Genomic DNA, 53,438 nt, shown 5'->3' with positions numbered 1-53,438 from the left:
ATGATTGGAACCACGAACGCGCGCCCTCGGCGCGCGAAGCTGCCGCGCAGCGGCAGCGGTTGGAGGATTCGGGGCGGGCTGGGCCGGTAGGCCCAGCCCTTCGAATCTCACACGCAGGGCGCGAAGGCGCCCTGCTCGCTTCCGCCAGGCAATAAAAAACCGCCCGAAGGCGGTTTCTTTATTTCCTGGCGGAAGCGGTGAGATTCGAACTCACGAACAGTTTAACCCGTCGCTAGTTTTCAAGACTAGTGCCTTCAACCACTCGGCCACGCTTCCAGATGGCAGCATTATACATAAAGGTCACTGGCTTACCAATGGCTAGTACTGTCGTGGCCTTACTCCCCCAACGGCAAGGGCTGGGGCAGGCACCTACACGCCCCAGTTTTCCCGCAGCGCCCGCTCGAACTCTCTCGCAGGCAGCGGGCGCGAGAACAGGTAGCCTTGTACTTCGTCGCAGCCGGAACTCTTCAGGAAGGCCAGCTGCTCGGCCGTCTCCACGCCTTCCGCGATCACCTTGTGGTGCAGCTGCTGGGCGATGCTGATGATGGTGCTGGCGATGGCGCAGTCGCTGGCGTCGGTGGGGATGCCGGTGGTGAACGAACGGTCGATTTTCAGGGTATCGATGGGGAAGCGCTTCAAATAGGACAGGCTCGAATAGCCGGTGCCGAAGTCGTCCAGCGACAGGGCCACGCCCAGAGCCGTGATGCGGTCCATGATGGCGATGACCCTCTCGATGTTGTGCATCAGGGTGCTTTCCGTGATTTCCAGTTCCAGCCAGGCCGCTTCCAGGCCGTAGCGGGCCAGGGTCGCCGCCACCCTGGCGGGCAAGGCTGCCGTGAATTCGCGCGCGGAAACGTTGACGGCCAGGCGGATCGGCGGCAGGCCAGCCAGCTTCCATGCTTGCGCCTGGGCGCAGGCCGCTTCCAAGACCCATTCGCCCACCTGCACCACCAGGCCCGTCGATTCGGCCAGGGGGATGAATTCGGCGGGCGGGATCATGCCGTGCTGCGGGTGATGCCAGCGCACCAGTGCTTCGGCGCCGATGATGCGCCCGCTGCCGAGCGCATACTTCGGCTGGTAGTGCAGCAGCAGTTGCTGCTCCGACAGGGCCTGGCGCAAGCCCGTTTCCAGGCGCATGCGCGCCTGCATGCCCTGGTTCATATCCTGGCTGTAGAAGGCCACGCTTTCCGCTTCGCCACCGCTGTCCTGCTTGGCGCGGTACATGGCGATGTCGGCCAGGCGCAGCAGGGTTTCCGCATCCTGCCCGTCCTGCGGATACACGCTGATGCCGATGCTGGCGCCCACGCGCAGGTCGTGGTCCTCGATCAGGAACGGCTCCACCAGCGAGGCGAGGAGCTTTTGCGCCACCATGCTCGCTTCGAAATGCTGGCCGATGTCGAACAGGCCGACGGCGAACTCGTCGCCGCCCAGGCGGGCCACCAGGTCCTGGTCGCGCAATACCTGGCGGAAACGCAAGGAGACCTGGCGCAGCAGTTCGTCGCCGATGCGCCGGCCCAGGGTGTCGTTGATCAGCTTAAAACGGTTCAGGTCGATGAACAGCACGCAACCGAGCATCTTGCTGCGCTGCGCCACGCTGAGAGCCTGGTCGACCAGTTTGGCCAGCAAGGTACGGTTGGGCAGGCTGGTCAGCGGGTCGTAGTAGGCCAGGTGGTGCAGCCGCTCTTCGGCCAGCTTGCGTTCCGTGATGTCCGTCAGGTAGGCGATGAGTCCGATGGGCTTGTCGTCCAGGTCTTGCAGCGGCGACAAGGACAGGCTGGCCCAGAAGACCTCGCCCGACTTCTTTCGCCGGCGCACCTCCATCAGGCGCCCTCCCTGCTCCAGGAAGGCATCGTGGAAACCCGTGTCTTCGTCGTCGTACAGGAACAGGATGTTGCGCCCCACGGCTTCCACCGAGGTGTAGCCGAACAGGCGTTCGGCGCCCTTGTTCCAGCTGGTGATGTAGCCCGTCAAGTCCATCGTCAGCACGGATTCGTGCAACTGGTCGAGGATTTGCGTCTGCTGCGCCAGCAAGGCTTCGACTTGCGCGTAGGCATGGGTCGAGCGTTGCGCCAGCGAATGCACCTGCAAGACGCCGGCTGTCAACGATGCCAGGCTGGCCAGGTGGCGGCGGTCGGCATCGTTATACAGCGGGCGGCCGGCCACGCTGTAATGGCCGAAGCAATGGCCGTCGAAGCTGACTTCCTGCAACAAGGCGGGCGTATCGCGGGGAAACGGCACGGCTGGCGCAGCGGCGTCCGTACTGGCCGCGGGCAGGAACTGGCCATGCGGGCTGGCCATCACGGTGCTGGCGATACGGCCCAGCTCAGCTACCAGCGCGGAGCCGCGCAAACGCACGACGGCGTCGCACAGGGCGGCGCTGTCAGCGAGGAAATCCGACACCGGAAACAGGGTCATGCTAGAGGTTCCGGCTGACCTGGATGGCCCATTGGTAGGCCTGCAGCAGGCTGCGCCAATAGGTTTCTCCATCGATGCCGGCGCGGCGCAAGCCGTCGGGCGGCGGCGTGGCGCTTTCGACCAGCGCCAGCAAGGTGCCCAGCTCGCCATTACGCTCGAGCAAGGCCGTGCTCACTTCGGGCGCCAGGTTCAGGGTGGCGATGATGTCTTCCATCGGCATGCCCAGCAGGACGTCGAGCAGGGAAAACACGCCTGCCATGAAGGCCAGGTCTTGCGCGTCGCGGTCGCCGCCGCGCAGCTGGCACAGCGCTTCCATCTGCGCCGCGCGCACGGCCGCCAGCGGCAGCAGCGCGTGGATCTTGCCATCGTCTTGCTGGCGCGCATACAGCAGCAGTTGCAGCCAGCGCTGCAGCTGGCGCCGGCCCAGCAGGGTGATGGCCTGGCTGAAGCTGCTAATCGGCGCCGTGAAACCGAAGGCGGCGGAATTGACCAGTTTTAATAGATGATAGCTGAGCGATGGGTCTTGCTTGAGCGGCACTTCCAGCTCGTGCGCGTCGGCATCGCGGGCCAGCAGGCCCAGCAGCGCCAGCACGCGGCGGCGCGACGTGGCGTCTTCCGGCTCGCTTTGCTGGCGCGCATGCTGCAGGGCGTAATCGCCGGCAAACCAGCTCACGCCGAGTTCTTGCAATTCGGCAATCTGCCCCGCGTCGGCGATGTTGTAGGCCAGGTGCGGCCCCGGCAAGGGCAGCAGCTGATGCAGGGCCGGGCGTGCGCCGGCCGCGTCAAAACTCAGCGCGCGCGCGTCGACCTGCGCCACCACCACAGGACTGGCCTCGGCGCCATCGAGCAGGATGCGGTAGCCGGCGTCGCGCCATTGCCGGCATTTTTTCTGCAGCGCTTTGTCGTCGGCAAGATGGGCAGGCAAACGGAAGATGGTGCGTTGCGGCGCCAGTTGCGCCAGCACGGCCTCGTCCACGCCATGCGGGTCGGCCAGGGGAATGATGCAGTCGAGCGGCGCCAGGAAGGCATACGCATCGGCGGCGGCCAGCGCCGCCAGCAGCGACGCCGTCGAGGCCTGCGGTACATGCAGGGTAACAGCGACCCACTCGTTATGAGCATTGGCTACTGCTTGTAATCCCACCAACGGAAACAGGTTTGATTCAGACGCTGACATCGGTATCTCAGTGTGGGTAGGGCGCCATAGTAAATAAACTGACCAGCATTGGCAACCCTGGCCCGACAGGGATGCCATTTCGACAGCGAGATTCATTCTATCCGAATCTCACCCATGAAACAGTTTAATTTTGGCAATAAATATTCAAAAAGAACATTCCCCCGCGAGACCCGCCTGGCATGCGGGTGCCGCCGCGCGCGCCTTCTCAGGCGCTGCCGCCCTGTGCATGCTCGACCGCATATTTGATCAATTCGGCCTGCCCTTCGATGCCGAGCTTGCGCTTGATGTTCAGCCGGTGCGTCTCCACCGTGCGCACGCTCAGGTCCAGCACGCGGGCGATCTGCTTGTTCGACTGGCCCGCCGCGATGTGCTGCAGCACTTGCTGCTCGCGCGTGGTGAGGAAGGAATCGTGGACTTGCGGGCGCGACAGCTGCCGCGCCAGCGCCGCACTGTAATAAATGCCGCCGGACATCACCGTCTCGATGGCAAACACGATATCTTTCCCTGGGGCATCTTTGAGTACATAGCCGCGCGCGCCCGCGGCGATGGCTTGCGACACGTATTCGAGCTTGTCGTGCATGGACAGGATCAGCACGGCAATCTGCGGAAACGCCTGCTTGAACTGCGCCGTCGCCTCGATGCCGTTCGTGCCGCGCATATTAATATCCATCAACACGAGGTCCACCTGGTGTGCGCGCGCCTGGGCCAGCGCTTCGTCGGCGCCGCCCGCCTCGGCCACCACGTCGAAATGCGCCACCGCTTCCAGGCGCGCGCGCAAGCCGTCGCGCACGAGGGGGTGGTCGTCCACCAGCAGGATGTTGATCTTCTCGGTCATGGTTGCGTATCTGTTCTTAGTGGGTGGATGAAAGGGCGAGCCGCGCCAGCACCACGGTGCCGGCCGGGGACGAGGTGATATGCAGGCTGCCGCCGATGGCTTCCATGCGTTCCGTCATGTTGCGCAGGCCGATGCCGCGCTGCGGATGCAGGGCGATGCCGTCAAAGTCGAAGCCGCCGCCGTTATCCTGGATGCGCAATTCCACGGCCTTGCCCGCCTCGCGCAGGCTCACTTCCACGCCGCGGGCGTGGGCATGGCGCTCGCAATTGGTCAGCGCTTCCTGAGCGATACGGAACAGCACGGTATTCACCATGTCGGGCAAGCCCTCGCCCGCCGCCGCCGGACTGGCCGTGAAACTGGCTTGCGCGCTGCTGCTGTCGTTAAATTCATGCACCAGGTGGTCGAGCGCGGCGGCCAGGCCCAGGTCGTCGAGGATGGCCGGGCGCAGGTTGTGCGAAATGCGCCGCACCTCGCCCAGCACCTTGTTCAGCTGCTCGGCGGCCCGCTCGAACGTGGCCGGCGCCTTGTCTTTCTGTTCCGCATTGCCGGCCAGACGCGCGATGCCCGCCTCGATCTGCAGCTTGATCGACACCAGCCACTGGCTGATGCCGTCATGCAAGTCGCGCGACAGCCGCGCCCGCTCTTCTTCCTGCGATTCGACCACGCGCTGCGCCAGCACTTTCAGCTTGGCATCGGCCACGCGCAGTTCGCGCAGGTTCAGCACGAGGCCGCAGGCAGCCACCAGCAGGGAGCCGAGAATGGCGATGGCGGCGATCAACTCCATGGTCGAGCGGATATTGCGCGACTGCTGGGCGTCGACCTTGGCCAGCGCCTGGTCCACGTCGTCCATATAAATACCGGTCCCCATCATCCAGCCCCATTCCGGCATCAGGATCACATAACCGAGCTTGGGCGCGGACTTGTTGGTCGACGGCTTGATCCAGTTGTAGCGCTCGAAACCGCCGCCGCTCTTCGCCCGCTGCATCAGGCGCTGGATGGTCAGATTGCCCTCGGCGTCGCGCAGCTCCCATAGATTCTGCCCCACCAGCTCGGGCTGGCGCGGATGCATCAGCGACTTGCCCTGCAAATCGTAGATGAAGAAATAGCCGTCGTCGCCATAGCTGAGGGCGGACAGGATGCGCTTGGCCTCCTCTTGCGTGGCGTCATCCTTGCGGCCAGAACCATATAACGAGGCGATGGAATGGCTGGCCAGGGTCACGTAATGCTTGAGCTCGGCTTCCTTGCTGGCCAGATACGCTTGCTGGATGGTGGCGCGCTGCTGCTCGGCCAGGGTGATCGCCTGGTGCCGCACGGCAAACGCAATGGCGCACAGGGCGAGGATGAGCGGCGTGAGGGCCAGGAAGATGACTTTCTGTCTGAGTTTCATGGCCTTGCGCGCTCCGGCGGCGTCGATGCTGGTGGGAATGGGTGATTTTACGTCGCGGCGCGGCAATCGGTCTGCGTAGTAATACTGAGCGTTACTGCGTAGTGCTGCGCTTGCGGCAATTATACGATTCCTGAATACTCGCCATAAGCTGCAGATACACCAAAAGTAACATCCAAACTGGCGACGACCAGGCTCGGCAGCACACATCATCGCACGGCACAGCGCCCGTCAATCTCTGGAGGAAGCATGAACCGCATTTTCAAACAACTCGGCTGGGCAGCGCTTGCGCTGGCAGGCGCCGGGTCCCTGGGCGTTGTCGCCCTGCAACGTGGCGAACCGATCAGCGCGATCTGGATCGTCATCGCCGCCGTCTGCGTCTATCTGATCGCCTACCGTTTCTACAGCCTGTTCATCGCCGACAAGGTGCTGGGCCTCGATGCACGCCGCATGACGCCCGCGTTCAAGCACAACGATGGCCTCGACCACGTGCCGACCAACAAATATGTGCTGTTCGGCCACCATTTCGCGGCGATTGCCGGCGCCGGCCCCCTGGTCGGGCCCGTGCTGGCCGCGCAGATGGGCTATCTGCCCGGCATGCTGTGGATTTTGGCGGGCGTCGTGTTTGCGGGCGCCGTGCAGGATTTCATCGTGCTGTTCATTTCCATGCGCCGCGATGGCCGTTCCTTGGGCGACCTGATCAAGGCTGAACTGGGCGAAATTCCCGGCATGATCGCTCTGCTCGGCTGCTTCATGATCATGGTCATCATCCTGGCCGTGCTGGCACTGATCGTCGTCAAGGCGTTGACGGGCTCGCCTTGGGGCAGCTTCACCGTGATGGCGACGATTCCCATCGCCCTGTTCATGGGCGTGTATTCGCGCTTCATCCGCGTGGGCCGCATCGGCGAAATCTCCATCATCGGCTTTGTCTTGCTGATGCTGGCCATCATCGGCGGCCAATACGTGCAGGAACATGCCGTTCTCGGCCCGATGTTCACGTTCACGGGCACGGAACTGACGTGGATGCTGATCGGCTACGGCTTCATCGCTTCCGTCCTGCCCGTGTGGCTGCTGCTGGCGCCGCGCGACTACCTGTCGACTTTCCTGAAAATCGGCACGATTCTGGGCCTGGCCATCGGCATCATCGTCGTCGCGCCTTACCTGAAAATGCCGGCCATGACCAAGTTCATCGACGGCTCCGGCCCCGTCTGGTCGGGCAATCTGTTCCCCTTCCTGTTCATCACGATCGCCTGCGGCGCCGTTTCCGGCTTCCACGCGCTGATTTCCTCGGGCACCACGCCGAAGATGATTGAAAACGAAAGCCACGCCCGCTTCATCGGCTATGGCGCCATGCTGATGGAATCGTTCGTGGCCATCATGGCCCTGGTAGCCGCCTCGACCATCGAGCCGGGCATCTATTTCGCCATGAACAGCCCGGCCGCCCTGATCGGCACCACGGCGGAGTCCGCCGCCCAGGCGATTTCGCAGTGGGGCTTTTATGTGACGCCGGAGATGCTGACGCAAACGGCCAAAGACGTTGGCGAGCACAGCATCATTTCACGCGCGGGTGGCGCACCGACCCTGGCCGTGGGCATGGCGCAGATCCTGTCCGGCGCCATCGGCGGCAAGGCCATGATGGCCTTCTGGTACCACTTCGCCATCCTGTTCGAGGCGCTGTTCATCCTGACGGCCGTCGATGCGGGCACGCGCGCGGGCCGCTTCATGCTGCAAGACTTGCTGGGCAGCTTCGTGCCAGCGCTGAAACAGACGGAAAACGTCATCGCCAACCTGCTGGCCACGGGCCTGTGCGTGGCGGCCTGGGGCTACTTCCTGTACCAGGGCGTGGTCGATCCATTGGGCGGCATCAACACCCTGTGGCCGCTGTTCGGCATCGCCAACCAGATGCTGGCGGCGATTGCACTGATCCTCGGCACTTGCGTGCTGTTCAAGATGAAGCGTGGCCAGTACGCGTGGGTCACCATCACGCCAACCATCTGGCTGCTGCTGTGCACCTTGACGGCGGGCTGGCAAAAGATCTTCGACGCCAACCCGCGCGTCGGTTTCCTCGCGCATGCGAAGAAATATTCGGCGGCCCTCGATGAAGGCACGCTGCTGGCGCCGGCCAAGTCGGTGGCGCAGATGCGCCAGATCATCTTCAACGACTACCTCGACGCCGGCCTGGCCGCCTTCTTCGTGGTGGTCGTCGTCAGCGTGCTGTTCTTCGGCATCCGCACCATCATGAAGGCGCGCGCCGACAGCAAACCGAGCACCAAGGAAACGCCGTTCCAGGCCATGCCCACGGTGCAATGATGATCGATGAAATCATCAAGGCTGGACGGTATCTGGGGCAAAGCATGCGGCTCATGTGCGGCTTGCCCGAGTACGACACCTATGTGGCGCACCGGGAAGTGACCCATCCCGGCGAGCCGATGATGACGTATGAAGAGTTTTTCCGCGAGCGGCAGGAAGCCCGTTACGGCGGGGCGGGAAAACGTGGAGGTTGTTGTTAATAGTATGGTCAGTCCCTTCGGGATCGGCATGTGCCCCATTGGGACACATTCCCCCTCCGGGGTCTGACCCCGGCCTTTCAGGGGTTTAATTGCATCCCCAAAAGCAAATACCGGGGTCAGTTGCGTAGGTCGGATTAGCTCGTAGAGCGTAATCCGACAACATCGTTGGCGCGGCCGGTGGTGGTGTCGGATTACGCGCGGCTTTGCCGCGCTAATCCGACCTACGTGCTGCCCTCCGTTGTTTCATCTCTTATAAGTTCCCCTCCCCTCTCCTCCATTAGACCCACATCAATATCGGGATGTGTCTTCGCGTCTATATTTTTCCAATAGGAATTAAATAACAGTCAACGGGCGACCGGGGAAGCAGCGAATTCATGTTCAATTTCCAACGCTCCAGCATCAGCCAGAAGCTGACCATGATTTCGGTATTGTCGTCGGGCTGCGCGCTGCTGCTGGTGTTCGTGGCGTTTGCGCTGACTTCCGTGCTCAACCACAAGAACGATGAAGGCAAGCAACTGCTGTCGCTGGCGGGCGTGATCGGCGCGGCCAGCGCGGCGCCCATGCTGCTGGGCAAGCCGGCGCAGGCGCAGGCGGAACAGGTGCTGGCGGCACTGTCCGCGCGCGACGAGGTCGCCCAGGCGGCCCTGTTCGACAAGGGCGGGCGCCTGTTTGCCCTGTACCGCGCGCCGCAGCATGCGGACGGCCTGGCGGCGCCGGAAGACATGGACCCGGCCCTGCTGGCCGACATGGCCGTGCAGCCCGTCACGCAAGGCTCGGGCACGACCCTGGCGCCCGCCATGCGCTTGTACCGCCCCGTCTACCGGCCAGGCGAGCCGCAACAGATCATCGGCGCCGTGCTGATCGAGGCGGACCTGAACCACATGTGGCGCGACATCGGCCGCCACGTGGGCGCCATCGGCGGCGCCACCGTGCTGTCCTTCCTGATCGCCGTGTTCCTCGCGCGGCGTTTCAAGAGCGTGATCGCCGAACCGATCACCAAACTGATCGATACGGCGCAAAAAGTATCGAGCAGCCAGACCTACAGCCACCGCATCGCGCACCAGCGCAGCGACGAGCTTGGCGTGCTGATCGACAGTTTCAACGACATGCTGGCGCAGATCGACAGCCGCGACAGCACCCTGGCCAATTACCGCGACCAGCTCGAGCGCCAGGTGGGCGTGCGCACGGCGCAGCTGGAAAAGGCCAAGGATGCGGCCGAGGCGGCCAGCCAGGCGAAGAGCGCGTTTCTTGCCACCATGAGCCATGAAATCCGCACGCCGATGAACGGCGTGCTGGGCATGACGGAATTGCTGCTGGCCAGCCCGTTGAGCCCGCAGCAGCGCCACTACACGAGCATGGTGCAGCGCTCGGGGCAGAATCTGCTGGTGATCATCAACGACATCCTCGACTTTTCCAAGATCGAGGCGGGCAAGCTGAGCGTGGAATACATCCGCTTCAATTTCCGCGAATTGCTCGACGACATAGAACACGTGTTCGCGCCGCAGGCGGAAGCGAAGAATATCAGCCTGGAATTCGACATCGCCTACGACATCCCGATCGCCATCTGCGGCGACCCGAACCGTTTGCGCCAGATCATCGTCAATCTGCTGGGCAACGCCATCAAGTTTACGGAAACGGGCAAGGTCACCGTGAAAGTGACCGTGTGCAGCGAAGACGCGCCCAGCGTGGGCTTGCGCTTCGAGGTACACGACACGGGCATCGGCGTATCAAACGAGGCGCAGACGCGCATCTTCGAATCGTTCTCGCAGGCGGACGGCTCGACCACGCGCAAGCACGGCGGCACGGGCCTGGGGTTGACGATCTCGAAACAGCTGGTGGAACTGATGGGCGGCACTATCGGCGTTGATAATGCTTTAACGCAAGGCTCGATCTTCTGGTTCGAAGTAAATTTCGATAAGCGGCGAGTCGACAGCGACGACCCCTCCTTCAACCTGAAAACCACGCGAGGGTTACGCGCCTTGATCGTCGACCACACACCCGCCACGCGCGCCGTGCTGGAGCGGCAACTGGCCAGCTGGCACATCGTCAGCGACAGCGCCGGCACGGCCAGCGACTGCCTGACCAAGCTGCGCGCGGCGGCCCAGGCGGGCACGCCATATGGCGTGGCGCTGCTCGACATGGAATTGCCGCGCACCAGCGGCCTGGCCCTGGCCGCCACCATCAAGAGCGACCCGCTGCTGGCCGACCTCAAATTACTGCTGCTGAGCACGGAACAGGCGGCGGCCGACCCCGTGCAGCGGCGCGAGGCGGGCGTGGCCTTCCAGCTGATCAAGCCGGCCCGCGAATGCGACCTGTTCGACTGCATCGTCACGCCGCCGCGCGCCAGCGATAGCCTGCGCATCCATCCGCCGCATGCGGCGCGGCAGGTGGGCCGGCGCCAGCGCCGCCGCGTGCTGCTGGCCGAAGATAACCCCGTCAACGTGGAAGTGGCGCTGGCCATGCTCGACAGCCTGGGTCTGGACGTGGTCTGCGCGCGCAACGGCGAAGAAGCCCTGCAGGCGGCGCAGGCCGAGGATTTCGATCTGATCCTGATGGATTGCCAGATGCCCGTGATGGACGGCTTTGCCGCCACGGCGGAAATCCGCCGCCACGAACAGCAGTGCGGCCACGCGCGCGTGCTGCCCATCGTCGCCATCACGGCCAATGCGCTGCAGGGCGACCGCGAAGCGTGCCTGGCGGCCGGCATGGACGATTACCTGAGCAAACCGTTCACGCAGCAGGACCTGGGCCACACGATCGCGCGCTGGATCACCCTGCCGCGCGCCGCCACCGTGCACCACAGCGAAGCGCCGGAGCCGCAGACGCCGCAGACGCCGCAAGAAGCGCCGCAGGAAGCGCCGCCCGGGCCGCCGCCCGAGGTGACGCCGTCATCCGCCGCCACGGCATCGGTCCAGCCGCTGAACCGGCAGGCGCTGGAAAACATCCGCGCCCTGTCGCACGCCGACGGCGATGCGCTGCTGGAACGGGTCATCCAGGCCTTCGTCGGCGAGACGCCGCGCCAGTTGAGCGCCATGCGCGAAGCGATTGCCGGCGCGGACGCAGAAGCGCTGCGCAAGGTGGCGCACAGCCTGAAGTCGGGCAGCGCCAACGTGGGCGCCGACGACCTGGCGCAGCTGTGCAAGGAGATGGAAAAACTGGGCCGCGCCGGCAGCACCGAGGGCGCGGCTCCCCTGCTGCTGCAGATGCAGCAAGCCTTCCTGACCGTACGCGAATCGCTGAACGCCATCCTCGTGAAGGAACACTGACATGACAGCGCCCCTCTCCCCTCCCCGCGGCCTGGTGCTGGTGGCCGACGACGATCCCGTGATGCGCTTGCTGATGCGGCAAATGCTCACGCAAGTGGGCCTGGACGTGATCGAGGCCGAAGATGGCGTGCAGGCGCTGGCCAGCTACAAGCACAGCGGGCCGGACCTCGTCATGCTCGACGTCGACATGCCGGCCATGGACGGCTTTGCCGTGTGCCGCGAAATCCGCCACCAGGAAGTGGGCGGCACGGTGCCCGTCATCATGGTCACGGGCGGCGACGAACTGGAAGCCGTCACGCGCGCCTACGAGGTGGGCGCCACCGATTTCATTTCCAAACCCATCAACTGGCCCATCCTCGGGCACCGCGTGCTGTACGTGCTGCGCGCCAGCGACGCCATCGCCCGCCTGCGCATCGCCGACGCGCACAACCGCGCCGTGCTGGCCGCCATCCCCGATACCTTCTTCCGTCTCAACCGCGAAGGCTTTTATCTCGACTACGAACAGGGCCACGACGCCAGCGCCGGCTTTTCCATCAGCAACTGCGTGGGCAGCCATATCCGCGACGTGCTGCCGCCCGAAATCGCCGCGCGCCTGCTGGACAAGGCGCACGCCGTGCTGGCCACGCAGCACATCGGCTCGGTCGACTACACGCTCACGCACGAGGACAGCACGCGCCACTTCGAGGCGCGCCTGGTGGCGACGGGGGCCGACGAGGTGCTGGGCCTGGTGCGCGACATCAGCGAGCGCAAGCGCACGGAAGAGCAGATCCGCCGCCTCGCCTATTGCGACAGCCTGACGGGCATCCCCAACCGCCAGGCCTTCCTGGAAACCCTGGAACGGGAACTGCTGCGTTCGAAGGAGCACGACAAGAAATTTGCCGTGCTGTTCATGGACCTGGACGCCTTCAAGCGCATCAACGACACCCTGGGCCACGACGTGGGCGACCATTTGCTCAAGGTGGTGTCCGAGCGCCTGCGCGAAACCATCCGCCCCAGCGACCTGGTGCTGCGCGCCGAACACGAGTTCGAGGCGTCCTCCGGCGGCAGCAACCTGGCGCGCCTGGGCGGCGACGAATTCACGATCCTGATACCCGACCTGGAGCGGGTGGAAGACGCGCTGAACGTGGCGCACCGGGTCAAGGAAGCCATGCGCCGGCCCTTCATGATCGAGGGGCACGAGATTTTCGTCACGGCCAGCATCGGCATCTCGCTGTATCCGGAAGATGGCGAGGACTGCAACTCGCTGTTGAAATATGCGGACACGGCCATGTATCACGCGAAGAACTGCGGCAAGAACAACGCCAAGCTGTACAGCTCCTCGCTGACGATGGAAATCATGAGCCACGTCAAGATGGAAGTCGGCTTAAGGAAAGCGTTGCAAAACAACGAACTGTATTTGCTGTACCAGCCGCAGATCGATGTGCCCAGCACGCAGATCGTGGGCGTGGAAGCGCTGGTGCGGTGGCGCCATCCGGAGCGGGGCATCATCTCGCCCACGGAATTCATCCCGCTGGCCGAAGAGACGGGACTGATCGTGCCCATCGGCGAATGGGTGCTGCGCACGGCCTGCAACCAGGCCAAGGCCTGGCAAAGCCATGGCGGGCGCGCCATCCGCATGGCCGTCAACCTGTCGGCCAAACAATTCAAGGATGAAAACCTGATGCAGATCGTGCTCTCGGCCCTGGCCGACACGGGCCTCGATGCGCGCCTGCTGGAACTGGAATTGACGGAAGGAACCCTGATGGACGATGCGCGCGCCACCATGGTGACCCTGGAGCAATTGCGCGGCATCGGCGTGTACCTGTCGATCGACGACTTCGGCACAGGCTATTCGTCGATGAATTATCTGAAGCGCTTCGACGTGCGGGCTTTGAAAATCGACAAGAGTTTTATCGCCGGCTTGCCGCAGGATACGGAAAACGCGGCCATCACGCGCGCCATCATCGCCATGGCGCACGGCTTGAAGATGGTGGTGGTGGCCGAGGGCGTGGAAACGGACGAGCAGCTGCTGATGCTGGAAGAATACGGCTGCGACATGGCCCAGGGATACTTTTTAGGCCACCCGTCGCCGCACGACACGATCACGGCCATGCTGGCCAGGCAGGCGGGCCAACTGGCCAGTCTGGAAACTAGAGCACTTCGAAGGCAAGGATTTGCGTGACTTGCTGCGGATTGAAATTGTCGTCGGAAATCACCACCAGGCTGCGGCGGCCGTTTTCCAGGCGCGGCCCCCAGCTGATGCCTTCGATATTGTCAACCCGGGGCAGGCCGGTCTTTTCCAGGTCCAGCAGCAATCGCTTGCGCGCCGGCACATAAGTCGCGCCCGCCAGGGCCGGGATGGCCTGGATATCGGTGGCGCCATCCGTCTCCATTTCGTAGATGCGCACGTGATTCGTGTACAGGCCGTTCGCGTTGGCCACGCCGGCCCGCTCCACCACCAGCACCTGATGGCCGTTCACGGCGAGGATTTCCGACACGCCATTGTCCGCCTCGCGCCCCGGCGCGGGCCGCGACGCCACGGGCTCAATCGGATACGCATACTGGCCCAGCACCTTGCCCGCGCGGTCCAGGCGCGTGATGCGCACCACGGAGCCGTTGTCGGGCGTGGCCAGCGGGCCGTCCTGGTACAGGGCAGCTTCCATGCCCAGCCACAAGCTCTTGCCATCGCTGGCAAACGACAGCGCTTCAAACGTCATGTTGTTGCGCGAGCCGATTTCTTCCTTCGAGACATTGAACATGGCGGGCGTGGGCAAGGTGGCCAGGAATTTTCCATCGCGGTCCGCATGGCGCACAAACGGATGCAAGCCCACCTTGCGGTTGCCTTCGCTGCCGTACCACAGGCTGCCGTCCTGCGGATCGACGCGCATGGTTTCGATGTCGGGCACCTGGTCGCCCCGGTCCAGTTTTGCATGGGCCAGGTTCGGGTAGCGGCTGCCATCGGGCTGCGTGAAGAAATGCACGCTGTTTAAGGTCACGCCAGAGAACGCCTTGCTGTCGTAATTGAGGCTGGCGCGGTAGAAGCGGGCCGGATTGATTTCCGACCGATCATCGCTTTCCATCACCCAAGTATTGCTCGCCGCATCGTAGTCGATGCCCGACAAGCCGCCCACCGTGGTGCCCCCGAACGCGTACTTAAGCGCGATGCGCTGCTCGCCGATCAGGCGCAGGCCAGCAATCGGCGCGTCGTGGGGGAAGCTGGCGCAGGCGGAGAGGAGGATAATGCTGGATGCCAGGACAAGCGCGGTACGGAAAATTCGATGCATGACAGGTATCAGTGAGTTGCGTAGGTCGGCTTAGCGCGAAGCGCGTAAGCCGACAACATTGTTGGCTTGGCTGGTGGTGTCGGTATAACGTGGTGGTGTTGGTAACGTGGCGCGGTGGTGTCGGATTACGCGGCTACGCCGCTAATCCGACCTACCCGACCTACCCGCCCTATACCACCCCATCGGCCTTCAGTTGCGCGATGGCGGCAGCGTCATAGCCGAGCGACGCCAGCACCTCGTCGTTGTGCTGGCCCAGGGCCGGCCCCAGCCACTGCGTCTTGCCCGGCGTGGCCGACAGTTTCGGGCTGATGGCGGGCAATTTGACGGGCGTGCCGTCGGCGAAATGGTGCTGTTCGAACATGTCGCGGGCGAGAAATTGCGGATCGCTCATCATGTCGCGCACCGAGTAAATCTTCCCGGCCGGTACGTCGGCGGCCTTCAGCACGGCCAGCGCGCTGGCTATCGTGTGCGTGGCGCACCAGGCGCCGATGGCGTCGTCGATTTCCTGCGTGCGCGCCACCCGGCCGTCGTTGCGCGCCAGCTGCGGGTCGCCCGCCATGTCGATGCGGCCCATGGCCAGCATCAAGCGTTTGAAGATGGCGTCGCCATTACCCGCAATCACGATGTTTTCGCCGTCGCCCGTCGTGTAGGTATTCGAGGGCACGATGCCGGGCAGCGAGCCGCCCGTGCGCTCGCGCACCACGCCCGCCTGGTCGTATTCGGGCACCAGCGACTCCATCAGGTTGAACACGGATTCGTACAGGGCCACGTCGACCATCTGCCCTTCCCCGCCGTTTCGTCCGCCCGTCACGTCGCGGTGGCGCAAGGCCATCATGGCGCCGATCACGCCGTGCAGGGCCGCCACCGAGTCGCCGATCGACACGCCGACCCGTACGGGCGGACGGTCGGCAAAGCCGGACACATAGCGCAAGCCGCCCATCGATTCGCCGATGGCGCCGAAACCGGGCAAATCCTTCATCGGTCCCGTCTGGCCAAAGCCGGACAGGCGCACCATGATGAGCGAAGGCTTGTCTTTCTTCAGTTGTTCGTATCCCAGGTCCCACTTTTCCAGCACGCCGGGACGATAGTTCTCGATGATGATGTCCGCTTCCAGGGCCAGCTGGCGCACGATGGTCCGGCCCTCGGGCGACTTCAGGTTCAGCGTTAAACTTTTCTTGTTGCGCGCCTGCACCGACCACCACAAGGAGGTGCCGTCCTTCAGCACTCTCCAGGTACGGATGGGGTCGCCGCCATCGGGCGACTCGATCTTGATCACGTCGGCGCCGAATTCGGCCAGCATGCGGGCGCAGAACGGCCCCGCGATCAGGGTGCCCAGTTCCAGCACTTTAATGCCTTGCAATGGACCAGTGGTCGCGGAGGATTCTGTCATGTTGTGCTCAGGTTGCCCTGCGGTCGAGCATCGCGCGGGCAATCGTGCCCGCGTCGACGTATTCCAGTTCGCCACCCACGGGCACGCCGCGGGCCAGGCGGCTCACGCGCAAGCCCCGCGCCTTCAGCATTTCGCTGATGTAATGGGCCGTCGCTTCGCCTTCATTCGTGAAATTGGTGGCCAGCACCACTTCACTCACCACGCCATCGTTGGCGCGGTTCAGCAATTTTTCGAGGTGGATATCTTTCGGGCCGATACCGTCCAGCGGAGAGAGCCGTCCCATGAGGACGAAATACAGGCCCTTGTAGGTGAGCGTCTGCTCGATCATCAGCTGGTCGGCGGGCGTTTCCACCACGCACAGCAAGCGCTTGTCGCGCTCGTCGTCGAGACAGGTCTCGCACACTTCATGTTCGGTAAAGGTGTTGCACAGGCCGCAGTGATGCACGGCATCGACGGCCTGGAACAAGGCGCGCGACAGCATGGCCGCGCCTTCCCTGTCGTGCTGCAACAAATGAAACGCCATCCGCTGCGCCGACTTGGGGCCGACGCCGGGCAGGCGCCGCAGCGCCTCGGTCAAAAATTCAAGCGACTTGGACATGGATCAACCCTGCCCCGTGCCATCGATCGGGCGCATGCGGCTGTGCATCAGAATGGCATTTTGAAGCCGGCTGGCAAGTTCATGCCGCCGGTCAAGCCTGCCATTTTTTCCGCGGACGTCGCTTCCGCCTTGCGCACGGCGTCGTTGAAGGCGGCAGCCACCAGGTCTTCCAGCATGTCCTTGTCGTCGGCCAGCAAGGACGGGTCGATGGAGACGCGCTTGACGTCGTTCTTGCACGTCATGACGATTTTTACGAGGCCGGCGCCGGACTGGCCTTCCACTTCCACCAGCGCCAGTTGTTCCTGGGCCTTTTTCATGTTGTCTTGCATTGCTTGCGCCTGCTTCATCAGGCCAGCCAGTTGATTTTTCATCATAAGAATGCTCCGTTAATTCAGTTTGTGAGTGTGTTAATCATCAATGCAGGGTCGGCGCGGCGGAGCCGGCCGGTGCAGGGGTAATCGTTCCCGGCACGACAAAAGCGTCGAATGCACGCTTCATGTCGAGCACGAAGGGATCGCTGGCGATGGTTGCTTCCGCGGCAAGCTGGCACGCCTCGCGGTGGGCCTGCGCCTCCGCGCTGGCCGTGTACCAGACGGCGCCCAGTTCCGTGTCGACATTGACCTTGCGGCCGAAGCGTTCGCTCAGCGCGGCCGCCAGTTTTTCCACGTTGGCCGGGCTGCGCCACGTGTCGATCGGCACGCGCAGGCGGAACGTGGTGCTGTGGCCGTCGTGCAGGCATTCAATCAGCTCGGCCTGCACGGCCAGCTGCTGGGCCACGCCGCGCAAGGGCAGCACGGCGGCCACGGCCGGCCAGTTGCCGTCCCAGTCCAGGCCGGGAACGGGCGTGATCACATACGGCCCGCTGGGCGCTGCTTGCTTGGCGGCACGCTGCGGCATGACGACGGCGGGCTGCTCGCTGCCCTGCGCGGCGGGCGCCGACACGGCGGCAGAGGCGCTGTCGTCGGAAAATTCGGTAACCCACGGCGGCAAGTCGTCATCTGCTTGCTGCTGTGGCGGCGGGGCGGCGGGACGTGCCTGCTGCACAGGCGCAAGCGCGGGCGCTTCCATCACGGCCACGGGCGGCGCATCGTCCCACGGCGCCGGCGCTTGCGCGGCGGCCGGCGGCGGTGCTGCCTGGACGGGTGCTGCCGGGGCTGGCGTAGCGACTACGGCGGCCGGTGCCGGAGCGGCCGGCTTGGGCGCCGACGATGGCGCCGACGGTGCGCTGCCCGGACGGCCTTTCGAGGCGGCGCGGGCCGCTTCCAGCGCCGCATTGATGGCGGCGCGGGCGGAACTGATCGGGGCGCCCGATGCTGCCGGGGCAGCCGCGGCTGCGGGAACAGGGGCGGCGGGCGGCGGCGCCGCTGGTGCGGGTGCCGGGGCTGCTGCAGGTGCGGGTGCCGGTGCGCGTGGCGGCGGCGCTTCGCTGCGGGCCATGCTGGCGGCAGCAGCTGCGACAACGGCGGGCGGTGTCACGGCGGCATGGCTGGCCACGCTGTTCGTGGCGGCGCGGGCGGCCGGTGCGGATGCGCCAGCGGCGGCGCGCGCGGCGGCCATGGCGGCAGGACGGTTGCCAGGAGCCGACGCAGGTGCGGCAGCCGGCACGCCTTCGGCGCCGCCTATGCCGGGCCGAAAGGCAAGCATGCGCAGCAAGGTCATGGTAAAGCCCGCGTATTCATCGGGCGCCAGGCCCAGTTCATTGCGGCCATGCACGGCGATCTGGTAAAACAGCTGCACTTCTTCCGCGTCAAACGCGGCGGCCAGACGCACGATGTCCGCGTATTCGGGCAAATCCTGCGGCAAGGCGGCGGGCACGGTTTGCGCCAGCGCAATGCGGTGCAGCAAGGTGCCAAGATCCTGCAGGGCGCCGTTATACGACAGGCTGCGCGAGGCCATCTCGTCGGCCACGGCCAGCAAGTCGGCGCCATCCTGCTGCGCCAGCGCGTCGAGCAGGCGCACCAGGTAGGACTGGTCGAGCGCGCCCAGCATGCCTTGCACGGCATCGAGCGTGACTTCGCCGGCCGCATACGCGATGGCCTGGTCCGTCAGGGACAGCGCATCGCGCATGGAACCGTGGGCGCCCTGGGCCAGCAGGCGCAAGGCCGGCTGTTCGAAGGCGATGCCTTCCTGCCCCAGGATATTGTCCAGGTGGCTGATGATGTGGCCGGGCGGCATCTGCTTGAGGTTGAACTGCAGGCAGCGCGACAGCACGGTCACGGGAATCTTTTGCGGGTCCGTCGTGGCCAGGATGAACTTGACGTGCTCGGGCGGCTCTTCCAGCGTCTTCAGCATGGAATTGAACGCGTGATTCGTCAGCATGTGCACCTCATCGATCATATAGACCTTGAAGCGCGCATTGCTGGGCGCGTAGACGGCCTGCTCCAGCAGCTGCGCCATTTCATCGACGCCGCGGTTCGATGCCGCATCCATCTCTATATAGTCGACAAAGCGTCCCGCGTCGATTGCCGTGCACGCTTCGCACACGCCGCAAGGCTGGGCCGTGATGCCGCCCGTGCCGTCGGGGCCGATGCAATTGAGCGATTTGGCCAGGATGCGCGACAGGGTCGTCTTGCCGACGCCGCGCGTGCCCGTGAACAGGTAGGCGTGATGCAAGCGGCCGCTGTGCAAGGCATGCGTGAGCGCGCGCACGACGTGCTCCTGGCCGACGAGCGTCTCGAAATTCTTGGGGCGGTATTTACGGGCGAGGACTTGATAGGACATGCTGAGATTTTACCATGCGATTTTGCGGGTGATCCTGCGCGGCGGGCGCAAGCCTCATGGCCGGGCCAGGCAAACCTGGCAAACGCGGCAAAGCAGCAATTGTATAACATGGCCAGCTGGAAATATGGAAAACACGGCAAGCCCGGCAATGCTGCGGCGTCGCAGGAAAATGGGGCCGTAAAAGCAAAAAAGCTGCCCATGGCAGCTTGATTGTTGATCCTGATAAAACATTCCCGAAGGAGGCGAGCCTGATCTGCGGCACTCATGGTTAATAGCCGTGGCTGCTTCGTTCCCGACCTGACCAGGTTAGCCATGCCACGATGCGCAGGGGCCCGCCGGGAACAATTATAACCGACCTGCGCCAGATTGGGAAATTGCCGTCTCAATGCTGTGTGCGTCGGCGTAGGTCGGCGTAGGTCGGCTTAGGCCGCAGGCCGTAAGCCGACACTGCTAAGTACGCGGCCGGCACTGCCGAGCCGCAACGTCGGGTTACGCGCCAGCGCTAACCCGACCTACGCAGCAACTACAGCCCCAGCTCTTGCCAGATGCCATCCACCCTGGCCTTCACTTCCGGCGTCATGGCGATCGTCGTGCCCCACTCGCGCGTCGTTTCGCCCGGCCATTTATTTGTCGCATCGATGCCCATCTTGCTGCCCAGGCCACTGACGGGCGAGGCGAAGTCCAGGTAATCGATGGGCGTATTGTCGACCAGGGTGGTGTCGCGAATCGGGTCGACGCGCGTGGTGATGGCCCAGATGACTTCTTTCCAGTCGCGGATATTCACGTCTTCGTCGACGACGACGATGAACTTGGTATACATGAACTGGCGCAAAAAGCTCCATACACCGAACATCACGCGCTTGGCGTGGCCCGCGTACTGTTTCTTGATCTGCACCACGGCCATGCGGTAGCTGCAGCCTTCGGGCGGCAGATAGAAATCCGTGATTTCGCTGAACTGCTTTTGCAGCAGCGGCACGAACACTTCGTTCAGGGCCAGGCCCAGCACGGCCGGCTCGTCCGGCGGTTTGCCTGTATACGTGGAGTGGTAGATCGGGTCGCGGCGCATCGTGATGCGGTCGATGGTAAACACGGGGAAACTGTCCTGCTCATTATAGTAGCCCGTATGGTCGCCATATGGCCCTTCCAGCGCGTGCTCGTAGCCGCTCGGATGGTTTTCGTCCGGGTAGATATGGCCTTCGAGCACAATTTCGGCCGAGGCGGGCACGCGCAGCTCGCTGCCGATGGCTTTCACCAGCTCCGTGCGGCTGCCGCGCAGCAAGCCGGCGAACTGGTATTCGGACAGGCTGTCCGGCACCGGCGTGACGGCCCCTAATATAGTAGCGGGATCGGCACCGAGGGCGACGGCGATCGGATACGGCTTGCCCTTGCTCTGGATCGCATGCTCGCGGAAGTCCAGCGCCCCGCCCCGGTGCGCCAGCCAGCGCATGATGACCTTGTTGCGTCCCAGCACTTGCTGGCGGTAGATGCCCAGGTTTTGCCGCTTCTTGTTCGGCCCCTTGGTGATCACCAGGCCCCAGGTGATCAGGGGAGCGACGTCGCCGGGCCAGCAATGCTGGATCGGCAGGCGCGCCAGGTCGACGTCATTGCCCTCCCAGACGATTTCCTGGCATTTGGCGCCGCGCAACTCTTTCGGCGACATATCCCACACGGATTTCACCAATGAACCCAGGCCCAGCAGATCCTTGAAATCCTTCGGCGGCTCCGGTTCCTTCAGGCGCGCCAGCACATGGCCGATCTTGCGCAATTCGCTGACGTCTTCCGCGCCCATGCCCAGCGCCACGCGGCGCGTGGTGCCGAACAGATTGCCCAGCACCGGCATGTCGTATCCCGTCGGATTGTTGAACAGCAAGGCCGGTCCGCCCGCGCGCAGGGTGCGGTCGCACACTTCCGTCATCTCTAAAATCGGTGAAATGGGGGTCGAAATGGGCTTAAGTTCACCCATTTGTTGCAGTTGAGAAATAAAATCTCGTAAATCTGAATATTTCATGTGTTTTTAATTTTTTTTGACGTCGGACGCCGTTGCTGAAGGATCTATGCCAAGTAATTGATTTTATTGGCTTTTGGCACAATGCAAGTCAAAAAGTAAGACATAAAAGTAATAAAGAAACGATTCGTTAGTATTGACTTGATATAAAACGGCTTCTACAATTCGCCCAACTTGAAAGAGCACGCCGGCCCAGAGCTTGATTTTAGCGTTTCTCTTTCATTCACGGAGTCGGGGCTCCACATGACATTTTAAGGAGTGTTTTCAAAAGGCGTCTGCCTTACCCCCGGTAAAAGTTGTATTGCGACTGATCCAATACCAGCATGGGACCGATCAGCTCAAGCAAGCAATGACGGCGTTTCTCGCACGCATCCATACGCGGCGGAAACGATGATATTTCTGATGCACGGCATTGGCAGTACCCACAACACCGCGACACCGCGGAGGGACTGCCTGTTGACGCGACATTTCGGGGAACTCTATGACTCATCGTAGCACTGAAGCAGCATTGCCTGCTTCAACCGTGGCTGGCCAGCCAGCGTTGGCGCGTTTGCGCGCCCGCGCACAAGCCATTTCGGCACGTGGTGTTTTGACCACCGCGCAACACACACTGACAGTCTTCGGCATTTCCGCCCTGGCACTGATCGCCCTGCTGATGTTCCGCCCGGACCTGGGCAAGCAACTGACGCACAGCCTGTTCCCGCTGCCGATGGCAGAGGCGCAAGCCGTTGAAGCGCCGGCCCTGTCGGCCCTGATGGAAGCGCCGGCATCCGTGCAAACGGCCGCCGCCAGCGAAGCACCTTTGACCAAGGAAGAAAAAGCCTTGCTGGGCACGCAAAAGCAGCAGCAATGGGTCACCAACTGGCTCTCCAAGCGCTACCGCGTGGCCAACGATGCGACCAATATGCTCGTCTCGACGGCATACCTGACGGCCCGCGAAATCAAGCTGGACCCGCTGCTGATCCTGGCCGTGATGGCCATCGAATCGGGCTTGAACCCGTTTGCGGAAAGCCCCGTCGGCGCGCAAGGCTTGATGCAAGTCATGTCGAAAGTGCACCATGAGCGCTTCCAGGAAATGGGCGGCGTGCAGGCAGCGCTGAATCCCGTCGCCAACATCCGCGTCGGCTCCCTGATCCTGAAAGACTACGTCACGCGTGGCGGTTCCGTCGAAGCGGGCTTGAAAACCTATGTAGGCGCCGCCAACTTCGCCACCGACTCGGGCTACGGCTCGCGCGTGCTGGCCGAATACCGCCGCCTGAAACAAGTATCGGCCGGCCAGCGCGTGCCGACCACGACGCCAGTGATGGCATCGAACACGCCGGCGCCAGCCAAGGCGCCTGCGCCGGAAAGCGGTATCACCATCAAAGTGCTGCCGCACAACGAGATCGCCGGCCTGTGACCCTTTAAAAGCCCTCACAGCGGCATCCGAAAAGCAGCATCCAGTAAAAAAGCCACCGCACGCAAGTGCTGGTGGCTTTTTTATTGCCCTGCGGCAGCAGCCGCAGGATCTCCTGCTCTATTACTTGCGCTTGTTGGCGTTGACTTCTTCCTCGCGGAATTTCACTGCCAGCTTGTCCAGCACGCCGTTCACATATTTGTGACCGTCGATGCCGCCAAACGACTTGGCCAGCTCGACCGCTTCGTTGATGACGACGCGGTACGGAATTTCCATGTTGTTCTTCAGCTCGAACGCGCCGATCAGCAGGATGCCGTGTTCGATGGGCGACAGTTCCGCGATATTGCGGTCGATCAAGGGTGCCATGCTGTCGCGCAGCGCCAGCGAATCCTTGATGGCGCCGTACAGCAGCACCGTGAAATGATCGCCATCGGCCTTGTCGAAGCCGTGGGCCGCGCGAATATTGTTCACGACGGTGGTCGCATCTTCATTGTTCAGCAGCCACTGGTACAAGCCCTGCAGCGCAAACTCGCGCGCGCGGTGACGCGGCGTGCGGTTCTTGCTGGGGTTGGCGAGCAAATTTTTCTCAGTCATGATTGTTACCTGTTCTTAAATACGTGTTCACTACAAATTCCGGCGAGACAGCACGGCGCGCTTTTCAACGCGCCGCAGCCAACCGCGTGTCAGAACGTTCGAGAAAATGCTCAGAGCAAGGCGCGAGCCCGAAGACAGTACGAATGTACGGCGAGGGCTTGCAACGCAGCTATGGGCGTTTTATCGGACGTTCACTACACGGCTAGTCCTCCTCGGATTCTTGCAACTCTTCTAGCGCTTGCGCTAAATTAGCCATTTCCACTGCCACGCGTGCCGCTTCGGCTCCCTTGACCAGCATGCGCACTTCCGCCTGCTCGTCGTTTTCGGTCGTCAACACTGCGTTGGCGATGGGGATGCCGTAATCGAGACCGACGCGCGTGATGCCTGCGCCCGATTCATTCGATACCAGCTCGAAGTGGTAGGTTTCACCGCGAATCACGGCGCCCAGTGCGATCAGGGCGTCGAATTGCTCGGTTTCTGCCATTTTTTGCAGAATCAGCGGGATTTCCAGGGCGCCCGGCACGGTCACGTGCAGGATATCTTCATCGGCCACGCCCAGCTTGCTCAACTCTTCCAGGCATGCCGACAGCAAGCCACCGCCGACGATTTCATTGAATCGTGCCTGGACGATACCGACGCGCAAACCTTCGCCGGCAAAATTGGTTTCATAGGTTCCTACGGTCATCATATGCCTCTTTAATCTGGTGGTTCAGGGCGGCATGCACATGCCGCCATCGTTTACTCTCACATCGACGTCTGGCCAGGATGGCACTGAAAACCCGTGACTTCCAGGTCGAAACCGACCATCGACGGCATCTTGCGGGGGCTGGCCAGCAATTGCATCTTGCTCACGCCCAGGTCGCGCAGGATTTGCGCGCCGATACCGTAGCTGCGCAAGTCCATGCTGGCGGCACGGCCTTTCGGCTTGGCTTGCGGCGTATCGAGCGCGGCGAACTGGGCAAACAGCTCGCTCGAGGTCTCGCCGCAGTTCAGCAAGACCATCACGCCCCGCTCGGACTGCTTGATGGCGGCCATCGAGGCGGCCACCGTCCACGAGTGGGTGGTCGCTTCGCTTTCCAGCACGTCCAGCAGGGAAACGGGCTGGTGCACGCGCACCAGCGCTTCCAGGCCGGGCGCCAGGTCGCCATGCACGAGGGCCAGGTGGGCCGACGCGCTAGGCTTGTCGCGGAAGGCGATCAAACGGAATTCGCCATGCGCCGTGTGCAGGGTGCGCTCCGCAACGCGCTCGACCAGGGACTCCGTCTGGCTGCGGTAATGGATCAGGTCGGCAATCGTGCCGATCTTCAGGCCATGCTGCTCGGCAAACACCAGCAAGTCCGGCAGGCGCGCCATGGTGCCGTCGTCCTTCATGATTTCGCAAATCACGGACGCGGGCGTCAGGCCGGCCATGGCCGTCAGGTCGCAACCGGCTTCCGTATGGCCTGCGCGCATCAGCACACCGCCTTTTTGCGCTTTCAGGGGGAAGATATGGCCAGGCTGGACGATATCGCTGGGCTGCGTGCCCTTGGCAACGGCTACCTGGATAGTCTTGGCGCGGTCGGCGGCGGAAATGCCCGTCGTCACGCCTTCGGCCGCTTCGATCGACACGGTGAAGTTGGTGCCATACGCGGTGCCGTTGCGCGACGTCATCATCGACAGGTTCAGCTCGTCGCAACGCTCTTCCGTCAGGGTCAGGCAGACCAGGCCACGCGCATGCGTGATCATGAAATTGATGGCTTCAGGCGTCACGAAATCGGCGGCAAGCACCAGATCGCCCTCATTTTCCCGGTCTTCTTCATCGACCAGTATCACCATGCGGCCGGCGCGCAATTCAGCGACGATCTCTTCGGTGCTCGATATAGACATTCTTCATCCTCGTATGACGCCAGTCAAAACCTGCTGCGCGTCGGTTTTGCCGGGCGTTGTTAATGTAACTAAAAACTGAAACTAAAACTGAACGTCGAGCGCGAATATTCCTCGGATTTCCGGGAATTTTCTTATAACCCGCTATTTTAAAGGATTTAGCGCTTGCAGACCTGAAATAAGACAGGTTTGCGGCATGGGTGCCGCAGCCTGCCCCGCAAAGCGCCGATTCCGCGATCCAGCGCACACGGCGGCGGCAAGGCGCGCGCCGCCGGCCTTGCAAAGAGCATAAGATCAGCCAGTCACCGCCACGGCGCTGACACCCATTCGCAGCGACACCCCACACAGGAGCGGCAACATGAAAACCAACGGATCGGCCATCTGGTCAGGCGGCATCAAGGACGGCAAGGGCGCCATCAGCACGCGCAGCGGCGCCTTGCAGGAATATCCCTACGGCTTTGCCAGCCGCTTCGAAGGCAAGCCCGGCACCAACCCAGAGGAACTGATCGGCGCCGCCCACGCGGGCTGCTTCACCATGGCCCTGTCGCTGATCCTCGGCGAAGCGGGCCTGACGGCGGAAAAGATGGAAACGACGGCCGAAGTGACCCTGGACAAGGTGGACGACGGCTTTGCCATCACGGCCGTCCACCTGATCCTGAAAGCGAAAATTCCCGGCGCCGACCAGGCGAAATTCGAGGAATTGACGGGCAAGGCCAAGGCCGGCTGTCCCGTGTCGAAGCTACTTAAAGCCAACATTACCCTCGACGCCACCCTGCTACCCTAGATTTTCGTCACGGGCTTGACGGGTTCCACGGGCGCCACCGGCGCCACCAGCGGCAGGCGCGAGTCGCTGGCCGGCAATGGCCGGTTCATCAAGCCGGGATTCAGGGCCGCATTGTTCAGGTTATACGCGGCGATGGCGGCCGCCACGGACGGGTCTTGCGATGACGGTGGCGGCACGGCCTGGCCCGCCGCTTGCGCCGCCATCTCTTGCGCCTGCGCATTTTGCTGGGCCAGCTGGGCTTGCGCCGTCGCCAGGCCCGCATCGGCTTGTCCCTGAGCGGCGCGCGCCAGCAATTGCGCCCGCTCGCTGGCCGCCTGGGCCGCCATTTGCGCATCGCTGGCGGCCAGCTGCGCCCGCGCCGCATCGTCCGCCGCCGCTTGCGCCTGCTGCTGCAAGCCCTGCTGCTGTACTTGCCCCTGGCGCAGCTCGTCCAACCGCGCGGTTTCCTGCTGCTGTGTCTGCTGACTGGTATTAATACGTTCGCTGTCGAGGCGTTCGTCGTCAACACGCTGGGCATCCACGCGCTGGCTGTCCGTGCGCTGCACCTGCAGCAAGTCCGCGGTATTGTCGGCTTGTTGCGCCGTCGACGGGGGCCGCAATTCCTGCAAATCCACGTTCAGCTCTTGCGCTTCCAGTTGCTGCTGCAATTCCAGCTGTCGCTGTGCAATCGCGGCCGTTTGCGGCGGCGCCTCGTCGATGGCTTGCGGCTGCGCGGCCTGCGAGTCCTGCGCGGCGCTGGCCGGCAGTGCGTCGCCCGTCAAATCCGCCTCGACAGCGGCAGCCAGCGGCACGCCCTGCTGCTGGGCCAGCACGGCGCCCACCTGCGCCAGCACGTCCGTTCCCTGTTGCAGGGCATCCAGGGTGGCGTTGCTGTCGGCCGCATACGCGGCCTGCAAAGTGATGGGATCGACATCTTCATTGCGCAAGTCGATGCCGATGCGGGCCAGTTGCGCTTGGGTGAGCAGGCTGCCGTCCTGCGCCAGTGCGGTCGCAGCATCCGTCGTACCGTCGCCCGACAGCAAATCGTAACGCTGCGCCAGGCTGCCCGGGGTGTCGCCGGCCGTCGCCAGCTGGCTCGCGTCGATGCCGCTCGTTTGCAGCTGGGCGAACGATTCCGTCAACTGCCGCGCCAGCGCCAGCAAGTCGTCATTGACATTCACGGGGGTATTGACCGCCCTGGCCTCGTCCGTGGCGCCCTGCAAGGCCAGCAGTTGCCGGCGCGACAAGGCCACGCCGGACAGGAACTGGCCCAGCGGAGAGATGTCGACCTGGGTCGATGACAAAGCGGCAAGGGCCGCCGCCGCGCTGGACGGCGGCACGGGCAGCGCGGGTGCCAGCGGCGCCGTCTGATCCACGCGGGACGTGGCCGGAATGGTGTTGGGCACGGTTGCGCGCGAAATCGGGTCCATGGCTAGCCTCCACTGCGGAAAGCTTCATAGTATGCGCGTCTGAAAGAAAAGCAACACACGCTTGGCAAGGCGAGAATGTGTTGCGGTGTTCTTGTATCAGGCGGCAGCCTTGTCCAGCGACAACATGCGCTCGACATAGCGGGCGATCAGGTCGATTTCCAGGTTGACCTTGCCATCGACCGTCAAGTGTTTCAGGGTCGTCATGGCGATGGTGTGGGGAATCAAATTGATCGAGAAACGGCAGCCGTTGACGGCGCCCGCGCCCAGGTCTTCCACTCTGTTGACGGTCAGCGACACGCCATTGACGACGACGGAACCTTTGAAAGCCAGGTATTTCGCCAGTTCGTGCGGCGCTTCGATCACCAGTTCCCACGATTCGCCCACGGCTTCGAACTTGCGCACGATGCCCAGGCCGTCGACGTGGCCGGACACCAGGTGGCCGCCCAGGCGCTCGGCCAGGGTCAGGGCTTTTTCCAGGTTCACTTCCGTCGTCGTATCGAGGCCCACGGTGCAATTGAGGCTTTCGCGCGAGACATCGACGGCAAAACCCGTGTCCGACTTTTCCACCACCGTCATGCAGGCGCCATTGATGGCGATGGAATCGCCGAGGGCCACATCGGCCAGCGGCAAGCCGCCCGCGTGGATGGTCAGGCGCACGCCTGCGTCGAGGCCGCCTTCGAGTGCTTGCACGGTTTCAATCTTGCCGATGGCGGCAACAATTCCTGTAAACATGAACTAACCCTATAAAGTATAAAAGTATTAATTGCGCTGGGCGAATCTTGCAAGGATACGCAAATCTTCGCCCACTTGCTGAACCTGGTGAAATTGCAAGGTGCGCTGCTGTTTGATATCCGTCAATGCGGGCAAGGCAAACATCCCTTGCGCGTCGCCCAGCAAGGTGGGCGCCAGGTAGACCAGCAACTCGTCGACGCAGCCTTCGCGGATCAGCGAGCCGTTCAGCTTGGAGCCGGCCTCGACGTGGACTTCATTGATTTGCCGGCGCCCCAGTTCCAGCATCAGCGCGGCCAGGTCGACCTTGCCGGCCGCGTTCGGCAACATGATGACTTCCGCGCCCAGGGCGCGCAGCTGCGCTTCCTTTTCCGGGTTGGCCACGGCCGCCACGATCCACGTGCCGCCGCCCTGCAAGATGCGCGCGTCAAGGCTGATGTCGAGCCGGCTGTCGACGACGATGCGGCGCGGCTGGCGCGGCGTCTCGACGGCGCGCACGTTCAATTGCGGGTCGTCGGCCTTGACGGTGCCGATGCCCGTCAGGATGGCGCAGGCGCGCGCGCGCCACGCATGGCCGTCGGCGCGCGCCTGCGGCCCCGTGATCCACTGGCTTTGCCCGTTGTGCAAGGCCGTCATGCCATCCAGGCTGGCCGCCGTTTTCATGCGCACCCACGGCTTGCCGCGCTGCATGCGCGAAAAGAAGCCGATATTCATTTCATACGCCTCGTCGGCCAGCACGCCCGTCGTGACGGCGATGCCGGCCGCTTCCAGCTTGGCCAGCCCCTGCCCCGCCACCAGCGGATTCGGGTCCGTCATGGCGGCCACGACGCGCCCCAGTCCCGCGCGCACGAGCGCATCGGAGCACGGCGGCGTGCGGCCATGGTGGTTGCACGGCTCCAGCGTGACATAGGCGGTGGCACCGCGCACGTCGTTGCCGCGCGCCGCCGCATTGGCCAGCGCTTGCACTTCGGCATGATCCTGCCCGGCCGCCTGCGTCACGCCGGCACCGATCACCTGGCCATCCCGGACGATCACGCAACCGATGCGGGGATTGGGCGAGGTCGTGTATAAACCGCGCGCCGCCCATTCCAGCGCCAGGCGCATGCCATCGATATCGTTGAGTATTTCCACGGGCTTCTTTGAGAGTGAGTAATAGATAAGTCGGGTTACGAACTGTCGGCCACGCCGCTGCAGTTGGCCGCCTGCTGCTGCGGGTCGCACACGCGCACCCTGCCCAGCATATTGATTTTAATATGGCGCACCTGCTTTCCCAAAGCCAGGGACAAGGTACCCCAGCGCGCCGCCAGGCTATTGGTCGCGCTGCAACTGCGTCCTGCGCCATTGTAGGCGATATAAAACGGCGCCGTGGCAGACGAAAACGCAAACTGGGCCGTGATGCCCGGTGGCAGTGGGCCCTGGCGGAACAGCAATTCGTCGCCGTCGTCAAACGCCAGGCTGGCATTACGGTCGATAAAGACCAGCCAGCCCGTGCGCCAATCCGTGCCGCCAGGCCCGGCCGGCATCAACAGCACGCGCTGTCCGCGCGCCATCGCCTGCGCCCGCGTCAATTCGATGGCCGAGAACAAGTCCGTGGCCGCCGCGCGCACCTGCTGACGCGCCAGCACCTGCTGCAAGCTGGGCATGGCCGCGGCCGCCAGCAGCGCGGCAATCGTCAGCACGGCCAGCAATTCGAGCATGGTGTGCCCGAAGGTCCGCCCAAAGGTACGCCCGGTCCGCGGTGGCCGCTTGCGCGTGGCCATGGCCTAAGTAATCCTCAGGAAATTATTGTGAATTTATGACGAACAGAACCGGATGCTATGCAAGGCGCCCGCTGCGACGCAGTGCGAGCACTGCTAGCAGCGGACAACGCCGCAGAGGGCCGGTTATGGAAGTCAGAAATCACAATAATTTATTGGGGGGTTACTTAGCGCCAGCAATGGCTGGCGGGGCCGCTGCTGCCGCGCTGGCCCGTGCTGCTCAAGGACAGCACGCCGCAATCGGCATCCTGGAACTGCGCATCAACCTTGGACGTGCCCGGCGTGGCGCGCAACAGCACGCATTGCCCGATCGCCAGGCCGGGACAGGCCAGCGCCTCGATTTCATACGCACTGCCGGCCGCGCCCCCTTCGCCCGACCACCATGGAAACGCTTGCGCCTGCGGCGCCGGCGAGGCCGAGGAAAACGCCAGATAATGATTGTTTTGCGAGTAATAGCGCTCCTGCTGCTGCATCAGCCGCAGCAGGGCCGCCTGCCCCTGCACCCGCTTGGCGCGCACGACATGGCCGTGATAAGCGGGCACGGCCAGCGCCAGCAGCAGGCTCATGATCGCCAGCGCGGCCAGCAGTTCGATCAGGCTGAAGCCCGGGATGGCGGCAGGGGCGCGACCGTTTGCAGCGGCCCAGTTCCGGCTTGCCAGCATTTCCATCTGACCTCCCTTCTTCTCAAAAACCGCCAGCCGATGCGCGGCGCCGGTCTGCACGCCGGTCACTTGCGACACGCCAGCCATGCCCCTCTCTTATTTCTTCTTGGCCGCCTCGTGCAATTCGCGCCAGTTCGCCACTTCGCGCCAGCTGAGGCGCCGTGCGGGCAGCGGCGCGCTGACGACCTTGAGTCCCGCCACGCTGGCCGCGCCGGGCAAGCCCGGCTGCAGCACGGCCAGCTCCTTGCGGCCCTCGGCCCGCCCTGTCGCCGTTGCTGCGCCCACCGTGCTGTTCAATTCCAGCGCCAGCGGCGGCGCGCGCGCCAGGCCGTCGAACAAGCGTCCCGTCTGCTCGCCCGCCTGCACCACACCGGCGCCATCGGCGGCAAAGCCGCTCAGCACATCGAGCACGTACAGGCGCGTGACCGGCTTGGCGCAAGCGTCGCGCCCCGGCAGGACGGTATTGAACAGCACCTTGCCGGCGGCCAGTACGGGAATGCTGATGCTGCGCTCGCCCGTCTGCGCGGTATCGAGAAAGTCGAGATACCAGCCGCGCATGGCGTCGCTACCCGTGTAGCGCAGTTCGGCGCCGTCGACGCGCACGCCGCCCGTCGTCTCGCCCAGGCTGCGCTGTTCCAGGTCGGCGCGGCTGCGCGTGGGAGATGTCTCCCGCACATCGTCGTGCACGGCATAAAACGACTGCGACAGAAAGGCGGATGGCCAGGTATCGCCCGCTTCGACCAGCTTGCCCGTGCCGAACAGCAGCAGATAGCCGCCACCGGGCGCATACGCCACGCTCAGCTGCTGCGTAACGGGCTGGCGCCGGCCCTGCGCATCGCGCGCGACAAACACGAGCTTGCGCCCCTGGCCCTCCTTCCAAGGCGGGCCGCCAGTCATGTCGAGGCGCCAGATATTGCCCTGCAAATCGCCCGCATAGATATACGCGAGCGCGCCGTCGCCGCCAGGCACCACGGCGGGCGGGCCCAGCGCCTGGGGCATGGCATCCGCGCCCGCATCAGCGTCATGGCCGCCATCGCCACCACCGTTGGCGTCGGCCACAGGCACCTTGAACCGGAAGTAATTACTTCCTATCACCCATGGCGTGCCAGGCGCCTTGTCCAGGGCCAGCAGGAAGATGGCGGCGGCCGATGCGGGCGCCGTCGTGTCCTTGCCGTCATTCACATGGTTGTTGTAGCCGCTGGCGACGATGGCAAAATCACGGTAGGCCGGCGCGCCCTCCTTGCCGCCCATATTGACGCGGGCAAAGGCGGGCGGCGCGCGCACATTGCCCATGAGCCTGTCGTCGCGGTCCGTGAATTCCCACAACGCACCGTCTTGCGCAAAACGCATCGGGTCGGTGATGTCGAGCGCAAACACGCCTTGCGCCCCGCCGCCCATGCCCGACACCAGCACCGTCTTCCAATGTCCCAGCGCCAGCACTTCCGCCGTGGCCGCCGCGCCATCGAGCAGCGGGCCGGCGCTGTAGTGAGTGCTCGCAGCGGCTGGCGCCGCGCGCAGCAGCGCCTGCGGCAGATAGGCAAACAATTCGCTGCCCGTGCGCGCATCGAACGCATGCAGCAAGCCATCGTTGGCGCCCAGGTACAGCATTTTCCGCCGCTGCAGCAGCGCCTGGCGATGCACGCCATAGCCGGCCCCCGGCATGCCCAGACCCGGCGCGCCCACGTACAGCAGGTTGCCGTGCGGCGCCGCGCCCAGGCTGCCGGACCTGCGCCGCAGGAAGCCGCCGGGCTGGCCCACCTCGTGCGTACGCTGGCCCAGCAAATATGTCAGACGCGCCTCGCCTCTGCCATCGCCGCCGTCGAATGCGCCGCGCTGTGCTGCATCGAGCGCCTTCCAGGCCAGCGGCATCAGGGCGCCCTTGGCGTCAAGCGTGTAGACGGGACGCAAGGACGTGGATGGTCCATCCGGCATGGTCTTGGACTGTCCGCCAGCAGTCCACAATGGCTTGCCGGGAAGCAGTGCGCCATCGGCGCCCACGGCAAACGCGCTGCGCGACAAGATCATGCCGCCATCGGCCAGGCGCATCCGCGTGTGAAACCAGTAAGCCTCTTCCGTACCGCTGGCCAGCGCCATCAGGGCCGGCCCCGGCAGCGTCGCCGCCAGCGTGCCCTTGTCGGCGGAGACAAAGGCCGCGCGCAGTCCCGCGATCAGGGCGGCCGGATCGCTGCCGGGCAAGTAATGGGTGGGCCAGCGGCCGTCCAGGCTCCATTCATCGAACGCGCTGCCCGTTGCGCTCTTGAATGGGTTGGCGTCGCCGTTCGCATCAAGAAAACCGCCATACTTGGCCGCCAGCAGCAAAGGAGTAGCAGCGGGAGTGGCGGCAGATTCGCCGGCCGGGTCGCCCTGGCGCAAGTCGCCCGCGTAGTGCTCGACCTTGGCAAGGCCGTCGTTCTTGCCGCCAGGACGCAGCGCCTGCACATGCGACCAGTAGGCCAGCCCTGCCGCATGGTAGCTGGCGCCGCCCGCGCCGTCGGCCAGCAATTCCAGTCCCGCCAGGTCGGGCCGTGGCGCGGGATTGCCCTGCGCGCCGCCGCTTTCCAGGCTGCCCACCGCATGCGTCCAGGCCATCGCATCGAACGGCGGCGGCGCAAAGCCATCGGCGGCGCGTGCGCGGTCACCGGCCGAGGCAGGCACAACAGGGACGTTGCCGGGCACGTAGCGGTCCCCCGCCATGCCCGCATCGCCGAGGCTGACGACGACGTGGCGCTGGCAATTGGCCGTTTGCGGGTCGCTCCATGGGGTCACGACCGGCAAGCCGTCGTCGATGGCAGGCGGAGCCGTGGCGGGCGGCACGGCGGCGCTCGCTTGCCGCCCCTGCAGGTAGCGCAGCGATTCGTACAGCAATTCAGCCAGCGGCGCGGCCCTCGCGTACGCGCCGGGATGCCCGGCATTGCTGCGGCCCAGGCCGTTGATGTAAGCGGTCACCCCGCCGCCAGGGCCTGCGCCCTGGTCAGCGCCTTGGACGGCAAACACGCCATTGACGGGATTCCACTCAGCGCCGGTATTGTCTTGCGGCAAAAAGTCGGGCGCCGTCCAGCGTTGCCTGCCCACGTGGGCCAGCGGCGCGCGCAGCACGCCGCCATACACGGGGCCGGCACTGGCAGAGACGCCGTTCAAATGGCCAAACACGCCCACGCGTACCCTGCCGCCAAGGCGCTGCACGGCGCCCACCGGTTTGTAGTTCTTGCCGTACGCGAGGCACAGGTCGTCGCGCAGCGGCCCCTCATCGGCATCGCAAACGCGCACGCGCGCGAGGAACACGCCGTGCGTGGCGGCGATGCCGGGCGCGTCGCAACTGCCGCCCGGAGGCACGCTGGCGTCGCCGAACAGCAGGCGATTACGGCAGGAAACGATGGCCAGTTGCGCCAGCGCAAACGGCGTCGCCGCCGCCACGCCGGTGTGCAAGACCTTGCGCGGGAAAAAGACGGGGTGGGCATAGAAATCGACGGGACCGTCGGCATCGGGCAGGTAGGCGCGCTGCAGCACCGTCTTGCGCACTTCGTCGATGACGCGGTCGCCGCCCGTCAGGGCATAGCGGACGATGTCGAGCATGCTGGCGCTGGCCCAGTTCAGAAAGTTGCCGCTAAAACTATCGCCGCCGCAGCCGTGCAGCGCATCCGCCGGTTTCAGTACGGAGAAGTAAGCGGTCGCTACGCGCAAGTCCGGCAGCATGACGCCGTCCTTGCTGCGGTACGGATAGCTGTAGCACATGCGCGCATGGAAGTACCCCAGGTACTCGCGCTGCGGCGCATACTCGCCGCCATGCGCGGCGGCGGCCGCCGCATGCGTGAGCGACAGATTGAGCAGCAGGTTCGGCGGCACTCTGGCGCCGTGCAAGCCAGCGTCGGCCCGCGCCAGCGCCACGGGAGGTGCGGCCGCAACAGCGGCGCCGCAAGCCAGGCAAACCAGGCTGATCAGCAGCAGCCATGCAGACCACCAAGCCGATGGCAAAGCAAACGACCAAGCCCTCATGGTCCCGCTCCCGCCGCCTGCTTGCGGTAATAACTTTGCAACACGACTTGCGTGCTTTCCTGCGCGCCAAAACCGATGGCCGTGATGCGGTACACATAACTTTCCGTGGCCAGGCCGCCGGCCACTGCCGCCGCCTGCGCGCCGGGCGGGTGAAACGCCAGCAATTCGATCAGGTAACGGGGCCGGCGCGACGGCAGGAAACCCTGCCCCGTGTGCATGACGGCGCCCGTAAACTGACCATACGGCACGGTGTGACTGCTGCCTTCAGGACCGTCGAGGTCCATGCTCAGCCAGAGCGCCGGCGCCTCCGGGGCTGCGGGCAGGCACAGGCCCAGTGCGCCTCCTTCGCCGCAGCCGTCCGCGAACCCGGCCGCACTGCCTGGTGCGAAGAGGCTGCTGCGTCCCGGCGCGCCGGGCAAGCCTTCGATATCGTTCTGCGCATCCATCAATGCTTCCTCCGCCGTCTGAAACGCGATCTGCCGGTCGCGTTCGCCGCGCGCCGCCTTTTCGCCCTGCAAGGCTATCTGCGCCGCCGATATGCCCAGCAGTAAGATGATCACCAGCAGGCACAGCACATACGCGAGGGTGGCGCCACCGTGGCGCGCACGAGGTGAGCGACAAGGCAAGCAACGAGGCTCGCACCAGCGGACGCCCGCGCCAGCCATCGTGCCGCCCGCCTAGGCCGGCCCGTTGCGCAGCATGATGCTCGTCTGCAGCAGTTGCCGCAGCCGGGAGCGCGTCGCGGCGGGCAAGGACGCGCGCGCGACGCGCACGCCCGTGTCGCCGGCGCCGTGCGCCTCCGCATATGCCTTGCCGAACAGGTCGAACTGCGCCGGCCCCAGCTCCGCCATCTTGTCCGCCTGGTCCGCCTCGCCATGCAGCAGCAAGGCCACGCGCACGCTGGCCACGCGCTTCCAGTGCGTGCGGCGCCGCAAATCGCGCTGGCGCGCGGCCGCATCCGCGCCCTGCAGCACCAGCGCCGCATCGTAGGCGTCGAGCGCACTGGCGTTGACATAGCGGTTCGCCACGCCGTCGGGCGGCGTATCCGTGTCGAGGCCATACAGCACCTGGAAACCGTCGACGCCACGAATGACGGCATCCGCGCCCCAGCCGTTCGCGCCACGGTATTTGCAGCGCAGTTCGCCTTCGCCATCGGCGCCGTGCGCCACATAAAAAATGCTCCAGCCCCGCTGCGCCTCCGTTTGCGCGGCGCCCACGCCAAAGCCGGCGCAATTGAGCACGGACCCGTCGCCGCCCTCTTCCTTGCCGGCCCCGTAATAGCGCAGGGCCAGCACGTCGCTGCCATGCAGGGCGCCGGGCAGCGCGCCGCTGATGCCTTCGCTGTTCTTGCCCAGGCTGCGCGCGTCGAGCCCGGCGACATTGGCGCTGTCGTCATCGGCATGGGCGACGGGCGCGGCGCTGCTATCCCAGTTCACGTACGCCGTCTGGCGCACGGCGCGGGCGATGGTGTCGAGCACATAGCGGCCATTGTCGTCCAGCCGCGCGCTGGCGGACTGGTCGCCATAGCTGCCGCTAGCCGCCACCAGCACGCCACTGGCGGCCAGCATCAGCAGCGCGCCCAGCGACAGCGCCACCAGCAATTCGACGAGGCTCATGCCGCGCCGCCAGCGCCACGCGGCATGCACGCCGTTCATGCGCCGCCTCCGCCCAGCTGGAATACCAGCCTGGGCAGCGACTCGCCTGCCGCATTCACGGCGGGCGAGCCATCGGGCAAGCGGCCGCGCCAGCCCAGCTTGATGACGATGGGCGCGCCCTTGCCGCCGCTGCACGCCCAGTGCAAGCCTTGCGCGGCGGCATCCCAAACAGAGGCATCGCGGCAGATATGCAGGCGCGCGCCGGGCAAGGCCGCATGCAACGATTGCTTCCATTCAGCGATGTCGAATTGCGCCAGTTCGGCCGCGCTGCAGGCGCTAGCGCCAAAGCAGTCCGGCGCAGTGCCGCCTGCTTCGGCGTCGTCCGCCGCCGCGTAGGCCACGTTCAGGTAGGGATTGCCCGCATCGGGTCCATTCATGAGCACGCCGTTTGCGCGCATGCGCTCGGCCATGCCGGCCGCCAGCTGCGCGCCCGCCGACAACAGCGCCGACTCATGGCGCGCGCGCAGGGAGTGCAGTTGCAAAATGCTGGCACCGAGCAGGCCCAGCGCCAACAGCAGCAGCGACACGAGCACCTCGACGAGGCTGCTGCCACCCGCTGGAAACATAGTGCGACCGCTCATGTGCATGCCTTGCTCCCTTCCGCAGAAAGAGTCGCAAGAACAGGCGGCCCAGCTACACGATAGACGCGCGCAAAAAACGGGATCTGCGCAAGCGCAAACAGCGCAGCGATAAGGGGAGAAGAACGGCGTAGTTATTGATCAGGCCGCTTGCCAGGCGAGCGCTGGCGTGGTGAACACGGGGCGCAAAACGGGGCACATGAGCAGCCCCGTCGTCGAACAAGAGGCTTCGAGCAGGCGTCAGGGCTTGCGCGCCTGCCCCACTTCGGCGATCGCATCCTGGAACTCGGCCAGGTCTTCGAAATTCTTGTAGACGGAAGCGAAGCGGATGTAGGCGATCTTGTCGAGGCGCTTGAGTTCCTGCATGACGAGTTCGCCGATATAGCCGGAATCGACTTCGCGCAAGCCGCTGGTCAGCAGTTTTTCCTGGATGGACGCGATGGCCGTATCCACCGAGGCGGCCGCGACGGGACGCTTGCGCAAGGCCAGCATCAAACTGCCGCGCAACTTATCCGCAGCGAACTCCGTCCGGCTGCCATTCTTTTTGACGACGGCCGGCATGATAAGTTCAATGCGCTCGTACGTGGTAAACCGCTTGTCGCATTTGCCGCAGCGGCGGCGGCGCCGAATGGCATCCCCTTCCTCCGATACGCGCGTATCGAGAACCTGGGTGTCGCCGTGCTGGCAAAATGGACATTTCATGGGCTGGTTACAACTTTATAGTAATAATTACGGGAAATCGCCGCCCTTGTACAAAGGGCGCCCGAATCACTCCGGGCGCCCTTGGGCACGAAGGAATGTGTCATACGGAATCTTACTCCGTATGACACATTCTGGACAAATAATTATGCTGCGTACACAGGGTGCGCGTCGGCCAGCACTTTCACGGCCGCTTTGACGCGCTCGATGGTGGCGGCGTCATGCGGATTGTCCAGCACGTCGGCGATCAGGTTGCCCACTTCTTCCGCTTGCGCTTCCTTGAAACCACGCGTCGTCATCGCCGGGCTGCCCAGGCGGATGCCCGAGGTGACGAAGGGTTTTTGCGGGTCGTTCGGGATGCCGTTCTTGTTGCAGGTGATGTGCGCGGAACCGAGGATGGCTTCGGCTTCCTTGCCCGTCAGGTTCTTGGCGCGCAGGTCGACCAGCATGACGTGCGATTCGGTGCCGCCGGACACGATGCGCAGGCCGCGCTTGATCAGGGTTTTCGCCAGCACGTCGGCGTTCTTGATCACTTGCTTCTGGTATTCGACGAATTCAGGGCTCAGCGCTTCCTTGAAGGCGACGGCCTTGCCGGCGATCACGTGCATCAGCGGGCCGCCCTGGATACCAGGGAAGATGGCCGAGTTGATGGCTTTTTCGTGCTCGGCCTTCATCAGGATGATGCCGCCGCGCGGACCGCGCAGCGATTTGTGCGTGGTCGAGGTGACGAAGTCGGCGAACGGCACCGGATTCGGGTACAGGCCGGCGGCGATCAGGCCCGCGTAGTGGGCCATGTCCACCATGAAGTAGGCGCCCACTTCCTTGGCGATCTTGCCGAAGCGTTCGAAGTCGATTTTTTTCGAGAAAGCGGACGCGCCGGCGATGATCAGTTTTGGCTTGCGTTCGCGGGCCAGGCGTTCCATCGCCTCGTAGTCGATGTCTTCTTCCGCCGTCAAGCCATACGACACGACGTCAAACCATTTGCCGGACATGTTCAGCGGCATGCCGTGGGTCAGGTGACCGCCTTCGGCCAGCGACATGCCCATGATCAGGTCGCCTGGTTTCAACATGGCGAAGAACACGCCCTGGTTCGCCTGCGAGCCGGAATTCGGCTGCACGTTCGCGCATTCGGCGCCGAACAGTTTCTTGACGCGGTCGATGGCCAGTTGCTCGGCCACGTCGACGTATTCGCAGCCGCCGTAGTAGCGCTTGCCCGGGTAGCCTTCGGCGTACTTGTTCGTCAGCTGCGAGCCTTGCGCTTCCATTACGGCTGGCGACGTGTAGTTCTCCGAGGCGATCAGTTCGATGTGATCGTGCTGGCGCGTGTTTTCTTTTTGAATGACGGCGAACAATTCAGGATCGACGTTGGCGAGGGTGTGATCTTTTGCAAACATGTAAAAACTCCAAGTATGAGGGTGCTTGTACTGGCAGGTTGGATCGAATGAGGGGAGCCGGCGTTAAGTGAATAACAACATTGGACGGGCAGCCTCTTCGTGCTTTTCCATAGTGGCTACCCAGGCGAACGGCTGATGAAAAATCTCACGTTTCCCGGTGGGTGCCCACCTTTCGCCGGTTTGCCGATCGCCACTCAGGGAGATCGCCCGACTTTTCGCCAGTCACGTGAGACGTAATGGAAGTCAAATTGTAAGTTAAGTGCCCAAATTGAGCAAGGAATGCAACCGTGCGGCTATAATCGCCGCGCGCCGCCGCAGCCCGGACAGGGCCGCAGGCCGCCCCGGGGCATGGCTGCCGCTCTTAAGCTGGACTTAAACTTGGCTGCGGCTTGTAAGCGTATGTTACGAGGCTTGCCATTGCCCGCCCCGGATTTACAATGCTGCGGTGCAACTTATATGCAGCTTTTGCATGGCTTTCCAGCAAGCGCCCACAGTCACAAGAAGAAAAATCGCGTAAAATGTTGCTCAATCTCACTACTGGCGCAATAAACATGCCTTCAGTCTTTACCTGGAACGTACGTGTCTACTATGAAGACACCGACGCCGGCGGCATCGTCTATTACGCTAACTACCTCAAATTCTTCGAGCGCGCACGCACGGAATGGCTGCGCGCCATCGACGTGGGCCAGCAGGAACTGCTGGAACAGCACGACGCGATGTTCGTTGTCAAAAGCGTCAACGCCGACTATCATGCGCCAGCCAGGCTCGATGACACGGTAAGATTAACCTTAAGTATAGAAAAAATGGGGCGCGCCTCCATCGTTTTCCTGCAACAAGCCTGGTGCGGCGACCGCCTGCTCAACACGGCCCGCGTCAAGATCGGCTGCGTCGACTCAAGCATGCGCCCGCGCGCCGTGCCTGATGCAGTCGCGGCCCGCATGCGCGCCACCTGAGCCCTACCGCCACCCCCGGATAATTCACCCAACAGACTGCCTGCCAATGAACGTTACACAAGATCTTTCTTTCCTCGCGCTCATCACCAATGCCCACCTGATCGTGCAACTGATCATGGCCCTGCTGCTGCTGATTTCCCTGACCAGCTGGACCTACATTTTCCGCAAGATGTTTGCCGTGCGCCAGGCGCGCAAGCAAACCATCGAATTCGAACGCAGCTTCTGGGCTGGCGGCAACCTGCATGCGCTGCACCAGAACGCCAGCGGCAACCGCGACCAGAGCGGCGCGCTGGCCCGCATCTTCGACGCCGGCATGGGCGAATTCATCAAGGGCAAGGCTTCCTACGGTTCGCGCGAAGCGCTGGACGTGGGCGCCGTGCTCGACGGCGCACGCCGCGCCATGCGCGCCGCTTTCCAGCGTGAAATGGACGTGCTCGAATCGCACCTGGCCTTCCTCGCTTCCGTCGGCTCCGTCTCGCCGTACATCGGCCTGCTCGGTACCGTCTGGGGCATCATGAACGCCTTCCGCGGCCTGGCCAACGTGCAGCAAGCAACCCTGGCCGCCGTCGCGCCCGGCATTGCCGAAGCGCTGATCGCCACCGCCATCGGCCTGTTCGCGGCCATTCCCGCCGTCGTCGCCTACAACCGTTTTTCGCATGACATCGACCGCCTGGCGATCCGCTTCGAGAGCTTCGTCGAGGAATTCTCCAACATCCTGCAGCGCCAGTCGCGCTAAGAGGGAGCAGCGTCCATGGGTTCCTCATTCAATAGCGGCGGCATGCGCGGTGGCCGTGGCCGCAAGTTCAAGTCCGAGATCAACGTCGTGCCGTATATCGACGTGATGCTGGTGCTGCTGATCATTTTCATGGTGATGCCGTCGTCGAACAATCCCAGCGTGGTGAACCTGCCCAACGCGGAAAAGTCGGCGAAACCGCCCGATGACTATATTCAGATCGTGCTGAAACCGAATGGTTCGCTGTCGATCGGCGTCATCGGCAAGGAACAGCTGTCGCCGGAAACGGAACCGAACCGCGACGCGCTGCTGCGCAAGCTGCGCGGTTTGCATGAAAGCAATCCCGACTATCCCGTGATGATCGCGGGCGACAAGGAAAGCAAGTACGACGATGTGATCCAGCTCATTTCGGAAGCGAAAAAGATGGGCATTACCCGTGTCGGCCTGGCCACCAAGTAAGCGCAGCATCCTGTTTCCAGACTTGACCGTTTTTAGATAGACTAGACTTTGCAGAACAAACAAATCGACCATGTACTCGGCAAGCCCTACAGCGTGCCGCGCGAACGCAGCCGCTGGCCCTCGCTGGGCCTGGCGCTGGCGATGCACCTTGGCCTGCTGTTTTTCCTGTGGGTGGGCGTACACTGGCAAAATACGGAACCTGTCGCCGTCGAAGCGGAAGTGTGGGACATGAAAGTGCAGACGGCCGCGCCGCCGCCCGAAGTGGCGACGGAACCGGAGCCGACACCCGCCCCGCCGCCGGAACCGCAAGTGGAACAGCCGGCCCCGCCGCCACCGCCGCCCGTGGCCGCGCCCGAGCCGAAGGTCGACCTGCGCGAGGCGGAGATCGCCCTGGAACGCAAGAAGGCCAAGCTGAAGGAAGAAAAAGAGAAAGCGGCAGAGCAAGAACGCCGCAAGCAGGAACAGAAGGAACGCGAGGAAGAAAAGCGCGAACTGGAAAAACAGAAGCAGAAAGAAAAAGACAAGGCTGACAAGCTGGAGAAAGCCAAGCTGGCCAAAGAGAAAGAAAAAGCAGAAAAAGCGGCGGAAGAAAAAGCCGAGAAAGAACTGTCCGAGAAAAAAGCGGCGGCGGAAAAAGCCGCCAAGGCAAAAAAAGCAGCTGCCGAAAAAGCGGCGGCAGACAAATTGCGTGCCGATGATATGAAGCGCCTGATGGCGCAGGCAGGCAACGGCACCACGGGCACGGCCGCGAAAGCGACCGCGCCACGCAAGGACAGCGGCTATGTCGCTGCCCTGACGAGCAAGATCAAGAGCAATATCGCGTACAGCGGTAGCACGGAGGTGCCGGGCAACCCGCGCGCCGTGTTCAAGATCGAGCAACTGCCAACTGGGGAAATTATTTCGGTCCGAAAGATTAAAAGCAGCGGCCTGCCGGCGTATGACAGCTCGGTGGAAAACGCCATTAATAAATCGTCGCCACTGCCGAAGAAAAAAGACGGCACCGTGGAACGCGAGATTGAACTCATATTCGAGATGAAGGATTTGCCTAAATGATGACCATGAAAAAAATGAGCTATGTCGTGCTCTGCGCCAGCCTGATGCTGGGAGCGTCAAGCGCCCAGGCGCAGCTGCGCGTGGAGATTACGGGGATCGGCAGCAACCAGATCCCGGTGGCTGTGGCCAGCTTCGTCAATGAATCGGCGGCGCCGCAATCGCTGTCGGGCATTATCAAGGCCGACCTGGCGCGCAGCGGCGTGTTCAAGCTGATCGACGCCGATGCGCCCGTGGCGGAAACGGCGCCCGTCAGCTACGAGCAGTGGAAATCGCGCGGCGCCGACGCGCTGGCGGCCGGCAGCGTGCAAAGCATGGCCGATGGCCGCCTGGACGTGCGCTACAAACTGTTCGACACCATCAAGGGCGCGCAGATTTCCAGCATGAACAATGCGGCCGCGCCGCAGTTCAACCGCCTGCTGGCGCACAAGATCGCCGACGACATCTATGAAAAGCTGACGGGCGTCAAGGGCGCGTTCGCCACCCGCATCGCCTACGTCACGCAATCGGGCCGCGAATACCGCCTGGAAATCGCCGACGCCGATGGCGAAGGCATTCAGGTCGCCCTGCGCTCGAACGAGCCGATCATTTCGCCATCGTGGTCGCCGGACGGCACCAAGGTCGCGTATGTGTCGTTTGAAAAGAAAAAGCCCATCGTCTACGTGCAAAACCTGGTGACGCGCCAGCGCACCATCGTGTCGAATGAAAAAGGCAGCAATTCCGCGCCGAGCTGGAGCCCGGACGGCTCGCGCCTGGCCGTGGCCCTGTCGCGCGACGGCCATACCCAGGTCTACACCGTCAATGCCGACGGCAGCGGCTTGCGCCGCGTCAGCACCAGCAGCGGCATCGATACGGAACCCCAATTCTCGGCCGATGGCCAAAGTATTTACTTCACCAGCGATCGCAGCGGCGGACCACAAATCTACCGCATGTCGACCAGCGGTGGCGAAGCCAAGCGCGTGACGTTTGGCGGCTCCTACAACATCAGCCCGCGGATTTCGTCCGACGGGAAGACACTCGCTTATATTTCCCGTCGCGACGGCAATTTCCAGCTCTACGCGCTCGACCTGGCTAGTGGCCAGGAACTGCGCCTGTCGGACACCGCCAACGACGAATCACCGAGCTTTTCGCCCAACGGGAAATATATCATGTACGCGACCGAATCCGGACGACGCAAGTCGCTGGCAGTGGTATCGGTGGATGGCCGCGTCAAACAGCGTTTGACTACGCAAGCTGGCAATATCAAGGAGCCCACCTGGGGTCCTTTTATGAAGTAAATGCTGTACAGTTTCACCTTTAACCATGACCCGGAGAATAAAAATGAGTAACTTTAAAAGTTTGGCTTTCATCGCCGCTACCGCAGCCCTGCTGTCCGCCTGCAGCACCCCAGTCAAAGTTGCAGAGACCCCAGTGGTTGAGCGCGCTCCTGAAAAAGTCGCAGCTCCAGTTGACACCCGTCAAGTTCAGCCAGTAACGACCGCATCGGTCGATCCACTGGACGATCCAAAAGGCGTGCTGGCTAACCGCAGCATCTACTTCGACTTCGACAAATACGTCGTGCGCGAAGCGGACACCCCAGTCGTGCAAAACCACGCTGCTTACCTGGTGAAAACCCCATCGCGCAAGATCCTGATCCAAGGTAACACCGATGAACGCGGTGGCGCTGAGTACAACCTGGCCCTGGGCCAGAAACGTGCTGAAGCCGTGCGCAAGTCGATGGCTGCCCTGGGCGTGCCAGAAGGCCAAATGGAAGCCGTGTCGCTGGGCAAAGAAAAGCCTAAAGCACAAGGCAGCAACGAAGCAGCATGGGCTGAAAACCGCCGCGCTGACATCGTTTATTGATGTTGACGGGTGAGCGCGGCAGCATTGGCGCTTACCTAACTGGCCAGTCATAGGCATAATAATGGGGCGCAGCGCGGTGATTCACCGCCCGGCGCCCCGTTTGCATGTTTTGCGTAACCTTAGAAAGCCCGACCCATGATGACATTCTCGAAAGCCGGCGTCGCCGCCGCCTTGATGGCCGCGTTTGCCTACCTGCCCCTGCACGCCAACGCCGCCCTGTTCGACGACGACGAAGCACGCAAAGCCATCCTCGAGCTGCGCGCCAAGGTCGACGCCATGGCGCGCGACCTGAACGGCCGCATCGACGCCAAGGCGGACAAGACCAGCACCCTGAGCCTGCTCAACCAGCACGACCAGACCATGCAGGAGATCGCCCGCCTGCGCGGCCAGATCGAAGTGCTGGGCAACGACCTGGCAAATGTGCAAAAGCGCCAGAAGGATTTCTACACCGACATCGACGCGCGCCTGCGCAAGCTCGAACCGCGCCAGGTCACCATCGACGGCCAGGAAGCGGCCGTGGGCGTGTCCGAGCAAAGCGCGTACGAGTCCGCGTTCGGCCTGTTCAAGTCGGGCGACTACAAGGGCGCCGTCACGGCCCTGGACGCCTTCGTCAAGCGCTATCCGGAATCGGCGTACGCAGCCAACGCGCAATACTGGCTGGGCAACGCCTATTACGCCCAGCGCGACTGCAAAAACGCCATCACGGCCCAGCAGGCAGTGCTGAAACACTACGCGGACAGCCCGAAGGCGCCCGACGCCATGCTCAACATCGCCAGCTGCTACACGGAGCTGAAAGACAAGCCGAACGCCACCAAGACGCTGAACGCCCTGATCTCGCGCTACCCGGACTCCAGCGCGGCGCAAGCGGCCAAGGAACGGGCCGGTAAAAAGTAAAAGCGGGGAAAAAGTTGCCCGTTAGGTTTGACAGAATCCCGGGCACCCCCTATAATCTTTCTTCTTCGGGTCGTTAGCTCAGCTGGTAGAGCAGCGGACTTTTAATCCGTTGGTCGCAGGTTCGAATCCCGCACGGCCTACCACGAATACGCAGTACTGATCTGCTTGCGAGTTGTTATAGCAAGCATTTTTTTACGGCACAGTGTTACCGAAGTTGTTGTAAAAAGTTTTTGGGTCGTTAGCTCAGCTGGTAGAGCAGCGGACTTTTAATCCGTTGGTCGCAGGTTCGAATCCCGCACGGCCTACCAAATACTACAGAGAAGCCAACCGTTCGCGGTTGGCTTTTTTGTTTTGGGCAGCCACAATCACGCCCGATTTCAGCCTATCATTAATTCCACGCGGCGTGTGATCTCCTCCCAATCGACGCCAAAACGCTCCCTATTTTCCGGGAAAACATCAATCATGAACATATGATCCCAAACCTCTTGCTGCCACTCCCGAGGGGACACAATGGGAAGCCGCGCCAATTGCGCCTCTATTTTTGAATCACTTAATTCATCACGCTCCGCTGCAAATCGTACCCGCAATCTCTCGAGCCGCTTTGACCGCTCGTCAGGGCGAATCGACTTAATTAAGTTTTCTGCCATTACTTCATAGCAAAATGTGGCAAAAGGCTCCAATACAAAATGAGTAGAACCAGTTTCGCGAGATGCGCTTAACACGATATCAGTCAGTGAAAGATTACCGGCCATCCAGCCACGATAAAATTCCTTAGTCCCCTCAAGTAGCCGCCCCGGCAATATCTCAGCATCAGGCCCAACGATTGCAATAGCCGGGGCGCGTGGCCCCTTGTTAAGTGCGCGAATGACAGCAAAACCAGTGCATGCAGCAACAACCACAAGCAAATTACATTTGGTTGCCCTATTCAGGCTCTGAAGAGGAACAGTCAACTCTTCCCAACGCAGTCCCTCCGCATCAACTTCCGAACTTGGAAACAAGCCATCATCGCCACCATGAGCCTCTAAATGAAGTACCGGAATCATTCCAACCGTCTTCGCTAAATGCTCTGCACGAGCAATCGACGCAAGTACTTCGGCCTTGGTTTGACAAGGACAATAAATGGACCATCCAGCACGCCTCCCCTCCATCCATTCGTGCAGGTCACGCCCAGTACGCTTCTCGTCCACCGATAGCCATTCGATAATCCACACATTTGTGGTGCGGACAGCAGCGATACTTGGCGGATGCGGGAAAGACTCAAATTGACCGAGTTCATCGTCTGTAAGTTCGTGAGCACTCATTTCCGCCCTTTAGCGACGATAGCTTTGGAATAAATTAATGAATACCTTGCTGCTTGCACATGCGCCGCGAACAAAACCACAAAAAACAGACGCAATTGCCTAGCTGCGACTCATATTGCGGCATACGCTATCACGTCCGCCGCGCCCGCAACCACTCCTTCAGCGCATCATTCATGCGCGTTTGCCAGCCATCACCGGTGGCCTTGAAGGCATCGAGGATCTCGGCGTCGAAGCGTATGGTCGTGCTGACTTTGCCACCAGTGCCGGCGGGCCTGCCGCGGCGGCGCGCCACTTCCTGTTGCGCCTCGGGACGGGAAACGGGCTTGTCGCCCACTTGCCAGACGCCCTGCTCGAAAAAACCGTCCGTCAATTCGGGCGCATCGTCGGGATCAACCCAGGCTTTGCCAGTATTTTGCGATTTCGCGTTCATTTGCTTTCCTCATGCTGATGATTCTGCGCGCCAGTCCACGCGGCGTCCAGACCAGTACTACCAGGCGCTCGTCGAGCCAGCCGGCAGTGATGAAACGGGGTTCGCCATAGTCCTGGCGCTGGTCCGGCAGCGTCATGGTGAGTCCGCCAAACACTTCGCGCGCACGCGCAAAGTCGAGACCCCGCTCGCTGAGCGTCTTTTCACGCTTGACAGCATCAAAAGTGATTCTCATTATTTATTGTAGTAACAAATAATGAGGAAATCCAGCCCTGTTTTCGAAGCAAGGGCACCATCAGAGAAGCTACATCTCTGGTCTCAACGCGATGCCAACACCGGCCTTCCAGCCAGATGCGCGACCACCGCGCCCACGACCCGCCCCAGCGGCACCTCCACCCAGCGGTAAAACGCGGCGCCGGCCGCCAGACTGGCGCCCCAAGCCGTCAGCATGCCCAGCGCCTGCCACTCCGGTTCGAGCGGGACATAGCTGATAAACAGCGCATTCACCAGCAGGCTGACGGGAAAGTGCACGAGGAAGACGGCATACGAGATGCGGCCCAGAGTGTTGACGATATTCCAGGCACGGCCCTGCGACGGGGTGCGGGCGCGGCCGAACAGGAACAGGGCGCAGGCGACGATCAGGGCCAGGGCGATGCGGCTGCGGTAGTCGACAGCCAGGGCCAGCAGCACGGGCACGGCGGCCATGGCCATGAGCGCGGTCATGGCGCCGGGCTTGCGGGCCGGGTCGCTGGCCCACCAGGCCATGAGCCCCAGGCCATAGCTGCCGAAGAAATACGGCGCCCAATTGTCCCAGTCCGCGTCCAGATTGAAATACAACAGGGAAAAAGTGATGCCCACAGTGATGGCCAGCGGCATCAGCCAGTGCCCGCGCCGCTGGCCGGCCAGGCGGCCGCCCAGCCACAGCAGCAATACCGTCAGCAGGTACAGCTGGAAATCGATGGCCACGTACCAGGCGCCTGCCGACAGCGACTCATAGCCGAGCACGCCGTGCAGCAGCAAGGCATGGGCGCTCAGCTGACCCAGGGTGACGGCGGCCGACATGGAGTCGTGCATCATCCAGATGCCGGCCACAGGGGTGATGATGGCCGCGAGCAAGGTGGCGGCCAGGAAAGGCGGCGCCAGCTTGGCATAGCGGCGCCAGACGGCCTGCAAGGGCGTGGCGATGCCGGGACGGCCTGCAGGAGAGAGGGACTTGGCGACGAGAAAGCCGCCGATGACGAGAAACACTTGCACGGCGATGCGCGCGCTGCCGCCCAGCCAGCCCAGCAACTCGGGCCACAGGGGCTGCACGTAGTCGGACATGGGCCCGTAAAACGCCAGATGGTGCAACACGATCAACTGCGCCGCGCCTGCCTTCAAACCATTGATCCAGCCAAACTGCGGACGATTTGCCAGGTCCGCCTGTAATACCACTGCTGCTGCCGTCATTCCCAATCCTTGCCGTGCCAGGTAGTGTCGCCAGCCCATCGCGCAACAGGCGCGCGGCCGAGGATTTACCGAAAGGCCGACATCATAGCCGAGCCTGGCACTTTGGTGACGCGCGGCAGATGAGCGCCATCAGTCCTTGCGCGACAAATCGGCGCGCAACAGGGTCTGGATCACGCTGCCGCCCTGCGCGTTCGCGCGCACCGCGACCACCATCGACGGCATGACGAACAGCACGCCATCCCGCTCCTCCCAGGTATCGAGCAACTGCTCCAGCTCGCGCCCCAGCGATTCCGGCCGCTTGAGCTGCTGCGCCAGTTGCGCCGCGCACTTGCCGTCATTGCCAGTGCGGCGCGGACACTCATCGACGCGCACGAAAGGCGTCTTGCTCTCGCGCAAGCGCGCGGACAATTGCGCCGTCACCGCTGCCGGCGCGCCATCCAGATACAGATGGTAGGACGGCACACGGCAGCATTCCCTGGACAGCAACAGCACACCGACCGCGGAGCCAAAAGCGGCCGTTGGGGCCGATGGCACGTAGGCAAACGGCGGCGCGTCGCCGTCCCGCACAAAAGTCCTGGCCTGCTCGGCGGCGTTCGCGGCGCGCCAGCCCGGCAGACAGGCGGCATTGGCGGCGGCAAAACAGCGACGGTAGCCGGTTTGATCGCTGATAAACAATTCCTCGACTACACTGCGTGCGCCGGCAGCGCCAGGCGCGATACCGTCCGGACGGACCTCCCAGCTGCCCGCGCCGTTCTTGTGCCATGCGAACGCCGTGCGCGACCAGGCCCACAGCCGCTCGTAGGGGTTGAATTGATAGCTGGGCGCGTCCGCCAGGTAGATTCTCGGCAAGGGAATGGGATCGCGCCGCTTGCCGTCCGCATCGACCACCAGCATCACGGACGGCGCATATTCGCTGTCGACATAGGCAAACGATGCCCCGTCGGGCGAGATGGCCGCCAGAACATAGGCTTGCAGGTAGCCGTCCCCTTCGGGCGGACTGGGCAGCACGGTGGTTTTCAGCGGCAGGCCACGCAACAGGAAACCGGGACGCTGATCGACGGGGAAATAGCGCACGCCCGGAGACAGGGGGAAGCCATGCATGTACGTCTCATTGCCACGGTAGCCGTATTCCGACGCCGCAATCTTCTCGACCACGGCCTTGCCCGCCTGCTCGTGGACCAGCGCCAGCATGCCGTCGTCTTCCTGCCGCTTGACGAAATACACGGGCTGGGCGAAATCGGTCCAGCGTTCGATGCCATCGGTGGTCTTGACGACGATTTTGTCGTTATATATCAGCCGCATGGAGTGATTCTCGGTGGACATCAGGGAGCCGCCGCCCTGGCGGTACTCGACCGACAAGGCGGCAAACCGTCCGTAGGTATCGGCCTTGGTCACCTTTTCGCCGCGCCGCAGCACGGCAGCATATTCGCCCGTGGCCGGCTCCGTGTAAGGCCAGCAGCCAGTCAGCAATACGAAAGCGGCGGCGCACCGCCAGCGATATCGTGCAAAAATTTTCATGCGTCGTCAGCCCTTCAGGTCAGGACTGCCCGCCCATGCTGCAAATTCGGCAATCTTGCAGGCATTCTACGGCAGATTCAGGGCTGACTCAGGACTGATTCGCGTGCGGCTGCTGCGCGAGGATGGCGTCGAGCAAGCCGGGAAAACGGCTCTCGATATCGGCGCGGCGCAGCGTATTCATGTGCGTCGTGCCCGCGTTTTCCGTGTAGACGAGGCCCGCTTCGCGCAAGACCTTGAAATGGTGAGAGACGGTCGATTTCGGCCGCCCGCCGTCGAGGTCGCCGCAAGCGGCCGCGTCGACTCTAGCCAGGTGGCGCACGATGTCGAGGCGGATCGAATCGCTCAAGGCGTAGAGCACGCGCTCGAGGACGAATTCGCTGGCGGGAGGATGTTTGTGTGGACGCATGAGCAGAATCATACAGCATGCGCTATACTAATTCCATTCTTCGAATATTTACGAACTACCGAATCAGCATCTCCCCATTTTCCTACTAACAAACACAAAGGCCACCATGTCCGCCCTCTTCCAGCCCTACACCCTCAAAGACATCACCTTGCGCAACCGCATCGCCGTGCCGCCCATGTGCCAGTATATGGCCGTCGATGGCCAGGCCAACGACTGGCATCTGTCGCATTACGCGGGCATGGCCCGTGGCGGCGCCGGGCTGGTGATCGTCGAAGCGACGGCCGTGGCGCCCGAAGGCCGCATCACGCCCGGCTGCACGGGGATCTGGAACGATGACCTGGCGCAAGCCTTCGTGCCTGTCGTCAAGGCCATCAAGGCGGCCGGCTCCGTGCCCGGCATCCAGATCGCCCACGCGGGCCGCAAGGCCAGCGCCAACCGCCCATGGGAAGGCGACGACCACATCCTTGAAGGCGATGCGCGCGGCTGGCAAACCATCGCCCCGTCCGCCATCGCCTTCGGCGGCGGCCTGCCGAAAGTGCCGCGCGCCATGGACCTCGACGATATCGCCCGCGTGAAACAGAACTTCGTCGACGCGGCCATTCGCGCCCGTGAAGTGGGCTTCGAGTGGCTGGAACTGCACTTCGCCCACGGCTACCTGGCGCAAAGCTTCTTTTCCGCCCATTCGAACCAGCGCGACGATATCTATGGCGGCAGCGTGGAAAACCGCAGCCGCTTCCTGCTGGAAACCTTGAAAGCCGTGCGTGAAGTGTGGCCCGAGCACCTGCCGCTGACCATCCGTTTCGGCGTGCTGGAATTCGACGGCCGCGACGAGCAAACCCTGCTCGAATCGATCGGCCTCGTGCGCCAGTTCAAGGATGCGGGCATGGACATGATCAGCGTCAGCATGGGCTTTACCATTCCCGACGTGTCGATTCCGTGGGGCCCGGCCTTCATGGGACCGATCGCCGAGCGCGTGCGCACGGAGGCGGGCGTGCCCGTCTCGTCCGCCTGGGGCTTCGGCACGCCGGCCATCGCCGAGCGCGTCGTCAAGGAAGAACAGCTCGACGTGGTGATGGTCGGCAAGGCGCACCTGGCCAATCCGCACTGGGCATACTTTGCCGCCAAGGAACTCGGCGTCGAGCGCGCCTCGTGGACCCTGCCGGCGCCGTACGCGCACTGGCTCGAGCGCTACTGATCGGTCTTGGGCTTTAACGTTGCCGGATGCCCCTCCAGGGGCAGTTCCGGCAAGAACAACAGGAAGACCAGTCCCACCAGCAGCAGCACGGCGCCGGCGCCAAACACGCTGGCGATCGCATGGCGGTACACTTCCACCGTCTGTACCGCCGCCTGCGCGCCCAGCGCCGACACGGCTTCCACACCATGCTGGTGCAGCTGGTGCGCGAGGATGGCGCCGGACGCCGTCACGCCGAGCAAGCCGCCCAGCGAACGGAAAAAGGCCAGCATGGCCGTGCCCACGCCGCGGCGCGCCAGGGGCAAGGCATTTTGCACGGCGATCGTCATGTTCGGCATCACCAATCCTAATCCCGTGCCGAGCAGAAAGATGGCCGGTTCGATGACCCAGTAACCGCGCGACGTTTCCATGGCCCAGGCCAGCACGGCAAACGCCAGCAGCGCCACGGCCAGCCCCGCCACCTGCACCATCTTGTACTTGCCCGAGCGCGACAGCACGCGGCCGTTGAACATCGACGACGCCACCAGCCCCACCATCATCGCCACCGTCATCACGCCCGATTCGGCGGGACTCGTACCCATCACCAGCTGGAAGAACAGGGGGAAGAAGACGCTGGCGCCCATCAGACCCATGAAAGTCATGGCCATCACCAGGCTGGCGATATTGAAGGTGCGGTTCTCGAACAGGTCGGGCGGCAGCACGGGTTCGTCCACCCTGCCCACGTGGAAGGCCAGCCAGGCGCCCAGCAACAGGGCGACGCCGCCGCACACCTTGACGGCGAGAGAGTCCCACGGCCACTCCGTGCCGCCCAGCGCCAGCACCAACAGGGCCGCCGTGACGGCGCCCGTCAGCAAGGCGGAACCCAGGTAGTCGATCTTGTGCGCATGCGTGCGCGCCGGCTTGCGCATGGCGCGCGCGATGATGACAAAGGCGGCCGCGCCGATGGGCAGGTTCACATAAAAAATCCAGTGCCACGACAGGGCATCCGTAATGACGCCGCCCAGCACGGGCCCCAGCACGCTGGTGACGGCAAACACGATGGGCACCATGCCTTGCCGCTTGCCCCGTTCGGCGGGCGGCACGACGTCGCCGATGATGATTTGCGCCAGCGGCATGAAGCCGCCCGCACCGAGGCCCTGGATGGCGCGGAAGATAATCAGTTCCGTCATGTTCTGCGCCAGCCCGCACAGCACGGAACCGAGCAAAAAGGTCAGCAGGGCCGTAAAGATCATGGGACGGCGGCCGTACTGGTCGGCCAGCTTGCCGTACAGGGGCATGGTGGCCGTCGACGCCAGCACATACGCTGTCACCACCCACGACAGATGCGCCATGCCGCCCAGGTCGTCGACGATGCGCGGCAGGGCCGTGGCGACGATGCTCTGGTCCAGCGCGCCCAGGCCCAGCACGGCCATCAGCCCCAGGTAGATGGCGCGCACTTCGCGCTCGGTGACGGGTTTTACAGCATCGGAGGCTTGATCGTGGCGGCTCATGCTTGTCCGATCTCAAGCAAGGGCTGCATGGCGGCTTCCAGTGCATCGACCTGCTGCGGCGACAAGCGGGCGATGCGCCGCGCCAGCGCATCGCGACGCCGCGCGCGCAGGGCCTCGAGCATGGTCAAGCCTTGCGCCGACACGTGCAGGCCCGAACGCCGGCGGTCCTGCGGATCGGGCGCACTGCGCTCGACCAGCCCCGCCTCTTCGAGCGACTTGACCTGGGCGCTGACGGTGGGCCCGCGCACGTTCTGCAGCCGCGCCAGCGCGGCCACGCCGATGCCGGGCTGCTCGTGGATCAGCGCCAGCAGCATGTACTGCATCATCGATACGCCGCCCTCCAGCTCGCCCCCTTCGCGCTGCATGGAGCGCAACAGGCGCTTGAACGCCACGCGCAAGTCATCGGACAGCGCCAGCGCGCGTTCGGGGATGGGAAGGTCTTCGGTAATAGGCATGGAATGAGTTAAATAGGTAGGCTATCTACCTATATTAGACCGAGCATGAGGGCCACGCAAGGCTTTTTTCCACCCCGGCCCTTCCCAAAACCGCCGTTGGCCGTCATAATAGCCGCCCTTGGGTCGTTAGCTCAGCTGGTAGAGCAGCGGACTTTTAATCCGTTGGTCGCAGGTTCGAATCCCGCACGGCCTACC

At 63.5% G+C, this 53,438-nt stretch carries 46 protein-coding genes, 4 tRNA genes, 1 other RNA gene and 1 riboswitch; of the genes, 17 read left to right on the top strand and 34 right to left on the bottom strand.

From position 1 onward, the window contains the following. Nucleotides 1-186: 186 nt before the first annotated feature. The 5 genes from AC1Q6X_RS15080 to AC1Q6X_RS15060 form a co-directional block, all read right to left on the bottom strand. Nucleotides 187-276: transfer RNA gene (locus AC1Q6X_RS15080), tRNA-Ser, on the bottom strand. Nucleotides 277-369: 93 nt separating this feature from the next. After that, nucleotides 370-2,415 (bottom strand): putative bifunctional diguanylate cyclase/phosphodiesterase, encoded by a 2,046-nt coding sequence (locus AC1Q6X_RS15075; RefSeq protein WP_070224855.1) that lies wholly within the window; start codon nt 2,413-2,415, stop codon nt 370-372. Between the two features lies 1 nt (nt 2,416). Further along, nucleotides 2,417-3,589 (bottom strand): EAL and HDOD domain-containing protein, encoded by a 1,173-nt coding sequence (locus AC1Q6X_RS15070; RefSeq protein WP_492497704.1) that lies wholly within the window; start codon nt 3,587-3,589, stop codon nt 2,417-2,419. A gap of 205 nt (nt 3,590-3,794) precedes the next feature. After that, a complete protein-coding gene (locus AC1Q6X_RS15065; protein ID WP_409026879.1) occupies nt 3,795-4,424 on the bottom strand; it encodes a response regulator transcription factor in 630 nt (209 codons plus the stop codon). 16 nt (nt 4,425-4,440) lie between these two features. Next, on the bottom strand, nt 4,441-5,811 hold the full coding sequence (locus AC1Q6X_RS15060) for a cache domain-containing protein (protein WP_070313010.1): 1,371 nt from the start codon (nt 5,809-5,811) through the stop codon (nt 4,441-4,443). Between the two features lie 246 nt (nt 5,812-6,057). Here AC1Q6X_RS15060 and AC1Q6X_RS15055 point away from each other — a divergent pair, with 246 nt between their 5' ends. The 4 genes from AC1Q6X_RS15055 to AC1Q6X_RS15040 all read left to right on the top strand — a co-directional run bounded on the left by AC1Q6X_RS15055 (nt 6,058) and on the right by AC1Q6X_RS15040 (nt 13,745). Beyond that, nucleotides 6,058-8,118: a carbon starvation CstA family protein gene (locus tag AC1Q6X_RS15055; protein WP_070291392.1), complete on the top strand. Its 2,061-nt coding sequence runs from the start codon at nt 6,058-6,060 to the stop codon at nt 8,116-8,118. Next, on the top strand, nt 8,118-8,318 hold the full coding sequence (locus AC1Q6X_RS15050; protein WP_010396213.1) for a YbdD/YjiX family protein: 201 nt from the start codon (nt 8,118-8,120) through the stop codon (nt 8,316-8,318). Before AC1Q6X_RS15055 ends, AC1Q6X_RS15050 begins: the two co-directional genes overlap by 1 nt. A gap of 374 nt (nt 8,319-8,692) precedes the next feature. Then, nucleotides 8,693-11,584, top strand: coding sequence for a hybrid sensor histidine kinase/response regulator (locus AC1Q6X_RS15045; RefSeq protein WP_492497703.1), 2,892 nt, complete (start codon nt 8,693-8,695; stop codon nt 11,582-11,584). A gap of 1 nt (nt 11,585) precedes the next feature. Continuing rightward, entirely contained in the window at nt 11,586-13,745 is a 2,160-nt protein-coding gene (locus tag AC1Q6X_RS15040) for a putative bifunctional diguanylate cyclase/phosphodiesterase (protein WP_409026881.1), read from the top strand. On the opposite strand, the gene AC1Q6X_RS15035 is transcribed toward AC1Q6X_RS15040, so the two are convergent. The 7 genes from AC1Q6X_RS15035 to ubiD form a co-directional block, all read right to left on the bottom strand. Next, the gene (locus AC1Q6X_RS15035) at nt 13,714-14,847 is read right to left on the bottom strand and encodes an esterase-like activity of phytase family protein (protein WP_492497702.1); all 1,134 of its coding nucleotides are present in this window, start codon (nt 14,845-14,847) and stop codon (nt 13,714-13,716) included. The two genes, AC1Q6X_RS15040 and AC1Q6X_RS15035, sit on opposite strands and share 32 nt — an antisense overlap. A gap of 169 nt (nt 14,848-15,016) precedes the next feature. Then, nucleotides 15,017-16,237, bottom strand: a complete 1,221-nt coding sequence (locus AC1Q6X_RS15030) for a CaiB/BaiF CoA transferase family protein (protein ID WP_492497701.1) — start codon at nt 16,235-16,237, stop codon at nt 15,017-15,019. A gap of 7 nt (nt 16,238-16,244) precedes the next feature. Beyond that, entirely contained in the window at nt 16,245-16,835 is a 591-nt protein-coding gene (gene recR / locus AC1Q6X_RS15025; protein WP_121668835.1) for a recombination mediator RecR, read from the bottom strand. A 47-nt stretch (nt 16,836-16,882) separates the two neighbouring features. Next, on the bottom strand, nt 16,883-17,209 hold the full coding sequence (locus tag AC1Q6X_RS15020) for a YbaB/EbfC family nucleoid-associated protein (protein ID WP_034759121.1): 327 nt from the start codon (nt 17,207-17,209) through the stop codon (nt 16,883-16,885). A gap of 40 nt (nt 17,210-17,249) precedes the next feature. Further along, entirely contained in the window at nt 17,250-19,556 is a 2,307-nt protein-coding gene (gene dnaX / locus AC1Q6X_RS15015) for a DNA polymerase III subunit gamma/tau (protein ID WP_492497700.1), read from the bottom strand. Between the two features lie 238 nt (nt 19,557-19,794). Continuing rightward, an RNA gene (ffs, locus tag AC1Q6X_RS15010) (signal recognition particle sRNA small type) lies at nt 19,795-19,893 on the bottom strand. 186 nt (nt 19,894-20,079) lie between these two features. Beyond that, entirely contained in the window at nt 20,080-21,564 is a 1,485-nt protein-coding gene (gene ubiD / locus AC1Q6X_RS15005) for a 4-hydroxy-3-polyprenylbenzoate decarboxylase (protein WP_071654453.1), read from the bottom strand. 478 nt (nt 21,565-22,042) lie between these two features. Between ubiD and AC1Q6X_RS15000 the strand changes: the two genes are divergently transcribed. Continuing rightward, nucleotides 22,043-22,960, top strand: coding sequence for a transglycosylase SLT domain-containing protein (locus AC1Q6X_RS15000; protein WP_492497699.1), 918 nt, complete (start codon nt 22,043-22,045; stop codon nt 22,958-22,960). Between the two features lie 120 nt (nt 22,961-23,080). Here AC1Q6X_RS15000 and nusB read toward each other — a convergent pair whose 3' ends face one another. From nusB to ribBA, 3 genes are all read right to left on the bottom strand, one after another. Further along, complete coding sequence (gene nusB, locus AC1Q6X_RS14995; protein ID WP_070219581.1) at nt 23,081-23,551, bottom strand: transcription antitermination factor NusB; 471 nt, start codon at nt 23,549-23,551, stop codon at nt 23,081-23,083. A gap of 202 nt (nt 23,552-23,753) precedes the next feature. Beyond that, nucleotides 23,754-24,236 carry a 6,7-dimethyl-8-ribityllumazine synthase gene (gene ribH, locus AC1Q6X_RS14990; RefSeq protein WP_070219579.1) on the bottom strand — a complete coding sequence of 161 codons (483 nt, stop codon included), beginning with the start codon at nt 24,234-24,236 and terminating at the stop codon, nt 23,754-23,756. A gap of 59 nt (nt 24,237-24,295) precedes the next feature. Continuing rightward, nucleotides 24,296-25,417: a bifunctional 3,4-dihydroxy-2-butanone-4-phosphate synthase/GTP cyclohydrolase II gene (ribBA, locus tag AC1Q6X_RS14985; RefSeq protein ID WP_070219577.1), complete on the bottom strand. Its 1,122-nt coding sequence runs from the start codon at nt 25,415-25,417 to the stop codon at nt 24,296-24,298. A 355-nt stretch (nt 25,418-25,772) separates the two neighbouring features. On the opposite strand from ribBA, the gene AC1Q6X_RS14980 reads away from it, so the two are divergent. After that, a complete protein-coding gene (locus AC1Q6X_RS14980) occupies nt 25,773-26,198 on the top strand; it encodes an OsmC family protein (protein WP_034759136.1) in 426 nt (141 codons plus the stop codon). Here the strand turns inward: AC1Q6X_RS14980 and AC1Q6X_RS14975 are convergent. The 11 genes from AC1Q6X_RS14975 to glyA form a co-directional block, all read right to left on the bottom strand. Next, nucleotides 26,195-27,607: a hypothetical protein gene (locus AC1Q6X_RS14975; protein WP_492497698.1), complete on the bottom strand. Its 1,413-nt coding sequence runs from the start codon at nt 27,605-27,607 to the stop codon at nt 26,195-26,197. The two genes, AC1Q6X_RS14980 and AC1Q6X_RS14975, sit on opposite strands and share 4 nt — an antisense overlap. Before the next feature lie 96 nt (nt 27,608-27,703). Beyond that, entirely contained in the window at nt 27,704-28,339 is a 636-nt protein-coding gene (locus AC1Q6X_RS14970; protein ID WP_070219574.1) for a riboflavin synthase, read from the bottom strand. Nucleotides 28,340-28,366: 27 nt separating this feature from the next. Then, nucleotides 28,367-29,440: a bifunctional diaminohydroxyphosphoribosylaminopyrimidine deaminase/5-amino-6-(5-phosphoribosylamino)uracil reductase RibD gene (gene ribD / locus AC1Q6X_RS14965; RefSeq protein ID WP_176741187.1), complete on the bottom strand. Its 1,074-nt coding sequence runs from the start codon at nt 29,438-29,440 to the stop codon at nt 28,367-28,369. A gap of 62 nt (nt 29,441-29,502) precedes the next feature. Then, the gene (locus tag AC1Q6X_RS14960; protein ID WP_492497697.1) at nt 29,503-30,033 is read right to left on the bottom strand and encodes a GspH/FimT family protein; all 531 of its coding nucleotides are present in this window, start codon (nt 30,031-30,033) and stop codon (nt 29,503-29,505) included. A 227-nt stretch (nt 30,034-30,260) separates the two neighbouring features. Then, complete coding sequence (locus AC1Q6X_RS14955) at nt 30,261-30,761, bottom strand: type IV pilin protein (protein WP_306798502.1); 501 nt, start codon at nt 30,759-30,761, stop codon at nt 30,261-30,263. A gap of 90 nt (nt 30,762-30,851) precedes the next feature. Beyond that, entirely contained in the window at nt 30,852-34,748 is a 3,897-nt protein-coding gene (locus AC1Q6X_RS14950; protein WP_492497696.1) for a PilC/PilY family type IV pilus protein, read from the bottom strand. Then, nucleotides 34,745-35,374, bottom strand: coding sequence for a pilus assembly PilX family protein (locus tag AC1Q6X_RS14945; RefSeq protein WP_230505856.1), 630 nt, complete (start codon nt 35,372-35,374; stop codon nt 34,745-34,747). The genes AC1Q6X_RS14950 and AC1Q6X_RS14945 overlap by 4 nt, the downstream gene beginning before the upstream one ends. Nucleotides 35,375-35,425: 51 nt before the next feature. Continuing rightward, a complete protein-coding gene (locus AC1Q6X_RS14940) occupies nt 35,426-36,403 on the bottom strand; it encodes a PilW family protein (protein WP_230505855.1) in 978 nt (325 codons plus the stop codon). Then, nucleotides 36,400-36,984: a type IV pilus modification protein PilV gene (pilV, locus tag AC1Q6X_RS14935; protein WP_227742134.1), complete on the bottom strand. Its 585-nt coding sequence runs from the start codon at nt 36,982-36,984 to the stop codon at nt 36,400-36,402. Before pilV ends, AC1Q6X_RS14940 begins: the two co-directional genes overlap by 4 nt. Nucleotides 36,985-37,221: 237 nt before the next feature. Continuing rightward, a complete protein-coding gene (gene nrdR / locus AC1Q6X_RS14930; protein ID WP_034759169.1) occupies nt 37,222-37,683 on the bottom strand; it encodes a transcriptional regulator NrdR in 462 nt (153 codons plus the stop codon). 143 nt (nt 37,684-37,826) lie between these two features. Continuing rightward, the gene (gene glyA / locus AC1Q6X_RS14925) at nt 37,827-39,074 is read right to left on the bottom strand and encodes a serine hydroxymethyltransferase (protein ID WP_099409960.1); all 1,248 of its coding nucleotides are present in this window, start codon (nt 39,072-39,074) and stop codon (nt 37,827-37,829) included. Between the two features lie 111 nt (nt 39,075-39,185). After that, nucleotides 39,186-39,310: riboswitch (ZMP/ZTP riboswitch) on the bottom strand. Nucleotides 39,311-39,625: 315 nt separating this feature from the next. Here glyA and ybgC point away from each other — a divergent pair. The 9 genes from ybgC to AC1Q6X_RS14880 all read left to right on the top strand — a co-directional run bounded on the left by ybgC (nt 39,626) and on the right by AC1Q6X_RS14880 (nt 45,313). Beyond that, on the top strand, nt 39,626-40,027 hold the full coding sequence (ybgC, locus tag AC1Q6X_RS14920) for a tol-pal system-associated acyl-CoA thioesterase (RefSeq protein ID WP_070219560.1): 402 nt from the start codon (nt 39,626-39,628) through the stop codon (nt 40,025-40,027). A 46-nt stretch (nt 40,028-40,073) separates the two neighbouring features. Further along, nucleotides 40,074-40,763, top strand: coding sequence for a protein TolQ (tolQ, locus tag AC1Q6X_RS14915; RefSeq protein ID WP_046682323.1), 690 nt, complete (start codon nt 40,074-40,076; stop codon nt 40,761-40,763). Between the two features lie 15 nt (nt 40,764-40,778). After that, nucleotides 40,779-41,219, top strand: coding sequence for an ExbD/TolR family protein (locus tag AC1Q6X_RS14910; protein ID WP_223278896.1), 441 nt, complete (start codon nt 40,779-40,781; stop codon nt 41,217-41,219). Nucleotides 41,220-41,267: 48 nt separating this feature from the next. Next, nucleotides 41,268-42,272: a cell envelope integrity protein TolA gene (tolA, locus tag AC1Q6X_RS14905; protein ID WP_492497695.1), complete on the top strand. Its 1,005-nt coding sequence runs from the start codon at nt 41,268-41,270 to the stop codon at nt 42,270-42,272. Between the two features lie 5 nt (nt 42,273-42,277). After that, nucleotides 42,278-43,546 (top strand): Tol-Pal system beta propeller repeat protein TolB, encoded by a 1,269-nt coding sequence (gene tolB / locus AC1Q6X_RS14900; RefSeq protein ID WP_070219589.1) that lies wholly within the window; start codon nt 42,278-42,280, stop codon nt 43,544-43,546. A 43-nt stretch (nt 43,547-43,589) separates the two neighbouring features. Next, nucleotides 43,590-44,111, top strand: a complete 522-nt coding sequence (gene pal / locus AC1Q6X_RS14895; protein ID WP_034759187.1) for a peptidoglycan-associated lipoprotein Pal — start codon at nt 43,590-43,592, stop codon at nt 44,109-44,111. Nucleotides 44,112-44,246: 135 nt separating this feature from the next. Beyond that, a complete protein-coding gene (gene ybgF / locus AC1Q6X_RS14890) occupies nt 44,247-45,005 on the top strand; it encodes a tol-pal system protein YbgF (protein ID WP_070219558.1) in 759 nt (252 codons plus the stop codon). A 67-nt stretch (nt 45,006-45,072) separates the two neighbouring features. After that, a tRNA-Lys gene (locus AC1Q6X_RS14885) sits at nt 45,073-45,148 on the top strand. A gap of 89 nt (nt 45,149-45,237) precedes the next feature. Continuing rightward, nucleotides 45,238-45,313: transfer RNA gene (locus tag AC1Q6X_RS14880), tRNA-Lys, on the top strand. Nucleotides 45,314-45,382: 69 nt separating this feature from the next. Here AC1Q6X_RS14880 and AC1Q6X_RS14875 read toward each other — a convergent pair. From AC1Q6X_RS14875 to AC1Q6X_RS14850, 6 genes are all read right to left on the bottom strand, one after another. Beyond that, nucleotides 45,383-46,306, bottom strand: coding sequence for a hypothetical protein (locus AC1Q6X_RS14875; protein WP_492419377.1), 924 nt, complete (start codon nt 46,304-46,306; stop codon nt 45,383-45,385). A gap of 130 nt (nt 46,307-46,436) precedes the next feature. Next, nucleotides 46,437-46,736 carry a BrnA antitoxin family protein gene (locus AC1Q6X_RS14870; RefSeq protein ID WP_492419375.1) on the bottom strand — a complete coding sequence of 100 codons (300 nt, stop codon included), beginning with the start codon at nt 46,734-46,736 and terminating at the stop codon, nt 46,437-46,439. Then, nucleotides 46,696-46,968, bottom strand: a complete 273-nt coding sequence (locus AC1Q6X_RS14865) for a BrnT family toxin (protein ID WP_230505852.1) — start codon at nt 46,966-46,968, stop codon at nt 46,696-46,698. The genes AC1Q6X_RS14870 and AC1Q6X_RS14865 overlap by 41 nt, the downstream gene beginning before the upstream one ends. A gap of 83 nt (nt 46,969-47,051) precedes the next feature. Next, nucleotides 47,052-48,182 (bottom strand): acyltransferase family protein, encoded by a 1,131-nt coding sequence (locus AC1Q6X_RS14860; RefSeq protein ID WP_492497694.1) that lies wholly within the window; start codon nt 48,180-48,182, stop codon nt 47,052-47,054. Nucleotides 48,183-48,311: 129 nt separating this feature from the next. After that, nucleotides 48,312-49,700 (bottom strand): hypothetical protein, encoded by a 1,389-nt coding sequence (locus AC1Q6X_RS14855; protein WP_492497693.1) that lies wholly within the window; start codon nt 49,698-49,700, stop codon nt 48,312-48,314. Between the two features lie 88 nt (nt 49,701-49,788). Then, nucleotides 49,789-50,106 carry an ArsR/SmtB family transcription factor gene (locus tag AC1Q6X_RS14850; RefSeq protein WP_492404259.1) on the bottom strand — a complete coding sequence of 106 codons (318 nt, stop codon included), beginning with the start codon at nt 50,104-50,106 and terminating at the stop codon, nt 49,789-49,791. Between the two features lie 106 nt (nt 50,107-50,212). On the opposite strand from AC1Q6X_RS14850, the gene AC1Q6X_RS14845 reads away from it, so the two are divergent. Further along, nucleotides 50,213-51,301, top strand: a complete 1,089-nt coding sequence (locus AC1Q6X_RS14845) for an NADH:flavin oxidoreductase/NADH oxidase (protein ID WP_492497692.1) — start codon at nt 50,213-50,215, stop codon at nt 51,299-51,301. Here AC1Q6X_RS14845 and AC1Q6X_RS14840 read toward each other — a convergent pair. Further along, the gene (locus tag AC1Q6X_RS14840) at nt 51,295-52,788 is read right to left on the bottom strand and encodes an MDR family MFS transporter (RefSeq protein WP_492497691.1); all 1,494 of its coding nucleotides are present in this window, start codon (nt 52,786-52,788) and stop codon (nt 51,295-51,297) included. The genes AC1Q6X_RS14845 and AC1Q6X_RS14840 overlap by 7 nt on opposite strands. Continuing rightward, on the bottom strand, nt 52,785-53,243 hold the full coding sequence (locus AC1Q6X_RS14835) for a MarR family winged helix-turn-helix transcriptional regulator (RefSeq protein ID WP_492497690.1): 459 nt from the start codon (nt 53,241-53,243) through the stop codon (nt 52,785-52,787). Before AC1Q6X_RS14835 ends, AC1Q6X_RS14840 begins: the two co-directional genes overlap by 4 nt. Before the next feature lie 120 nt (nt 53,244-53,363). Here AC1Q6X_RS14835 and AC1Q6X_RS14830 point away from each other — a divergent pair. Beyond that, nucleotides 53,364-53,436: transfer RNA gene (locus AC1Q6X_RS14830), tRNA-Lys, on the top strand. Nucleotides 53,437-53,438 lie beyond the last annotated feature (2 nt).

The sequence above is a fragment of the Janthinobacterium sp. GW823-FHT06H09 genome, from assembly GCF_058794735.1.
This window is presented reverse-complemented; position numbering and strand designations above follow the sequence as displayed.

Excerpts from the sequence above, each read along its gene's own strand:
- AC1Q6X_RS14855 (WP_492497693.1), bottom strand. The coding sequence starts at position 49,700 with ATGAAAATTTTTGCACGATATCGCTGGCGGTGCGCCGCCGCTTTCGTA.
- recR (WP_121668835.1), bottom strand. The coding sequence starts at position 16,835 with ATGTCCAAGTCGCTTGAATTTTTGACCGAGGCGCTGCGGCGCCTGCCC.
- AC1Q6X_RS14940 (WP_230505855.1), bottom strand. The coding sequence starts at position 36,403 with ATGAACGGCGTGCATGCCGCGTGGCGCTGGCGGCGCGGCATGAGCCTC.
- AC1Q6X_RS14950 (WP_492497696.1), bottom strand. The coding sequence starts at position 34,748 with ATGAGGGCTTGGTCGTTTGCTTTGCCATCGGCTTGGTGGTCTGCATGG.
- AC1Q6X_RS15035 (WP_492497702.1), bottom strand. The coding sequence starts at position 14,847 with ATGCATCGAATTTTCCGTACCGCGCTTGTCCTGGCATCCAGCATTATC.
- AC1Q6X_RS15060 (WP_070313010.1), bottom strand. The coding sequence starts at position 5,811 with ATGAAACTCAGACAGAAAGTCATCTTCCTGGCCCTCACGCCGCTCATC.
- AC1Q6X_RS15040 (WP_409026881.1), top strand. The coding sequence starts at position 11,586 with ATGACAGCGCCCCTCTCCCCTCCCCGCGGCCTGGTGCTGGTGGCCGAC.
- AC1Q6X_RS14970 (WP_070219574.1), bottom strand. The coding sequence starts at position 28,339 with ATGTTTACAGGAATTGTTGCCGCCATCGGCAAGATTGAAACCGTGCAA.
- tolB (WP_070219589.1), top strand. The coding sequence starts at position 42,278 with ATGAAAAAAATGAGCTATGTCGTGCTCTGCGCCAGCCTGATGCTGGGA.
- AC1Q6X_RS14860 (WP_492497694.1), bottom strand. The coding sequence starts at position 48,182 with ATGACGGCAGCAGCAGTGGTATTACAGGCGGACCTGGCAAATCGTCCG.
- AC1Q6X_RS14865 (WP_230505852.1), bottom strand. The coding sequence starts at position 46,968 with ATGAGAATCACTTTTGATGCTGTCAAGCGTGAAAAGACGCTCAGCGAG.
- AC1Q6X_RS15055 (WP_070291392.1), top strand. The coding sequence starts at position 6,058 with ATGAACCGCATTTTCAAACAACTCGGCTGGGCAGCGCTTGCGCTGGCA.
- AC1Q6X_RS14845 (WP_492497692.1), top strand. The coding sequence starts at position 50,213 with ATGTCCGCCCTCTTCCAGCCCTACACCCTCAAAGACATCACCTTGCGC.
- AC1Q6X_RS14955 (WP_306798502.1), bottom strand. The coding sequence starts at position 30,761 with ATGGAAATGCTGGCAAGCCGGAACTGGGCCGCTGCAAACGGTCGCGCC.
- pilV (WP_227742134.1), bottom strand. The coding sequence starts at position 36,984 with ATGAGCGGTCGCACTATGTTTCCAGCGGGTGGCAGCAGCCTCGTCGAG.
- AC1Q6X_RS14840 (WP_492497691.1), bottom strand. The coding sequence starts at position 52,788 with ATGAGCCGCCACGATCAAGCCTCCGATGCTGTAAAACCCGTCACCGAG.
- ybgC (WP_070219560.1), top strand. The coding sequence starts at position 39,626 with ATGCCTTCAGTCTTTACCTGGAACGTACGTGTCTACTATGAAGACACC.
- ubiD (WP_071654453.1), bottom strand. The coding sequence starts at position 21,564 with ATGAAATATTCAGATTTACGAGATTTTATTTCTCAACTGCAACAAATG.
- AC1Q6X_RS15030 (WP_492497701.1), bottom strand. The coding sequence starts at position 16,237 with ATGACAGAATCCTCCGCGACCACTGGTCCATTGCAAGGCATTAAAGTG.
- ribH (WP_070219579.1), bottom strand. The coding sequence starts at position 24,236 with ATGACCGTAGGAACCTATGAAACCAATTTTGCCGGCGAAGGTTTGCGC.
- AC1Q6X_RS15020 (WP_034759121.1), bottom strand. The coding sequence starts at position 17,209 with ATGATGAAAAATCAACTGGCTGGCCTGATGAAGCAGGCGCAAGCAATG.
- AC1Q6X_RS15065 (WP_409026879.1), bottom strand. The coding sequence starts at position 4,424 with ATGACCGAGAAGATCAACATCCTGCTGGTGGACGACCACCCCCTCGTG.
- nrdR (WP_034759169.1), bottom strand. The coding sequence starts at position 37,683 with ATGAAATGTCCATTTTGCCAGCACGGCGACACCCAGGTTCTCGATACG.
- pal (WP_034759187.1), top strand. The coding sequence starts at position 43,590 with ATGAGTAACTTTAAAAGTTTGGCTTTCATCGCCGCTACCGCAGCCCTG.
- AC1Q6X_RS14870 (WP_492419375.1), bottom strand. The coding sequence starts at position 46,736 with ATGAACGCGAAATCGCAAAATACTGGCAAAGCCTGGGTTGATCCCGAC.
- AC1Q6X_RS15045 (WP_492497703.1), top strand. The coding sequence starts at position 8,693 with ATGTTCAATTTCCAACGCTCCAGCATCAGCCAGAAGCTGACCATGATT.
- tolQ (WP_046682323.1), top strand. The coding sequence starts at position 40,074 with ATGAACGTTACACAAGATCTTTCTTTCCTCGCGCTCATCACCAATGCC.
- ybgF (WP_070219558.1), top strand. The coding sequence starts at position 44,247 with ATGATGACATTCTCGAAAGCCGGCGTCGCCGCCGCCTTGATGGCCGCG.
- dnaX (WP_492497700.1), bottom strand. The coding sequence starts at position 19,556 with ATGTCCTATCAAGTCCTCGCCCGTAAATACCGCCCCAAGAATTTCGAG.
- ribBA (WP_070219577.1), bottom strand. The coding sequence starts at position 25,417 with ATGTCTATATCGAGCACCGAAGAGATCGTCGCTGAATTGCGCGCCGGC.
- AC1Q6X_RS15000 (WP_492497699.1), top strand. The coding sequence starts at position 22,043 with ATGACTCATCGTAGCACTGAAGCAGCATTGCCTGCTTCAACCGTGGCT.
- AC1Q6X_RS15050 (WP_010396213.1), top strand. The coding sequence starts at position 8,118 with ATGATCGATGAAATCATCAAGGCTGGACGGTATCTGGGGCAAAGCATG.
- AC1Q6X_RS15070 (WP_492497704.1), bottom strand. The coding sequence starts at position 3,589 with ATGTCAGCGTCTGAATCAAACCTGTTTCCGTTGGTGGGATTACAAGCA.
- AC1Q6X_RS14910 (WP_223278896.1), top strand. The coding sequence starts at position 40,779 with ATGGGTTCCTCATTCAATAGCGGCGGCATGCGCGGTGGCCGTGGCCGC.
- nusB (WP_070219581.1), bottom strand. The coding sequence starts at position 23,551 with ATGACTGAGAAAAATTTGCTCGCCAACCCCAGCAAGAACCGCACGCCG.
- AC1Q6X_RS14835 (WP_492497690.1), bottom strand. The coding sequence starts at position 53,243 with ATGCCTATTACCGAAGACCTTCCCATCCCCGAACGCGCGCTGGCGCTG.
- AC1Q6X_RS15075 (WP_070224855.1), bottom strand. The coding sequence starts at position 2,415 with ATGACCCTGTTTCCGGTGTCGGATTTCCTCGCTGACAGCGCCGCCCTG.
- AC1Q6X_RS14980 (WP_034759136.1), top strand. The coding sequence starts at position 25,773 with ATGAAAACCAACGGATCGGCCATCTGGTCAGGCGGCATCAAGGACGGC.
- glyA (WP_099409960.1), bottom strand. The coding sequence starts at position 39,074 with ATGTTTGCAAAAGATCACACCCTCGCCAACGTCGATCCTGAATTGTTC.
- AC1Q6X_RS14875 (WP_492419377.1), bottom strand. The coding sequence starts at position 46,306 with ATGAGTGCTCACGAACTTACAGACGATGAACTCGGTCAATTTGAGTCT.
- AC1Q6X_RS14850 (WP_492404259.1), bottom strand. The coding sequence starts at position 50,106 with ATGCGTCCACACAAACATCCTCCCGCCAGCGAATTCGTCCTCGAGCGC.
- ribD (WP_176741187.1), bottom strand. The coding sequence starts at position 29,440 with ATGCGCCTGGCGCTGGAATGGGCGGCGCGCGGTTTATACACGACCTCG.
- AC1Q6X_RS14960 (WP_492497697.1), bottom strand. The coding sequence starts at position 30,033 with ATGCTCGAATTGCTGGCCGTGCTGACGATTGCCGCGCTGCTGGCGGCC.
- AC1Q6X_RS14975 (WP_492497698.1), bottom strand. The coding sequence starts at position 27,607 with ATGGACCCGATTTCGCGCGCAACCGTGCCCAACACCATTCCGGCCACG.